The 51295-nt window shown below is 45.7% G+C and carries 38 protein-coding genes; 24 read left to right on the forward strand and 14 right to left on the reverse strand.

Annotation, left to right across the window (positions count from 1 at the left end; all coding sequences use genetic code 11):
* Both SFV55_RS07300 and ppgK read left to right on the forward strand, forming a co-directional pair.
* A partial coding sequence (locus SFV55_RS07300; RefSeq protein ID WP_320028824.1) for a peptidylprolyl isomerase occupies positions 1-978 on the forward strand: 978 nt, incomplete at its 5' end.
* Positions 979-1087: 109 nt separating this feature from the next.
* Positions 1088-1825 (forward strand): polyphosphate--glucose phosphotransferase, encoded by a 738-nt coding sequence (gene ppgK, locus SFV55_RS07305; protein WP_320028825.1) that lies wholly within the window; start codon positions 1088-1090, stop codon positions 1823-1825.
* A gap of 63 nt (positions 1826-1888) precedes the next feature.
* On the opposite strand, the gene SFV55_RS07310 is transcribed toward ppgK, so the two are convergent.
* The 3 genes from SFV55_RS07310 to SFV55_RS07320 all read right to left on the reverse strand — a co-directional run bounded on the left by SFV55_RS07310 (position 1889) and on the right by SFV55_RS07320 (position 6479).
* Positions 1889-3148 carry a serine hydrolase gene (locus tag SFV55_RS07310; protein WP_320028826.1) on the reverse strand — a complete coding sequence of 420 codons (1260 nt, stop codon included), beginning with the start codon at positions 3146-3148 and terminating at the stop codon, positions 1889-1891.
* Positions 3145-4200: an aminotransferase class I/II-fold pyridoxal phosphate-dependent enzyme gene (locus SFV55_RS07315; protein ID WP_320028827.1), complete on the reverse strand. Its 1056-nt coding sequence runs from the start codon at positions 4198-4200 to the stop codon at positions 3145-3147. The genes SFV55_RS07310 and SFV55_RS07315 overlap by 4 nt, the downstream gene beginning before the upstream one ends.
* 71 nt (positions 4201-4271) lie before the next feature.
* A complete protein-coding gene (locus SFV55_RS07320) occupies positions 4272-6479 on the reverse strand; it encodes a TonB-dependent receptor (RefSeq protein ID WP_320028828.1) in 2208 nt (735 codons plus the stop codon).
* A 274-nt stretch (positions 6480-6753) separates the two neighbouring features.
* On the opposite strand from SFV55_RS07320, the gene SFV55_RS07325 reads away from it, so the two are divergent.
* Positions 6754-7002, forward strand: coding sequence for a T9SS type A sorting domain-containing protein (locus tag SFV55_RS07325; protein WP_320028861.1), 249 nt, complete (start codon positions 6754-6756; stop codon positions 7000-7002).
* A 98-nt stretch (positions 7003-7100) separates the two neighbouring features.
* Here SFV55_RS07325 and SFV55_RS07330 read toward each other — a convergent pair whose 3' ends face one another.
* Positions 7101-9536: a TonB-dependent receptor gene (locus SFV55_RS07330; RefSeq protein ID WP_320028829.1), complete on the reverse strand. Its 2436-nt coding sequence runs from the start codon at positions 9534-9536 to the stop codon at positions 7101-7103.
* Positions 9537-9641: 105 nt separating this feature from the next.
* Here SFV55_RS07330 and SFV55_RS07335 point away from each other — a divergent pair, with 105 nt between their 5' ends.
* The 9 genes from SFV55_RS07335 to SFV55_RS07375 all read left to right on the forward strand — a co-directional run bounded on the left by SFV55_RS07335 (position 9642) and on the right by SFV55_RS07375 (position 26264).
* Complete coding sequence (locus SFV55_RS07335) at positions 9642-10514, forward strand: DUF1080 domain-containing protein (RefSeq protein ID WP_320028830.1); 873 nt, start codon at positions 9642-9644, stop codon at positions 10512-10514.
* 85 nt (positions 10515-10599) lie between these two features.
* On the forward strand, positions 10600-11778 hold the full coding sequence (locus tag SFV55_RS07340) for a glycoside hydrolase family 88 protein (RefSeq protein ID WP_320028831.1): 1179 nt from the start codon (positions 10600-10602) through the stop codon (positions 11776-11778).
* An 11-nt stretch (positions 11779-11789) separates the two neighbouring features.
* Complete coding sequence (locus tag SFV55_RS07345; RefSeq protein WP_320028832.1) at positions 11790-12962, forward strand: alginate lyase family protein; 1173 nt, start codon at positions 11790-11792, stop codon at positions 12960-12962.
* A gap of 135 nt (positions 12963-13097) precedes the next feature.
* Positions 13098-16310: a SusC/RagA family TonB-linked outer membrane protein gene (locus SFV55_RS07350; RefSeq protein ID WP_320028833.1), complete on the forward strand. Its 3213-nt coding sequence runs from the start codon at positions 13098-13100 to the stop codon at positions 16308-16310.
* A gap of 27 nt (positions 16311-16337) precedes the next feature.
* On the forward strand, positions 16338-17741 hold the full coding sequence (locus SFV55_RS07355) for a SusD/RagB family nutrient-binding outer membrane lipoprotein (RefSeq protein WP_320028834.1): 1404 nt from the start codon (positions 16338-16340) through the stop codon (positions 17739-17741).
* Between the two features lie 104 nt (positions 17742-17845).
* Positions 17846-20695, forward strand: coding sequence for a hypothetical protein (locus SFV55_RS07360; RefSeq protein WP_320028835.1), 2850 nt, complete (start codon positions 17846-17848; stop codon positions 20693-20695).
* A gap of 296 nt (positions 20696-20991) precedes the next feature.
* Positions 20992-23754: a right-handed parallel beta-helix repeat-containing protein gene (locus tag SFV55_RS07365; RefSeq protein WP_320028836.1), complete on the forward strand. Its 2763-nt coding sequence runs from the start codon at positions 20992-20994 to the stop codon at positions 23752-23754.
* A 197-nt stretch (positions 23755-23951) separates the two neighbouring features.
* A complete protein-coding gene (locus SFV55_RS07370) occupies positions 23952-24806 on the forward strand; it encodes a sugar phosphate isomerase/epimerase (RefSeq protein WP_320028837.1) in 855 nt (284 codons plus the stop codon).
* Positions 24807-24827: 21 nt separating this feature from the next.
* Positions 24828-26264, forward strand: a complete 1437-nt coding sequence (locus SFV55_RS07375) for a hypothetical protein (protein WP_320028838.1) — start codon at positions 24828-24830, stop codon at positions 26262-26264.
* Between the two features lie 7 nt (positions 26265-26271).
* Here SFV55_RS07375 and SFV55_RS07380 read toward each other — a convergent pair whose 3' ends face one another.
* From SFV55_RS07380 to coaD, 3 genes are all read right to left on the reverse strand, one after another.
* Positions 26272-26817 carry a GNAT family N-acetyltransferase gene (locus SFV55_RS07380; protein ID WP_320028839.1) on the reverse strand — a complete coding sequence of 182 codons (546 nt, stop codon included), beginning with the start codon at positions 26815-26817 and terminating at the stop codon, positions 26272-26274.
* Positions 26818-26972: 155 nt separating this feature from the next.
* Positions 26973-28604 (reverse strand): L-glutamate gamma-semialdehyde dehydrogenase, encoded by a 1632-nt coding sequence (pruA, locus tag SFV55_RS07385; RefSeq protein WP_320028840.1) that lies wholly within the window; start codon positions 28602-28604, stop codon positions 26973-26975.
* Positions 28605-28623: 19 nt separating this feature from the next.
* A complete protein-coding gene (coaD, locus tag SFV55_RS07390; RefSeq protein WP_320028841.1) occupies positions 28624-29082 on the reverse strand; it encodes a pantetheine-phosphate adenylyltransferase in 459 nt (152 codons plus the stop codon).
* Between the two features lie 147 nt (positions 29083-29229).
* Between coaD and SFV55_RS07395 the strand changes: the two genes are divergently transcribed.
* Complete coding sequence (locus tag SFV55_RS07395; RefSeq protein ID WP_320028842.1) at positions 29230-31206, forward strand: glycoside hydrolase family 127 protein; 1977 nt, start codon at positions 29230-29232, stop codon at positions 31204-31206.
* Positions 31207-31306: 100 nt separating this feature from the next.
* Here the strand turns inward: SFV55_RS07395 and SFV55_RS07400 are convergent, their stop codons facing one another.
* The 5 genes from SFV55_RS07400 to SFV55_RS07420 form a co-directional block, all read right to left on the reverse strand.
* Entirely contained in the window at positions 31307-31480 is a 174-nt protein-coding gene (locus SFV55_RS07400; protein ID WP_320028843.1) for a hypothetical protein, read from the reverse strand.
* A 100-nt stretch (positions 31481-31580) separates the two neighbouring features.
* Positions 31581-32516, reverse strand: coding sequence for a tryptophan 2,3-dioxygenase family protein (locus SFV55_RS07405; RefSeq protein ID WP_320028844.1), 936 nt, complete (start codon positions 32514-32516; stop codon positions 31581-31583).
* A 52-nt stretch (positions 32517-32568) separates the two neighbouring features.
* Complete coding sequence (gene crcB / locus SFV55_RS07410; protein ID WP_320028845.1) at positions 32569-32946, reverse strand: fluoride efflux transporter CrcB; 378 nt, start codon at positions 32944-32946, stop codon at positions 32569-32571.
* A complete protein-coding gene (locus tag SFV55_RS07415) occupies positions 32943-34022 on the reverse strand; it encodes an MraY family glycosyltransferase (RefSeq protein ID WP_320028846.1) in 1080 nt (359 codons plus the stop codon). Before SFV55_RS07415 ends, crcB begins: the two co-directional genes overlap by 4 nt.
* A 59-nt stretch (positions 34023-34081) precedes the next feature.
* Positions 34082-35806 carry a M3 family oligoendopeptidase gene (locus SFV55_RS07420; RefSeq protein WP_320028847.1) on the reverse strand — a complete coding sequence of 575 codons (1725 nt, stop codon included), beginning with the start codon at positions 35804-35806 and terminating at the stop codon, positions 34082-34084.
* A 290-nt stretch (positions 35807-36096) separates the two neighbouring features.
* Here SFV55_RS07420 and SFV55_RS07425 point away from each other — a divergent pair, with 290 nt between their 5' ends.
* The 3 genes from SFV55_RS07425 (at position 36097) to SFV55_RS07435 (ending at position 40040) form a co-directional block, all read left to right on the forward strand.
* Positions 36097-36837 carry an isoprenyl transferase gene (locus SFV55_RS07425; protein ID WP_320028848.1) on the forward strand — a complete coding sequence of 247 codons (741 nt, stop codon included), beginning with the start codon at positions 36097-36099 and terminating at the stop codon, positions 36835-36837.
* A gap of 93 nt (positions 36838-36930) precedes the next feature.
* Positions 36931-37542: a nicotinate (nicotinamide) nucleotide adenylyltransferase gene (gene nadD, locus SFV55_RS07430; RefSeq protein WP_320028849.1), complete on the forward strand. Its 612-nt coding sequence runs from the start codon at positions 36931-36933 to the stop codon at positions 37540-37542.
* A gap of 137 nt (positions 37543-37679) precedes the next feature.
* Complete coding sequence (locus tag SFV55_RS07435; RefSeq protein ID WP_320028850.1) at positions 37680-40040, forward strand: hypothetical protein; 2361 nt, start codon at positions 37680-37682, stop codon at positions 40038-40040.
* A gap of 26 nt (positions 40041-40066) precedes the next feature.
* Here SFV55_RS07435 and SFV55_RS07440 read toward each other — a convergent pair whose 3' ends face one another.
* On the reverse strand, positions 40067-40699 hold the full coding sequence (locus SFV55_RS07440) for a thioredoxin family protein (protein ID WP_320028851.1): 633 nt from the start codon (positions 40697-40699) through the stop codon (positions 40067-40069).
* A 247-nt stretch (positions 40700-40946) separates the two neighbouring features.
* On the opposite strand from SFV55_RS07440, the gene SFV55_RS07445 reads away from it, so the two are divergent.
* The 5 genes from SFV55_RS07445 (at position 40947) to SFV55_RS07465 (ending at position 46449) form a co-directional block, all read left to right on the forward strand.
* The gene (locus SFV55_RS07445; RefSeq protein WP_320028852.1) at positions 40947-42272 is read left to right on the forward strand and encodes a UDP-glucose/GDP-mannose dehydrogenase family protein; all 1326 of its coding nucleotides are present in this window, start codon (positions 40947-40949) and stop codon (positions 42270-42272) included.
* Between the two features lies 1 nt (position 42273).
* Complete coding sequence (locus tag SFV55_RS07450; RefSeq protein ID WP_320028853.1) at positions 42274-42972, forward strand: toxin-antitoxin system YwqK family antitoxin; 699 nt, start codon at positions 42274-42276, stop codon at positions 42970-42972.
* 14 nt (positions 42973-42986) lie between these two features.
* Positions 42987-44045: a type IX secretion system protein PorQ gene (gene porQ / locus SFV55_RS07455; protein ID WP_320028854.1), complete on the forward strand. Its 1059-nt coding sequence runs from the start codon at positions 42987-42989 to the stop codon at positions 44043-44045.
* A gap of 612 nt (positions 44046-44657) precedes the next feature.
* Positions 44658-45506: a glycosyltransferase family 2 protein gene (locus SFV55_RS07460; protein ID WP_320028855.1), complete on the forward strand. Its 849-nt coding sequence runs from the start codon at positions 44658-44660 to the stop codon at positions 45504-45506.
* Between the two features lie 139 nt (positions 45507-45645).
* Positions 45646-46449: a glycosyltransferase family 2 protein gene (locus SFV55_RS07465; RefSeq protein ID WP_320028856.1), complete on the forward strand. Its 804-nt coding sequence runs from the start codon at positions 45646-45648 to the stop codon at positions 46447-46449.
* A gap of 86 nt (positions 46450-46535) precedes the next feature.
* Here the strand turns inward: SFV55_RS07465 and SFV55_RS07470 are convergent, their stop codons facing one another.
* The gene (locus tag SFV55_RS07470) at positions 46536-47774 is read right to left on the reverse strand and encodes a hypothetical protein (protein ID WP_320028857.1); all 1239 of its coding nucleotides are present in this window, start codon (positions 47772-47774) and stop codon (positions 46536-46538) included.
* Positions 47775-48302: 528 nt separating this feature from the next.
* On the opposite strand from SFV55_RS07470, the gene gmd reads away from it, so the two are divergent.
* The 3 genes from gmd to SFV55_RS07485 all read left to right on the forward strand — a co-directional run bounded on the left by gmd (position 48303) and on the right by SFV55_RS07485 (position 51038).
* Positions 48303-49418 (forward strand): GDP-mannose 4,6-dehydratase, encoded by a 1116-nt coding sequence (gmd, locus tag SFV55_RS07475; protein WP_320028858.1) that lies wholly within the window; start codon positions 48303-48305, stop codon positions 49416-49418.
* 5 nt (positions 49419-49423) lie between these two features.
* Positions 49424-50356 carry a GDP-L-fucose synthase gene (fcl, locus tag SFV55_RS07480; protein WP_320028859.1) on the forward strand — a complete coding sequence of 311 codons (933 nt, stop codon included), beginning with the start codon at positions 49424-49426 and terminating at the stop codon, positions 50354-50356.
* Between the two features lie 94 nt (positions 50357-50450).
* Positions 50451-51038: a plasmid pRiA4b ORF-3 family protein gene (locus tag SFV55_RS07485; protein WP_320028860.1), complete on the forward strand. Its 588-nt coding sequence runs from the start codon at positions 50451-50453 to the stop codon at positions 51036-51038.
* Positions 51039-51295 lie beyond the last annotated feature (257 nt).

Raw genomic sequence — 51295 nt, forward strand, 5'->3', positions numbered from 1 at the left:
GCCGCTAGCAATCCGGTCACTGAGCGTAGCCGAAGTGCCGGATTGCTAGCGGCAGCATCAATTCCTCAACTCCTCAACCAAATTATACCTATGAAATCGAACCTAATCAATCATTACCTCATCCTGTTGCTACTCGTAGCCCTGAGCTCCTGTGCGAGCATTAAGCCCTCTTTTATGTATTCTGGTGCCACGGAAGCTCCTTCACCTGTCACCTTTACGAATACCACCGCCAAACCTGCCGAAACTTACCACTGGGATTTTGGCGATGGCAATACTTCCGAAGAAGCCTCCCCTGTGCATGCCTTTTTGGCCTCGGGTACCTATACCGTCAAACTAACTGCCAAATCGGGAAGCAAAAGCAAAACCTTCGAAGACAAAGTTTCGATCAAAGCTCCAAAAGTTTGTTTGGTCATGATTGAAACCGACTTTGGCAATATGTTGGTCCGTTTGTCTGACGGAACCCCCAAACACCGCGACAATTTCCTCAAACTGGCCGAACAAGGCTACTACGATGGTACGCTGTTTCATCGGGTCATCAGTGGTTTTATGATCCAGGGTGGCGATCCTAATTCTAAAAATGCCAAGCCAGGTCAGGCCCTGGGCATGGGTGATCCTGGTTATACCATCGAAGCCGAATTTGTCGACTCACTGGTACACGTAAAAGGGGCATTGGCCGCTGCACGCACCAACAATCCGCAAAAACGCTCTTCAGGCTCGCAGTTTTACATCGTACATGGAAGCCCTACTAGTGAAGCTCAACTCAACCAAGTCGAAGGCGCGCGCAATTTTCGCTACAGCAAGGCCCAACGTGATGCCTACCAAAAGAGTGGGGGTACCTCCATGTTAGACCGCGAATACACCGTTTTTGGCCAGGTAATTCAGGGGCTGGATGTCATCGACAAAATTGCTGCACAAGCAACCAACCCTGGAGACCGCCCGGTTAAGGATGTCAAAATGAAAGTTAAAGTGATTAAATAATATAGGATTATGAGGTAAAATGGTCAGTGCGTCAAACAGTCACTTCGACTACGCTCAGTGAGCGTTTGACACACTGGCCGCTTCACCTCACAACCCTGAACAACATACCATGTCTCAACACATCCTCGGAGTCGACGTAGGTGGCTCTGGCATCAAAGGCTCATTGGTCAATATTCAAACAGGTGAGCTCGTTGGCGATCGCATTCGAGTGGAAACTCCTGCCCCGGCCAACCCCAACATGATTGCCGAAGCTTTTGCCGGTTTGATCAAAAAAATTGGTTATAAAGGCCCTATTGGTTGTGGGTTTCCAGCAATTGTTCAACATGGGGTTGCCAAATCGGCAGCCAATATTGACAAAAGTTGGATTGGACACAACATTGAACAAGAATTCAGTGAGGCCTGTGGCAATCCTGTCAAAGCCTTGAATGATGCCGATGCTGCGGGTTTGGCAGAATTAACCTTTGGGCAAGGTCGGGGTGTGGAAGGGGTAGTCCTGCTTATCACGATCGGTACTGGCCTGGGTACTGCCCAGTTTGTGGATGGCACCTTGGTACCCAACACTGAATTTGGGCACCTCTACTTGCACGGTCGCATTGCTGAGCACTACTGCTCCAACCGCATCCGCGAGGAAGAAAACCTGAGCTGGGGCGACTGGGCACACCGCTTCAGCGAGTACCTGCGCCATCTGGAGCGCCTACTGACCCCCGATCTGTTCATCCTGGGCGGTGGTGTAAGCAAGGAGTTTAAAGATTTTGGGCATTTGCTCAAGGTGAATACTCCAGTGAAACCAGCCAAGTTGTTGAACAATGCCGGGATCGTAGGAGCGGCGGTTTACGCAGGAAAGTAGGGGGTGATCGAATAGGGGGTGCCAAATTTTAGTTAGCCCCCCTCTACTTGGCTGATGTTTTTCTTATTCACCGTCCTCAGCCTTAAACTTCGCCAAAACTGGCCGCACCAACTTAGGCCTCTGCAATTCGTGTACATAAATCGCCTGGCCTACTTTACCCAAAAATGGCAGGCCAATTTCATCGTATTCATACTTACCGTCGTTAAAAATTTCATCGTTGTTGACCCGGATAGAGGCTGCCACCATGAACTCAACTCCATTTTCAAAATCGACGATATAGGCAACATCACTGAGAAAGCCATAAGCCAGCCCCACCTTGTTGAAAATACGAATATTGTTGGGGATGGTCATTGGAGGTTTTTTATCACCAAACAAAAGGAACTTCACATAATTGTCTTCCTCGGCATGTTCGGGATACGCCGGATGAGTACTTTCACGTGGGTAAGCCGACATACATTTGTACAAAAACTTGTAGTCCGCTTCCGTCAAGTCAAAACGTTGGTCTGGCCGCACTGCTTCAGGAAAAAGTACAGCTTTGAGCATATCATGAAGCTCTTCCAAACCCACATAGTTGCGGTTCAGAAAATCAAAAGGTTGGTTGATCAGGGTTGAATCTCCCTCGATGTACCCTTTACCTTGCAATTGTTTGCGCAAATTTAAGCGGGGGAAAGCGGCACTCATTACCTGACCTTGTTGGAAGATGGGTTTGCCCAGCGTGTCAAAAAAGGTAATCGGATTGGTGTATCGGTTGCTTTCCACATCAAAACCCGGTACCGACAAGCGGTGAATGATGCGGCTGCGTTTATAGCCTTTGTTCCAGAGTTGTTTGTTGAGGTATTCTTGCCCCAGGAATTCGTACAAACGATTGTAGGCGTCGTTGTCACTTACCAAAAAAATCTTTTTAATATAGTTGGCAATCGATGGCTGGCCATTTTCAGCACTGGTATCTTCCGAAACCGAAGTTTGAGGTGGACGTCCGGCGCCTGTGTGCATAGGACTGTACTTGGACAAACCTTCCACCTTGATCTGGTTGAGCTTTTCTAGCGCTAAAAATGCAACCGGCATTTTGACCGTGCTTGCTGGATAATAGTACAAATTGGTATCCAAATTGTACGTATAGGATCGAAAAGACGGAAAATTATTGGCATCCCGATCAATCTGGGTATAGATGATCTGCACCTGGTAACGATCTACCTTATTGAGGATGGAATCCATCCAGGGGCCCTGTTTTTCCAAAATCAAACGCAGGGTATTTTTTTGCGCTTGCAAATTGGGCAAAAAAGCCAAACACAATGAAAAAACAATGAGGATCGATCTGCTCATGATCGTGGTTTTTGAGATTTAAACTGTAAAATTTTAATCAAGGTTTCAAGATCGCCTTCAGTATGTAGACTACTCAACACAATGCGAGTAACCAAATCATCCTGTGGCGTGGGGTACGGAAAACTGGAAATCAGGATTTTTCGCTCTGCTAAAAACGTAGCCAATCCAGAATTTGCGGTATAAAATACGGGATATTCTGGAAAAAAATGAAAATCTGATTCTGTCGATAAATATTGTACGAATTGACGAACATTTAGTTGCAGTTTCTGCCGGGCTTTTATGTAAATCGCCTGTCCCTGCAACAAGGCCCACAAAAAACCGGGTGAAGGTGGTGACGCCCCTCCAAAATATGGATTGCGCAACAAACGCTCCATCCAAAACTTTGGTCCTAGGATTACCCCGGCTGGAATTCCCAAGGCTTTGCCCAATGAACTGACAACTAGCAACTCTGCACCAGCTGGCAAATTTACCTGGGAATAAATGCCAGCACCATTTTCGCCCAATACCCCAAAGCCATGTGAGTCATCGATAACCAGAATCAATTCCCGCTGAGGCTTTAAATGTTGCAACCATTTGAAATCAAACTGTCGCACGTACAAAGGATCAACGGAATTGGCGGCCAGGATCAAGGGTGCGCCGGGCTGATTCGCCAGTTCTACTGCTTTTTCCACCCAATCCTCCCAGCTTTTTATGCTCGGTGCAGCCCCCGCCCAAATGGCTGGATGCGCTCCTGGTGCCGGGAATACTTCGCCGTGTGTGCCCAATACCTTCATCAACAATTGCCCGGCCAATGTGCCGGATGACAACAATAGCGCCTGTTCTGCTCCAGCATTCTGAGCCAGAAATGCCTCGGCTTCGCCAAAAATATTGATTTGGATATTGGACAAGCGGGAACCACCGAAATGCAGGCCAAATTTTTGGATGCCTTCCCGTACCAATGCCTGTAAATCCTCATTCCAGGCTGCCCCCAGATAGCCAGTGCCGCTGAAATAAAGCCAGTTTTCTCCGTCGATTTGAGTACATCGACCGGGGAGTTGATTGATTGAATACATCTTGTAAAAATCTATCTACTTGCTGGCTATTTAAGGATATACCGGCCTCTCAGGGCAAACCCCTTAAGGCTTTATTCAAAGGTAATCTTTACTCCTGCATTCACCACAAAACCATCCATTGGCGCATAAATTTCCCTAAACATAGGGTTGTTGGGAAAACCGGAATAAATGGGTCCGTAACGGGTTTGCCGGGCATCTAAAAAGTTTTCAAAATTGAGAAAAAAAGAGTACTTATCCCAGCTTTTTTCGCCCATGAATCCACAAATCCAATAAGCCCGGCTGCGTGCTTCCTCATCGCTCAGGCGTTGAGGGCTAAAATAATAGGCTTCCAGGCCAAAACGCCACTCGTCTTCCAATTCATACATCAGCACAGTATTGATGCGGTGTTTCGGCGTCAGGGGCAATTGTATTGCGGTGCCTCCGTCTTTCCGTTTGGCATCGGTCAGGGTATAGCCCAAAAACAACTTCCATGGCTCCCGATAACTGAATTTGACATTCGTTTCAATCCCCCGGGTAGTGTAATTGCCTTCCAGGTTGATGAAATAATAAGGCGTCCCCTGATTTTGAGCTTCCAAAATCAGGGGATGGTTCAATTGGGTATAAAAAAACAACTGATTCCAACTGTAAGTAATTTCTTCCTTCAAAAAAGGCAATTCAAAACTACCCTGGTAACTGAAATCGAAGTTTACCCCAAAGGACCGCTCCAGGCGAAGCGCATCCGCATCGGGCAAAGCTATACCCCGATAGGCCAGGGCTTCACTTTCTTCTGTAAACAGTGTAGGGGCTTTGTACCCCAGGCCAATGTTGATCCGGGCCAAAAACGCCTCGGTCATTTTGTACAAAACGGCCAGACGCGGCAATATTGCTGCGCCGTAGTGCTGGATCAAATCTGTGCGCAAGCCGGCTTCTAGGGTGTATTGTTCGGTCGGGGTCCAGGTATACTGGGCAAAAGTGCCAAAATTGCGCAGGTTGTAATTGCGCGGTGGGAGGGGATTTTGGCGGGTTTGTAGGGTACCTTCTTCAAAATGTTCACTTTGGTAGTTGATCCCAGCGATCAGTTCCCGGTCGTTATCGGGGCGCAAACGGGCATGAATTTCAGAAAATGAGTTCAATTGAGCCCCATCAAACCGGTATTGAGATTGGGTTAAATCCCGGTTGTACCTTCCAATGCTGTTGCGCAGGCTGAACTGAAGGCGTTTGTTGAACTTGTGGTCGATTTGCAATTGAGTCGAAAAACGATTGCTTTTATTGCGCTCAAAAGTCCCCCATTGCGCCAAGCCGCGAATGTATTTCATATCGCCACCCAGGCGGTTTTCTACACTGTAGTTGAATCCCGCTTGAATGGTCGTGTTTTCCTGAAAATAAAACCAGAAACGGGGATTGAGACTCAGACGATTGAAGCGGGGAATGGCGGAAAAACCAATATCGGCGGGGTCGTAGGAAGATCCGGAATTGCGGGAGGCCAGGAGGGTAAAACCTACATCATCATCGAGTTTGCGGCTGGTGAACGCACTGAGGTCGAGGCCACCCGCCGAGCTCACGTTGGCCAAAAGGCGGGTAAGGGGTTTTTCTTCGGGTTGGCGGGTAATAAAATTGACCAAACCCGCAATAGCTCCGCCGCCGTAAAGGGTCGAAGCCGAGCCTTTAATGACTTCCACCTGTTTGAGGTCAAGCGGTAAAATTTGCAGCAGGCCCAAGCCACTGGACAACCCCGAGTACAGGGGTAATCCATCGCGAAGGAGTTGGGTGTAACGCCCATCCAAACCCTGAATCCGGATGGAGGCATTGGCCGAGGTAGCGGAGGTTTGTTGGGTTTGGATGCCCGTACTTTCATTGAGCAACATGCGGACGTCGCCGGGTTTCATGTTGATTTTTTCTTCCAGTTCTTCTTGCGCAATGACTTCCACCCTGCTCGGAATCCGCGCAATCCCCCTGCTGCTGCGGGTACTGCGAATAACGATTTCCTCCAGTTCCTCCTCTACTTCAAACAAGGAGAAAACGATTTGTACATTTTTAGCCAGGGGAAAAGTAGCACTGCGTTGTTGGGTTCGATAACCCAGGTAGCGGCACTGCAGGGTCTGGATGCCAGCTGGAACATCCTTCAAAATGAGCACACCCGCCGAATCGGCCTGCCCTCCAATGTTGAACCCTTCCACCAAAATGGCCGCGCCAGGCAAGGGCTCCTGTGTAAGGGCATCCCGAACTTTGATGCTGACCGTGTTTTGGGAAAAAAGGGAAATGGTGGGGAGGAATAGCAAGGCGTAAAGCAGTTTTCTCATTCAAAGGCTGTTTCGATGGGAAATAATAGACTTTATGGGCAAAATTAGCTAAAATGAGCATACCATACTCAAAGCTGGAAATAAAAACACCCTACTCGCGTTCAAAACTTTGACCGACCTAAACTTTAACCCAACGCATAAAATTCTTACCTTCCTTGGATTGTGCCTGTGCAGTTATTTTTTGTGCGCTCAAGCGCCCAATCAAGTACCCGGAGAACTCCTCCGTGCAACTTCAACCCAGTTGTAATGCCACTTGGTGGGCGCAAAATAAATCCTGGCCCACCCCAATCCTTTCCGCGAACAATTGCTGGTGCCCATTCGCAGCCCCCAGGCCATCGAAAATGCGACGCTGGAAGTCTTCAATCTGCAAGGGCAAGGTATGCACAGCCAAACCGTCAACATCCCGGCGAATTTTCCAGGTTTGGCTGAAATTGATGCCAATAGCTGGCCTCAAGGAATGTATCTCCTGCGTTTGCGCTGGAAAGGCCAGGAAATGGTGGTGCAGAAGGTAGTGAAGATGTGATGGAGAAGCAATTGACCCATACATTCGGGATACTGAATGTTTGGGTCAATTACATCTATCTCCTTGGAATTTTGCGGTTTATTGGCCGCATTAAATCTCTACCCAACCCTTCTTCTTTCGTCTTCTACCCCGCTGTTGCGCTGCCGGGCTCTGGTGATGGTGTTTTTCCCGAATCGCTGGGTATAAGATGCCGTAACCACTTTGGAGTCCCAGGTGCGGTCGGTGAAAAAGTCCATGTTTTGGTACTTGACCAATACCGCGATGCGGTTGGTGTAAAAAATGTCCGAAATGGCCAGTTTGAAGGTGGCATTTTTGTCCTTTGACACTTTTTGCAGGCCACTTGAAACCTGCGCCAGATTGCGAATGATGAATAGGCCCCAGGCGTTTTTGGACTGGTAAAATCCGCTCAACTCAGCGCTCCAGCCTTTGCCAAGGCTGATCGTATTGTTCAAGCTGGCATCCCAGGCGGTGAAATCATTAATCAGATTGCCCCCTTGCAACGGGCTGGAATACTGGTTCCGGTATACACTGGCATTGAGGTTGGAGTTCAACCATTTTTTGATGGAAATGGGGATAAAAACGCCAAGGTTGACTTGGTCAAAATCCTGCAGGTTGGCGGGAATTTGATAGGAGATTTTGGTCAAATCATCCTGCACAAAAATATCCGTGATCACCTCGCGAGTGCTGGCGTAGCTGAAAGAGGTGACGTATTTGTTCAAAAAGGTGTGGTTCACTTCATAAGAATTGGTCAACACCGGTTTTAGTGTTGGTTCGCCAACCACGTAGGTATAGGGGTCGACAAAAATTTTGAAGGGATTCAATTGCCGGTAACTCGGGCGGTCGATCCTTTTGGCGTAGGAGAGGGAAAGTTGGTGTTTGTCGGACAACTTTCGGTTGACCACAAAGTTGGGAAACAGGTTAGCATAGCTGCGGCTGAACTCCTCCCCAGTTGCCAATTGCTCACCCCGGGTGGAGGTTTGCTCCAGGCGCAGCCCCGCTTGAAGATCAAATTTTTTGAAGGTCTTGGCAAAACTGAAATAGGCCGCATTCACATTTTCCCGGTAAATAAAGTGATTGGAGCGGCTTTGATCCAGTACAGGCGTCTCTTCGGTGACGTCAAAAAATTTCACATCATTGTCCGAGTCCACGATACTCAATTTAATGCCTGCTTCAAATTTAGCATTATTTTTTAGCGGGTTGACGTAATCCGCCTTTAGAGACCTCACTGTGATTAGCCCGTTTTGATCGGTATTGAGTTTATCCCCTGCAATCAAGGAATTGTTGGCATTGTAATTGGCATTGTTGATGTTTTGGAAGGTATTGGCCTTGAATTGGCCGTAGTCGAGGTCGGTGGTTAACTCGCGGCCAGTACTATCGAAAGTGTGTTTAAAATTGAAATTGCCGAAGCCATTGAAGCGGTTTTCATTCAAGCGGATATCCGTTTTGGTAGTATAATCCAATTGGCCATTGGGCAAGGTGATCAGGGAATTGGTTTTGCCGTCGCGTTCGCTGCCATTCCAGTTGAGGTTAAAGAGTGCCCCAACTACCGTTTTTTTGTTCAAGTAATAATCCACCCCAAAACGGGTGTTGTCGCTGCTGATCGGTTGTTTGATAAAGGAAGTTTGGTCAAAAGTGGATTGCAGGGCCTGATTGGCGTCAAAAAACTTCCGATTGATGTAAAAACGGGTAAAATGCTGTGGCTGGGCGTGGGAATAATTGCCAAATACATTCCACTTCTTTTTGCGGAAATTGGCATTGGTGCTGGCAGATGGTTTGTTGTAAAAACCCTGCCCCAGGCTCAGCGTCAGCGCGCCGTTGAGGCCCTGGCGTTGGTCTTTTTTAAACTTGATGTTGATGATCCCTGCGTTGCCAGCCGCGTCATAGCGTGCGGAGGGTTGGGTGATGATTTCAATAGTGGCAATGTTGGAGGCTGGAATACCTTTGAGGTAGGCCACCAAATCCGCACCGGAGAGTGGAGAAGGTTTTCCATCAATCATCACCACCACGCCTTGTTTGCCTTTAAGGTTGATGGAGCTTTCCTGATTGACCATCACACCGGGTGCCCGCTCCAGCACTTCGAGTACTGAACTCCCCGCACTGGCAATGCTGTTTTCTACATTCACCACCAGTTTATCCAGTTTTCTTTCGATGAACGGTTTTTTGGCTTCAATGGTGACTCCTGTCAAGGACTGCACCTGAGGGCTCAATACAATTAGCGGCAATTTGACCATTTGGCCACTTTCATTAATATTCAATGCCTCCGATTTAATTTTGCCATAACCAACCTGAGAAACGGCTACGACATAGGTTCCTGGTTTGATGTTTTCAAATTCAAAAACACCGTCTTCATTGGGTAAAGCCGTTTTTACCAACACGGAATCAGCACTGCGTTGTAAAACCACAGTGGCATTGAGGGCAGGCTTGTTGTTTTCAAGTTGAACTTGACCAGAAATCATTCCATTGCTTGCAACTTGTGCATGGACAAGTACAACCTGAATGGAAACCAATAGGGTGAGCGATATATACTTCAGCATCGGGTAATTTTTACACAAAGCTATACCCTGGAAACGACTAAAAAATCACCCAAGATGGGGGGAAATAAATATCTTACCGTGCATTTGATCACAAGACAAGTTCCAATGAAAAAAATACTTTCCCTCATCAATGGCACAAGCGCTTTGTGCGCACTCCTGATCCTTTTGAGCTATTCCAGCTGCTCCACCACCAAAAAAAGCGTTGAATCCAAGGGCTGGATTTCCCTATTCAACGGCAAAGACACCAAAGACTGGATCGTCAAAATTTTCCACCACGAAGTGGGCGACAACTACGGCAATACCTTCCGGGTCGAAGATGGCATGATCAAAGTGCGCTACGACCAGTATGACAAATTCAACAACCGCTACGGCCACCTTTATTACAAACAACCTTATTCGCATTATCACCTGGTCATCGAATACCGCTTCGCCGACGAATGGCGCAAAGACGCCCCCAGCTACACCCAACTCAACAGCGGGGTGATGTTCCACTCTCAAGACCCCCGCACCATGCCCAAGGAACAGGATTGGCCCATCTCGGTGGAAATGCAATTCCTCGCCGGGCTAGGCGATGGCAAACCTCGGCCCACCGGCAACATGTGCTCACCGGGCACCGATGTGATTTTTCAAGGCAAAAAAGACCCTCGCCACTGCATCGAATCCAGTTCTAAAACCTATGGCAAAGACGAATGGGTACGCGCCGAACTGATCGTATTGGGGGATTCCCTGATCACCCACATCATCAATGGCGAAGTGGTGCTGCAATACTCCCAACCGCAGATTGGCGGCGGCGTAGCGAATGGCTTTGACCCGAGCATTAAAGTGGATGGCAAACTGCTGAAAGAAGGTTTCATCGCCTTGCAAAGTGAGGGGCAACCGATTGATTTTCGGAAGGTGGAGTTGTTGAATTTGGAGGGATTAAATCCGAAGTCGGCTTTGTATCAGAAGTATTTTGCGCCACCGGCGGAGATGAAATAAAGGGAATAATTAATAAGCCTAGGGAAAACCACACTTTTATTCGTCTATACCCCAAACACCTCTGCCATTTCAAAAATTCAATTCGATGAAAAAACTGGTTTTTCCCTTGCTCCTTTGGTCATTTTTGCTCCAAACCCAGGCACAAAACAAGTTGCCACCCCTTGATCACGCTGCGCTGCAATTCAAACTGGCCTTTAAAGCCATCGACCAGGCAAAAACCAAAAACGGCAACCTCGTCAGCCCCCGCTCCCTGCGCGAAGACACGCTTTTTATGGTACCAAGCCGGGATTGGACCAGTGGTTTTTTTTCGGGTAACCTTTGGTACATGTACGAACTCAGCGGAGATCAATTCTGGCAACAAAAGGCTCGGGAATTCACGGCTAATCTCGAACGCGAAAAAACCAATGGCACCACCCACGACATGGGCTTCAAAATGTATTGCAGCTATGGCAACGGCTATCGCCTGACCAATGATGCCAGCTATCGCAATATCCTGATCGAATCGGCCCGCACCCTCTGCACCCGTTTTCATCCTAAAATTGGCAGCTTGCGTTCCTGGGATCACAGCAAGGACAAGTGGGATTTTCCGGTTATCATCGACAACATGATGAACCTCGAACTCCTCTTTTGGGCTTTCAAACAAACGCAGGATTCGCTGTTTTACAAAGTAGCAGTAAGCCACGCCAACACCACCATGCAAAACCACTTCCGGCCCGATTACAGTTCCTACCACGTGGTCGGGTACGATGTAAACAGTGGCAAAGCCATCCAAAAAAACACCCATCAGGGTTATAGCCACGAATCGGCTTGGGCCAGAGGGCAATCCTGGGGACTGTATGCTTATACAATGTGTTACCGCGAAACAGGCAAAAAAGAGTACCTACAACTGGCTGAAAACATTGCCCAATTCATCCTGAACCATCCCAACTTACCCAAGGATCTGGTACCCTACTGGGATTTTAATGCACCCAGCATTCCCAATGCCCCCCGCGACGCCTCAGCTGCTGCGCTCATGGCTGCTGCGTTTTATGAATTGAGCACGCTGGTGCCTGCCAAAGCCAAATTTTACCAGCAAAAGGCGGACAAAATTCTGCACAACCTGACCAAAAATTACCGGACTGCACCCAATACCCATGCTGGCTTTTTATTGACCCAAAGCACCGGACACCTGCCTGGCAAGCACGAGATCAATGTCCCCATCGTTTATGCCGATTATTACTACCTGGAAGCCTTGCTGAGGAAGAAAAATTTGCGCAAAAACTAAAAAAAGGCCTCATGAACCGGAACCAAATTTTGCTCTTGTTGAATCTTTATATAGTTAGTTCATTGGTCCTTCCCGCGCAAAATGCTCCAAAAGCAGTAAGCAGGATTTTAAAAAAAGAAGTGCTGGCTCAGGCCAACTGGGCACTGACCCAATACCCGATCACCGTCACCGCTGCCCAATGCGAACGCTCCGCAGGTGGCCTGCACGATTTTTATTCCGAGGGCGATTATTGGTGGCCCAATCCCGATGACCCCCAAGGCCCTTATATTCAGCGCGACGGGCAGTCGAACCCCGGCAATTTTACGGCCCATCGCCAAGCCATGGTGCGTTTTAGTCAAGTCATTGGAGCGCTGGCCTCCGCCTATCTTTTGACCAAAAACGAGCAATACGTCAAACACGCTTTTACCCACTTGCGCGCCTGGTTCATCGATGAGCAAACTCATATGAATCCCTCCTTGCTGTATGCCCAAGCCATCAAAGGCCGGGTTACTGGCCGGGGCATTGGCATCATCGACATGATTCAAATGCTGGAGGTAGCGCAAGGAATCCGGGTCATGGAAAAAGCCAAAAGCGTAAACCAGGCAGAATTGCAACAAATTAAAAACTGGTTTGCGCAGTATTTACAATGGGTGACCACCCACCAATACGGCCTCGACGAACGCGACGCCAAAAACAACCACGGCACCTGCTGGGTGATGCAAGTGGCCGTTTTTGCCAAATTGACCCAAAATCAGGAATTGATCGACTATTGCAAAACCCGCTTCAAAACCATTTTACTTCCCAATCAAATGGAGCCGGATGGCAGCTTCCCGCTCGAACTGCGGCGCACCAAACCCTACGGTTATTCCCTTTTCAATCTGGATGCGATGGCGAGTATTTGTCACCTTTTATCTGATCAACAGGAAAACCTCTGGGAATTCAGTTTGCCTGATGGCCGCAAACTCCGCAAAGCCATTGAATTCATGTATCCCTTTGTTGCCAATAAATCGAGCTGGACTTATCCTAAAGACGTGATGTATTGGGAGGAATGGCCCGTAGCGCAGCCTTTTTTACTCTTTGCTTATCATCAATACCACAAAAAGGAATGGCTGGATACCTGGGTAAAACTGGAACATTTCCCCAAAACCGAAGAAGTCATTCGGAACCTGCCCATTCGAAGCCCCTTGATCTGGGTGTGTAATTGACTCGGATTCAAAATAATTTACCGTTTAAGACTATTTTATTTTTTAGTATGAAAACAAGCATTTATTTTTAATTTTTTAAAAAAACATATCGCTATTTTGATTAAACAAACACTCACTAACCAAATATTTTTCAACATGAAGCATTTTTTACTCTCCATGTTTTTGCTGTTGTTCGGCTTAAACATGACATTTGCCCAGAAGTCGATCTCCGGCAAGGTGACGAGTTCTACCGGAGAAGCACTCATCGGTGCAAACATCAGTGTAAAAGAGAGCCCGACTATAGGTACTTTTACAGACATCAATGGGGATTTTCAACTGAATTTACCCGCTTCAGCTACTGCTTTGGTAGTTAGTTACACCGGATTTGAGACCAAAGAAGTAGCCGTTGGCACTTCGAATACCATCAATATCGTGCTGCAAGAAGGTACCCTCCTGGAGGAACTGGTAGTGACCGCCCTAGGATTTACCGCTAAAAAAGACCGCTCTGGGGCGACCTCTTCCAGTGTTGGGTCTACTGCGATTAGAAGTTCGGGTGAATCAGGTATTTTGAACAGTTTGGCCGGTAAGGCCTCCGGAGTAAAAATAACCCGCGCCAATGGAGACCCTGGAGCAGGCACCAATGTTCAGATCAGAGGAGCAAATACCATCGGGGGGGCTTCCCAACCTTTAATTATTGTAGATGGTGTACCCCTCTCCAACGACAACCTGTACGGTAGCGGTAGTTCCCGCAGCGGTGGGGTATCTCAGCAATCCCGCCTCAATGACCTCAATCCCGAAGATGTAGAATCGGTGCAAGTGTTGAAAGGTGCCTCCGCAGCAGCACTCTGGGGCTCCAGAGCAGCCAACGGGGTATTGGTGATCACCACCAAACAGGGCAAACTCAATCAGGGAATAAAAGTGTCCTTTTCTACCACCTACTCCATGGATGAGATCAACAGACGGCATCCGCTTCAGTCGGCGTTTGGGCAGGGTAGTGCTGGAAAATACAGTGCCACTTCACTCAATTCCTGGGGGGATAAAATCGCCGACCGGGCCGGAGGCGAAGATGAAGTAATCACTACAGGTGAGTATTTTTTGGCCGACAATGGGGACAAAATTTACCCAATCAGAACAAAAAGATCAAAACAAACCTTTAATGAAGAAAATTTTGATGCGGTTTTCCAAACTGGGCACTTTATTGAAAACAATTTGACCATTACGGGCGGTGGTGCTAAGGCAACCAATTATTTTAGCGTTGGTTACCTTACCCAGGACGGGATCGTCAAAAACAGTGATTACAATCGCGCCACGGTTCGATTCAACAACCAAACCTATTTTACCGATCATATTTCGCTCACGACCAAGGCCAATTACATTTACACGAACAGCAACCGAATCCAACAAAACTCCAATACCGCAGGTCTGTTACTTGGCTTATTGAGAACGCCTCCTGATTACGACAACCGCAGCTACATAGGTACCCACTTTGATAGCAAAGGGGTGCCAACTCCGAATAGACAACGCAGCTATCGCCGATACCTGGGAAACAACATCAACCCTGTTTACAACAACCCGTTGTGGACAACCAATGAACAAGAAGCCACCACTACGGTCAATCGTTTCAACTTGTCCTCCAATTTAAACATCAACCCGGTTTCCTGGCTCAATTTGGACCTGCGCGGGGGTGTCGATTCCTATTTGGACAAACGTGTTTATTTTTCCCCTGTTGGTTCGGCTAGCTTTAACAATGGAAGATTGGACAATGAGGACTTTAGCAATACCGAGCTGAACTTGGACGCCATTGCGCGGGCTGATTTTCCAGACTTGGTGCCTGGCAAGATTGGGTTCAACGCCACCCTGGGATTCAACGTCAATGATCGCCTCCGCAAAACCCTGTATGCAGCAACCCAAACCTTTCTCGTAAACAGTAAGTTGCAGTCATTCAGCAATGCGGTTGCACCTTTTGAGGTATCCAATAGCACCAACCACATCCGTTCCAATCGATTGTATTCCGTACTTTCCTTTGATCTGTTCAATCAGTTATTCCTAAACCTTTCCGGTACTCAGGAAGCTGCTTCCAGTATTGAAGGCACTTACTTTTACCCATCAGCCGACCTCGCCTGGCAATTCACCAAGGTAGGAGCTTTAAAAAGTAATTTTTTGAGCTTTGGCAAACTGCGCGCGTCCTGGGGACAAGTGGGTGTACAGCCTACCGCTTATCGGTTTGGTACCACTTACGAAACCTTCAGCTACGGCACTTATGATGACGCTTTGGACATCAATGAATTTGGTGGCGGTTTCCGCTTGAATGATGATCAGGGCAACCCCAATTTGAGTCCGGAAATAAAAACAGAATTGGAATTTGGTGCCGATTTACGTTTCTGGAAAAATCGTTTCACTCTGGGGCTTACTTATTATCAAAATGAGATCAAAGACATCCTGTTTTTGCTCAGCCTTTCCCCCTCTTCGGGCTTTTTATCCAAATACTCCAATGCGGGTCGGATGGAAAACAAAGGCTTGGAAGTGGATTTTGGTTTCAAGCTCCTGGATCATAAAAACTACGGATTGGAGTTGTATGGCAACTTCAACAACAACCGTAACAAAGTACTGGACCTTGCCGGGGTAGACCGGGTTCCATTGTCGGATCAGTCCATTACTTCAAACGCCATTGTGGGTCAACCATTAGGTGTACTCTTCGGGTCGCGGGCAGCCAGAAACCCTGATGGTACCTTGAAATTGAATGCCAATGGTTTTCCTACACTCGATCCTGAACAGGGCATCATCGGAGACCCCAATCCAGACTGGCGGGGTGGCCTGGGTTTGCGTGGCAATTTCAAAAACCTCAGCTTCAACGTGTTGTTTGAAACGTATCAAGGCGGAGATTTTGCAGAAAGAACCCGCTTTGTATTGACCAGCTTTGGTACCTACGGAACAGTGGGCAACGAAGTAACCCTGGATAAGCGTTTGGTCAATTCAGCAGGAAAAGCATTTGAAGCTGGTACTACCGTTCGGGGCAATATTTTCAACTACGGTGCTGGAGATGTGCTGCTGGATGAATCCTGGTATACTACCCTGGGCGGCGGCTTGGGCGGTTCAGCCATCAATGAATTTTCCATCGCTGACGGATCATGGACCCGCCTGAGAGAAGTGTCTCTGGGCTATACCTTCTCAGGGGCGAAGTTCAAAAAAGCTACTGGCCTTCAGTCCATTGAACTCTCGCTAGCGGGTAGAAACATTGCTTTGTGGACGGATATTCTGGGGATCGATCCGGAGGTCAATCAATCAGGGGTAGACAATGGATTTGGCATTGAATACTTCACCAATCCAAGTACCCGCTCATGGTTAGCTACTTTGAAGCTGAATTTCTAATTTTTCACCCCATCTAAAGTGTATACAATGAATACGATCAAACATATCTTTTTTGTTTTCATCCTTCTTTTTGCCGTAGGTTGTCAAGATCTCGTGGAAGGCATCAATGACAATCCAAACGAGATTTCTTCTGATAATTTTGATGCAGGCGTTTTATTGCTCAAAGGCATTGAATTGGCCAATATCTCGGTTCAACTGGGCCACCAAACCCGTATTTCGGGCATGTGGAGCGGGCAAACCATTGGGGTGTCCTTGTTGTACAAGAGCCTTTACGAGTACAACATCTCAGCCGAAGAAACCTCGGGCATCTGGGAAAATGCCTACCAGGGCGTAGTGAAACAAGCCAGGCTAATGCGGGAACAAACCGCCACTAGCCCTAAAGCCAAGCAATACGCAGGCATTGTAAAGGTACTTGAAGCGAATGCCATAGGAACTATCGCCAGTTTGTTTGGCAATGTACCGTATAATGAGATTTCAAATGATGCGATTCTGGATCCAGCTTTTGATTCCCAAAAAGCCGTATTTGCTAAATTACAGGGTTTGCTCGATGAGGCAATTGCCGATTTGACTGCTGCGCCAACCTCTACAGTTGTTGAAGACCTGCACTTTGCTGGAGATACCAAAAAATGGATAAAGGTAGCCCGTACCCTCAAGGCTCGCCTGTACATGTATACCCGGGAATACGACAAGGCTTACCAGGAAGCACTACAAGGCATTGCTTTGTCTACTGAATCCATGATCTTCACCCCTCCGAACCTGGGCATTGGCAGCCAAAACCTCAACTATAAAATGATCGATCAACGAGGCGGGTATTGGGGATTTACGGGATCACATCTTGACCAGCTGATGAAATCGACCCGCAACCATGCCAAAACCAATGAAGCTGCTCGCTTGGCCTATTATCGTTTTGACGGAAACACTGCCAACAACAACAAGGGTATTGCTGCAGTAAACCGCCCAATGACCGTGGTTGGGTACGAAGAAAACCTCTTGATTCTTGCGGAGGCTGGAGTCCGTACCGGAAAAGTAACCGAAGGATTGGCCAAACTCAATGAATTGCGTGCGCATTTGGCCTCTGGAAAGGCATTTACGAAATTGGCTACCACTGACGTATCTGTTTATCAAGCTTTTGTGCTAGAGGATTTTGCGGCAGGGGGAATAGAGAATGCCAACAATATTGACCAAACCAAAGCCTTGCTTCGCGAAATCATCGAAGAGCGCTACGTCAGTGGCTTTACCCAACTGATGCCTTTTGACGATTTGCGCAGATTGAGCGCCAAAGAAAGGGATATTGCCGTGTTGCCACCCTTTAATTCAAGTACAGCAACGAAATATCCACAACGATTCATTGTTGCACAAACCGAATTGAGCGCCAACCCGAATGCACCAAGCGATCCGGGCATTTTTGCCGAAACGGAAGTGAATAAGTAATCAGACTTTTCAATTTAGACAAGCTCTAAGAGGAAACCCATTAAGTAGTCAGTGGGTTTCCTCTTTTTTTTAGCCTCTATTTTTTAGCAATTCAAATTAGCGTTATGAAGTTATTCGTTTCTTTTCTCGCCTGTTTTTTTTCCCTGTTTCTCATTGCACAGGACAATTCAGTAAACTTATCTGGCCTTAGCTTTCGCAATATTGGCCCAGCCAGTTCGGGGGGACGGGTCGTGGACATTGAAGCCCATCCCAATGATTTTACCAAGGTTTATGTGGCCTCAGCTTCTGGAGGGGTGTGGAAATCCACCAATGCCGGCACCACCTGGAAACCTGTATTTGACACCTATGAAAGTGCCTCTATTGGGGATATTGCCATTGATCCATCCAATCCTGAAACCATCTGGGTAGGCACCGGAGAGGCCAACAACCGCAATAGTGTTTCTTGGGGAAACGGCATTTATAAATCAATTGATGGAGGGCTCACCTTTGAAAACAAGGGCTTACAATCCACCCATCAAATCAGCAGAATATCGGTCAACCCCACTGATGCTCAAGAGGTATGTGCATGCGCCATCGGTCACCTTTGGGGCTATTCGGGTGAAAGGGGCTTGTTCAAAACGAAAAACGGTGGAGCTTCCTGGGAAAAAAAGACCAATGGGCTCCCCAATGACGGAAAAACAGGCTGTATCGATTTGGTCAGAGACAGCAAAAACCCCAAGGTACTTTACGCTGGGTTCTACCATCGATTGAGACAACCCCATAATTTTTACTCCGGGGGCGAACAGGGAGGAATTTACAAAAGCACCGATGGTGGCGAGACCTGGAAAAAACTGAGCAACGGCCTCCCTACTGGCCCAACCGGGCGCATTGGTCTGGCCATTTACGAGAAGAACCCGGCCATTGTGATGGCCATTGTAGAGGCAGCAAAATCGGATACGCTGGCCAAGCCAGGCAGTGGCATTTACCGATCTGAAGACGGTGGAAAATCTTGGACCTACGTCAACAAGTACAACAATCGCCCTTTTTACTACAGTCAAATCCGAATCAACCCACTTGACGACAAGAGGGTCTATGTGCTGGCCACACCATTTATGGTATCCGAAGACGGAGGAAAAACCTTCAAAAACGGGAGCGTCGACCAGGAAGTTCACGGCGATTTCCACGCCATGTGGCTGGACCCCAACAACAAAAATCGCTATTATCTAGGCGCAGATAAGGGATTTTCACTCACCCATGATCATGGAGCCAATTTTCAATTGATCGACAACCTGCCCATCTCCCAGTTTTATCGGATCAATTACGACATGCAAAAACCCTATTACGTCTACGGAGGCCTGCAAGACAATGGGTCGTTTGCCATAGCCTCCTTTGCCCGCGATGCCCGGGGCATTTTGAACGATCACACCTGGAAGATGCACTGGGGCGATGGCCAGTACGCTGCTGTCAATCCATTTGACCATACCGAAGCCTACAGCGGGATGGAAAATGGCAGCTATTTTAGCTACAATACCGTCACCCACGCCATGAGTCCAATCAGCCCTACTGTTGGCAATGTCTCTAACTACTCAGCTTATTTCAAAGCCAATGACCCCGACTCAGAGTCGGCCATCCGTTTCAATTGGTCGGCACCACTGGTAATGTCGCCCAACAATCCTTCGATTCTTTACATTGGAGGTAATCATTTGTACAAGTCTGTGAACAAAGGCCAGAGTTGGACCATCATCAGCCCTGATTTATCCACGAATGACCCCGTCAAAAGAAAAGCTGGACAGAGTGGAGGCATTACGCCAGACAATACCGGAGCCGAAACCCATTGTAGCATTTATTCGATTTCGGTGTCCTCCATTTCCGAAGCCGTGATTTGGGTGGGAACGGACGACGGCCTGGTTCAAGTGACCCTTGATGGAGGTCAAAACTGGTCAAATGTTCGATCGAATATCCAGAATGTGCCAGCAGGAATGTGGGTAAGCAGGGTACAAGCCTCCCATTTCCATCCAGGAAGGGCTTATGTAACCTTCGACGGCCATCGGAGCGATCATTTTGAGCCTTGGATTTTTGTCACCGAGGACTTTGGCCGCAGCTGGCAGCAAATTACCAATGGGCTCAAATCAGGAGAAGTAGTTCGATCTATCGTTGAAGACCACAAAAACCCTGATTTGCTCTTCATTGGATCAGAAACTGGTGTGTGGATGACCCTCAATCGCGGGCAAATGTGGACCCGGATGCAGGGGCTACCTACCGTTTCGGTGTACGACCTCAAGATTCACTCCCGGGAAAATGATTTGATTGTTGCCACACACGGCAGAGGCATTTGGGTGATGGATGACATTTCACCCCTACAGGAACTGTCTCCATCTGTAAAAACCAAACAAGTGCACCTGTTTACCCAAAAAGAGGCAACGCTGTGGGAAAACGTGAGCAGAGGGGGGCAAAGAGGCCATTTCTGGTGGGCTGGCGGCAATCCAAAATACATCGTGAATACATCCAGTTTACCGCGGGCAACGTTTGAATCTACCGCACCCATCTCCTTTTACATAGCCGACCCCAGCATCGACAGCGTGCTTCTCAACATTACAAACCCTGCAGAAAACCTCAGCTTCAGCCATCGGATCAAAGTCCATCAAGGCATCAATCGATACTATTGGAATCGAGAATTTGACGCCCGGGCTTTCACGGAGGAGGAAAACGTACAGGTACAGGCCTTGTTTAAGGAAATCACAGCCCACGACCATTCTATTGCCATGAATAACCTCTATCAGCGATTTTTGAAAGCGACTACTCCGCTGCAAAAACGGCAGATCATGGAGCAAGTTTCTAGGACTTCGCTCCAGCAAATTCCAGAACGATTGGGAATGCACCGTGCAGAAGATGGTTTCTACAAAGTCCAGCTCCAATATAAAAATAATGTCGAGGAGGGCACGCTGGTCATTCAAAAAGACCCTTTGTCAAAATAGGTTGCTGGCACAAAAAATACAGTGAGATTCTGTATATAGACATGACCCGTTTGCGTCGTGCCGATTAAATTTGGCATTGAACCTGAAGATTACATCTGGTATTGTATTGGAGGTTGCATTTCAAGCTAAAAAATCGATTTTCGTCAACTTCTTACCGAACTGGGTGTTACAAAAGAAAATACTGTAAAAAAGCACTAATAGTATAACAGGGAAGATTAGCATAACAAGGATGTTGGGTTAAATATTTTTCAATACTTAACCCAACCATTTTATTAAACTTATTCAACATATTTTTCATGAAGCCATTGTTATTCGGAGTTTTATTCCTAACAAGTTTTCACCTCCATTCAACTACTTACTATTTTTCATCCTCTAGCGGATCAGATGAATATACCGTTGAGCAAGCCCAAAATATGGCTACTCCCTGGCAAACATTGGGCAAACTCAACGCCATAATGAACATTCTTCAACCTGGAGATCAAATTTTGTTAAAGCGTGGAGATGTGTTCTCTGGAACCATATTAATCCAAACCTCCGGAGCCTTGGGAAACCCAATCACCCTAGGCGCTTATGGCCAAGGAACAACAAAACCCATACTGGATAGTCGCCTCAAATTGAGCAATTGGAGCTATTTGGGCAATAACATTTGGGAAACCAGCAGCACCGATCTAAATAGTCAACCGACCGCCTTGATGATCAACGAAGTATTAAAGCCATTGGGTCGATATCCGAATGTAGATGCTCCTAATGGAGGCTACTTAACCTTTTTATCAGATCCAACTGAACCTAGTAAAGTTATCATTGACCAGACACTTTCAGATACCCCCAATTGGACCGGAGCAGAAGCAGTCGTTCGGACCAGGCGCTGGTCTCTGGAAAGAAAACTCATTGCTAACCATTCGGGAACAACCCTTACTTTTACCAGTGATGCAGCATACAGGTTATCTGACAATTATGGTTATTTTTTGCAAAACCACCCTGCTGCACTTGACCAGGAAGGCGAATGGTGTTTTATAGACAACAAAATCCTAGTTTATTCCACCAGCGACCTCAACATGCAAGATGTTAAGGTCGCCAACACCAATAACTTACTGGATGTCAACAACCAACAGAATTGGATAATTGATGGATTTATTTTGCGCGGAGCAAAAACAAATGCTTTCGATGCAATTCAGATACAAAACTTCACCCTACAGAATTGTGATTTTTGGGGATCAGGAAGAAATGCCATCAGAATAACTTCAACTTCTCCGGAGAGTGGTGGGAATCAAATTCTAAACAATACATTTTACTACACCCAAAGCAATTGTATCATGGCCACGTCAGGCCAAGTCATGATAAAAGGCAATATCATTAAGCATACAGGGTCAGTAGTAGGTATGGCTGAAGGTGGACAAATGGGCTTAGCAATCAATGTGGGTGGAGACGCAGTCGTCGAACAAAATACCATTGACTCAACAGGCTATATTCCCATTCGTTTTGAAGGAAGTAATGTGGTGATTAAAGAAAATGTCATTAATTATTTCTGTATGGTCATTGATGATGGAGGTGGAATTTATACCTGGAGTAATGGAAAAAGCGAATTGGCCAATAGAAAAGTGATCAACAACATCATTCTGAATGGTTTAGGGGCTCCCTATGGCACCGATGATCCATCGCTCTCTCCTGTTGAAGGCATCTATTTAGATGATCGCTCAGCCGATGTAGAAGTCAACGGAAATTCAATTGGCTATTGCAACAATCAGGGCATTTTACTCCACAATGCCTACAAATGCATCATAAAAAACAATACCGTTTTCGGCTGCTCTACGGCTATTGCAATGATTCATGATGACTTTGCACCCAACTACCCAATTGTTGATTGTGTCATCCAAAATAACATCCTAGTTTCGAATAGCCCAGATGTAAGTAAAATACTGCTGGATTTTGACACCAGAGATGCTAGTTTATTGAGCAGATTGGGGGACCTCAACCACAACATCTATTGCCAGCCATTTCATAAGGATGCATTTATAAAATACAGTTATGGCAAGGCTGCTACTCAGAAACCCTTGTCTTTAAACTTAAGTGAATGGCAAGCCACGAGTGGTTATGATGCAAACACCAAACTCTCTCCAATTCAGTTCTCTTTTGCGAAACAAGTACTTTCCCCCAACCTTATTTCGAATGGCACATTTGAAACAAATACCAATAGTTGGAGTTTTTGGAATCCAGTGGTGAACTCCTCGGTCATGAGTTGGGTAGAGGATCAACTTGACTCAGGAAGCATTTCTTTTTCTGTAAAAGGGAGTAAAAATCTTTCTTCACGGCTAGAAACCTTACTTTCTCGATCAACCGACCTAGGCAAAACCTATCTGCTCAAAATGAGTACGAAAGGAACCACAGATGGACACATTAGTGCTTACCTTATTCAAAACATACCGCCCTATCCACTTGGTTCCCGTTTTTATTCTATTCCTACCAGCCCAAATCGCCGAGACGTGGAGTTTATTGTAAGTCCAACGCTTGGTTTGAATACGCCCAGCCTGTTTATCGACATTGGACAAGAAGATGGTACAGTATATCTTGATAATATTGAGCTGTATGAAGTAAAGACTTCGAGCCCAGACAACTACATTCGTTTCGAGTATAATGCATCGGTCAACACTCGAACCTTTACGGCAGACCAAGGTTACCTCACACCAGCGGGTCTTTTTTATCCTTCAGGAAGTTCAATTGCCATACCTCCATTTAGCTCAGTCGTATTGTTGGCTAAAGACCAATCTACTGGAATAAAGTATCCTCGAGCCACCGTAAGGAGTGCTCTGAAGGTCTTCCCGAATCCACTATCTAATGAAGATTTATCAATCACCCTTAAAGGATACGCTCCTCAGGAAGAAGTTCGGGTTGCCGTTTATGATGTAGCGGGCAGGTTGGTTTACCAAAAAACAACGAAACTGCTTAATGAATCAGAAGTGGTCCTTAAACTTGATAGCCGCATCTTTTCAAAGGGAATTTATTTGGTAAAAACCTATAATCACCGAGGAATAGAACAGGTTGCGAAGTTTGTGGTAAATTGATTGTTCTACTCTATTTTTCTTTTAATCTTCAATACAAGTGAAAAAATAGGGTATTTATTTTGCCCTACTACCAGGAGGTTAGTGGAATAATAAATAAGCAGAAATTCATCAGGGAAAAACTTGCGCTGTATCGTCTATGCTTTACAAAGAGGATTTCTATTGTAACTTACCTACATCAACCATCAAACCAAGCAAAAATGCAAGCAACTCTAAAATCGATCAGTATTGGCCTCTTGGTATTGTTCTGTGTACAAGTTTTTGCGCAGACAAAATTTGGGAAAGTCCTCAAAACCACTCCGGGTATAGTCTCCTACACCTTCCGCAATGAATTTGCCAAAAACGTGCCCCAAACGCTCGACAACATCAAAGCCCTCGGCATCACCAACATCGAATTTTCCAATCTATTTGGCAAAACCTCCACTGAACTACGTGAGATGTTGAATGACAGAGGCATGATTTGCACTAGTTATGGGGTTAGTTATGAGGCTTTGCAAAATAAGATGGATGCCGTGATTCAGGATGCCAAAACCTTAGGTGCCGAATTTGTCCGTGTAGCCTGGATTCCTCACACTGCACCAATGGATTTGACGCTGGCGCAAAAAACGGTGGCCGACTTCAACAGTTTTGGGCAAAAGCTCAAAGAAAATGGCCTGACTTTTTGTTACCACAACCACGGCTTTGAGTTTTTACCCTACCAAAACGGCACCTATTTCGACTACATCGTGCAAAATACCAACCCGGATTATGTCTCTTTTGAAATGGACATCCTTTGGGTATTCCATCCCGGTCAAGATCCGGCGGCTTTGCTCAAAAAATACCCTACCCGTTTTCGCCTGATGCACGTCAAAGACTTGAAAAAAGGCGTGGTGGGAGACTTCAGTGGCGGCACTCCGGTGGAAAATGATGTAACCCTCGGGACAGGGCAACTGGATTTGCCCAAAATCATGAAGGCGGCCCGCAAAACAAAAATCAAGCACTACTACATAGAAGATGAAAGCCCGATTGCTGGCCAGCAGGTGCCGCTGAGTTTGTTGTACTTAAAAGGTTTGTAGATTTACATAAAAAATCAAATTATGCGGATTTCCACAATCCTGACGGCTCAATGTATAGTCATTGGGCTTTCCTGTTTTTTTATCCAAAACGGCCTTAATGCACAAACCCCTACCCAAATCAAAGGTGTTTTCCCACAAATGGCCATTGTAGCAGACCACAAAGACCGCAGCGAAGCGGGTATTGGCGCGGTTATCCCTTGGGCCAACAAGCTTTGGGCAGTGGGGTATGTAGCACACATCAGGGGTTCCGGACTGGGTTTGTACGAAATCAGTGCTGACATGACCAGTCGCCGGCATCCCGCCAGTTATACGGGTACTTACGCCAATCGCCATATCCACAATGAATCAGATCAAGCTTTCATTGGTCCTTATGCCATCGATACCCTGGGCCGGGTGCGGATCATCGAAGACCTGAAACGGCATCGCCTCACCGGGACCATGCAGCACTTGACGCGTCCGGATTCCATGGTTTATTTTTTGACCATGGAAGGCCTTTTTTTTGAGACCAATGTGTATACGCTCAAAAGCAAACAGCTGTACGATCTAGTAACTGAGCTAGAGATTCCCAAAGCGGCACAGGTACATTTCAAAAGTGCCTTCACCCAGGATGGGCGGGTAGTGGTGGCCAACAACTCCTATTACGAAGAGGACTTTTTGGGCAAAAGGGCAGCTGGTCGTCTGGCGGAATGGGATGGTAAAAAATGGACCATCCTGGATCGCAATCCCTATGTGGAAGTCGCCGGAAAAAACTGGTCGGACAAAACCTACGGCAACGCCATCTACGCCACCGGATGGGATCAAGGCTCGGTGATTTTGAAGTTTTACAAGGCCGGAACCTGGAAAACCTACCGTTTGCCCAAAGCCAGTTACGCTTTCGATCACGCCTGGAATACAGAGTGGATGCGCATTCGGGAAGCCCAAACCGAGCGCTACCTGATGGACATTCATGGCATTTTTTATGAAATGCCAACCATTACCTACGGTGGAAACATTCTGGCCATTCGCCCCATTTCCAACCACCTACGCATCATCCCCGATTTTTGTTACTGGCGGGGCATGCTCGTGCTGACGGGTGATCAGGCCGATCGTTCAAGCGGGCAACCCCAATCCAACCTCTGGTTTGGCAACATCGACGAGTTGTGGCAAATGGGCAAACCTAGCGGTTGGGGAGCACCCTGGTGGGAGAAATCAGTACAAAAAGGCGAAGTTTCTGACCCTTTTTTGATGACGGGCTTTGACAAAAAAGTGGTCCACCTGACTCAGGACTCCGATCAGGAAGTGGAGTTCAAAATTGAAATTGATTTCAAAGGCACTGGTGATTGGCACACTTATCAAACGATCAAAGTGCCCGCCAAGGGTTATGTGCACCACGAATTCCCAAGCGGGTTTTCCTGCCATTGGGTAAGGGTAACGGCAAGCAAGGCTTGTAAAACTACGGTTTATTTTGTGTATAGTTGAGAAGCCGTTAATTTTCATTCGTCTTCTCCACTTTCCATTGCCAGATCGTCCCATCCTCCGCATCATACATCTCTTCGACAAAACTCATCCCGCATTTTTTTAATACATGAGTGGATGCATTTGGCTCGGCCAAAGTATGCGCCTGTACTGCTTTGACTTCTTCATGTTGAAAAGCCCGATCGATCAAACCCTGCGCAAACTCCGTGGCATACCCCTGATTGCGATATTCCGGGCGGATTTCGTAACCTATTTCCACCACCCCATAGCGAGTGGCCCCACCTTTGTAGCCACCGGCACCGATCAAGCGATTGTCCGTCTTGTGAATGGCCAAATATTGCCACCAGGCTTCTTCCGCTGGGTTAACCCGTACCCTTTCCATGGAATAAACACTGGGTTCATCCCCAAACTCGGTCCAACCAGCCGTCACCTCTACATCCAAATAACTGGCCACTTCGCGGTCATGCCGCAAAATCGCTTCATACAATGGAATCGAACAAGCCACCAAATAAAGGCGAGGCGTTTCGAGAATGAGTTCGGTAAGATTGGGTTTCATGTATTTTATTTAGCAAAAAGCGAAAAGCGAAAAGCGAAAATTTAAAGGGGCATCGGGACCTCTCCAAATTTGAAAGCAGAAAAAAATTGGAAACAGTTGAAAATCCAATGGTATATCTGCCATCTGCTTTTCGCTTTTCACTTTTCGCTTTTCACTTACTCCTCTCCCATAAACGGATACTTATAATCCACAGGAGGATCAAAATTTTCTTTCATCGCGCGTGGGGACACCCAACGTAGCAAATTCCAAACCGAACCAGCTTTGTCATTGGTTCCCGAAGCACGGGCACCGCCAAAAGGTTGCTGGCCCACTACTGCTCCCGTTGGTTTGTCATTGATGTAAAAATTGCCAGCAGCATTACGCAGGGCTTGGGATAGACTGTGGATTACGCCACGATCCTGAGCAAAAATGGCACCAGTTAATGCGTATGGCGAAGTAGAATCGACAATTGCGGTCATCTGATCAAAATCCGCATCTTCGTACACATAGATGCTCAGGACTGGCCCAAAAATCTCCTCCTGCATCAGGCGGTGTTGGGCGTCCTTTACTTCCACCATCGTAGGCTCTATGAAGTAACCTTTGCTTTTGTCGTATTTACCCCCTGCAATGATTTCAGCGTCTTTGGCATCACGGGCTACTACGATGTAATTGGTGATTTTATCAAAAGCCCGCTCGTCAATCACTGCGGTGATAAAATTGCGAAAATCTTCCGGTGAGCCCATCTTCATGTCCTTCACCATGGCCACGGCCTTCTCCTTGACTTCTGGCCAAATGCTTCGTGGCACGTAAGCACGTGAAGCCGCCGAACATTTTTGTCCCTGGAATTCAAAAGCACCACGTACCATCGCTACTGCCAATGCCGCAGGGTTAGCAGAGGGATGTGCCAGAATGAAGTCTTTACCTCCAGTTTCACCAACGATACGTGGGTAAGATTTGTACTTGGTGATGTTTTTGCCAATGGTCGTCCACATGCCCTGGAACACCTTGGTGCTGCCAGTGAAGTGCAAACCCGCAAAATCCGCGTGGCTGAAAATGATGTCCCCGGCAATCGGGCCGTCCACCAACAACAGGTTGATCACCCCGGGAGGAAGACCAGCTGCTTCAAAAATCTCCATGATCACTGCTGCTGAATAAATTTGGGTTTCGGCAGGTTTCCAAATCACGGTATTACCCATCAAGGCTGGTGCAGCAGGTAAATTGCCAGCAATAGAAGTAAAGTTGAAAGGGGTGATGGCAAATACAAAACCTTCCAGCGCCCGGTATTCCATGCGGTTCCAGGTTAGTGCAGGGCTTTGTGGTTGTTCCTTATAAATTTGCACCATGTATTCCGCATTAAAGCGAAGGAAGTCGCAAAATTCAGCTACGGCATCAATCTCAGACTGGTAGGCGTTTTTGGACTGCCCCAACATGGTTGCAGCATTCATTTTGGCACGGTAAGGCCCGGCCAACAAATCGGCAGCTTTGAGGAAAATGGCCGCCCGTTCCTCCCAGGGCATGGCTTCCCAACTGGGCTTTGCAGCCATGGCTGCTTCGATGGCCAGGTGTACGTGCTGAGTGCCGCCTTTGTAGTAATACCCCAGGATGTGTTTGTGTTCGTGAGGGGGCCGAATGGCGATTTTTTCTCCCTCCAATATTTTTTTTCCACCAAGGGTTTGCGGAATTTCGATAACCTGGTCCTTCATTTCAGCCATTTTGGCTTTAAGGGCAGCTTTTTCTGGCGAGCCGGGGGCATAACTCCAAACCGGTTCGTTTTTAGCTTTGGGTAGTTGAAAAAAAGCGTCAGACATATTTGGTAATTTGGTTGTATTAGATTTTCACCTGGGGTGGAATAAAGGGCGAAGCATCTCCACCGCCTTTGATGATTTCCCGCACAATGGTTGAACTGATGTGGGAATAGGCCGGTTGGCTGATCAAAAAGATCGTCTCCAAACCATCCCCAATGATGGCGTTGAGCTGGGAGATCGTTTTTTCGTAATCAAAATCGGAAGCATTGCGCAAGCCCCGTAGCAAGTATTTTGCCCCAATTTTTCGGCAAAAATCCGCCGTGAGGTTTTCAAAATAATCCACTTCTACCCTAGGTTCATCGGCAAATACTGCCTTGATCCAATCCAAACGCTGATCCAGCGTAAAGAGGGAATTCTTTTGGGTATTGACACCCACCGCTACAATTACTTTATCAAAAAGAGGGAGGGCGCGATGCACCAAATCGACATGACCAACGGTGATGGGGTCGAATGATCCCGGGAATACTGCAATCTGAGCCATAAGGTGCAGGGATTTCCCCTCAAAGATAAGCCATAGACAATGCAATGGGTCGGAAATGAAATAAAAATATTGCAGAGGTAGCTTTATTTTGTTTACTTGTCAAAGCAAACTTATAAAGTCCTTAACCACTTCAAATTTCTGGATCGTATGAAGAACCTGCTCAGCCATAGTTTTTTAAACTTATTTGTCCTTTTTAGCTGCTTGAACCTGACTGGTCAAACCAAATTGGCCAAACTCAGTCCAGTCAAATTTTCAGAAGTACAAATTACCGATGCTTTTTGGAAACCCCGCATTGATAAAGTGGCCAGTGTAACGGTGCCAGTTTGTATCCAACAAACAGAGGTAAAAACAGGGCGCATCCGCAATTTCGAGCGTGTAGCTGGCACCCGCGATGGCAAATTTGAAGGCATTTTTTACGATGACTCCGATGTATACAAGGCCCTGGAAGCCATGGCTTATGCCCTCAAGAACAAACCCGACCCTCAGCTCGAAGCCAAATGTAACGAGTGGATCGATAAAATTGCTGCCGCCCAACAAAAGGATGGCTACATCAATACCTATTACACGCTGACTGGCATCGACAAACGTTGGACCGACATGTCGATGCATGAAGATTACAACACCGGGCATTTGTTGGAAGCTGCAGTGGCGTATTACAATGCTACGGGGAAGCGTAAATTGCTCGATGTGGGTATCCGCATGGTGGAACACATGATGAGCCTTTTTGGCCCGGGCAAACGCCACTGGGTGACTGGGCATCAGGAACTGGAACTGGCCCTGGTAAAAGTATATCAAGTCACCAAAGACCAACGTTTTCTCGATTTTTCCCATTGGTTGTTAGAGGAACGGGGTCATGGTTATGCCCATGGCTATACCTGGTCGGAGTGGAAAGATACGGCCTACGCTCAGGACGTAAAACCAGTAAACCAAACCACCCAAATCACTGGCCATGCCGTGCGCGCTATGTACTTGTACACAGGAGCTGCCGATGTGGCTAGCTACACAGGGGATGAGACTTACCTCAAGGCCATGAGCACCGTGTGGGACGATGTGGTCGAGCGCAATATGTACATCACCGGAGGGATTGGCTCCTCGGGTTCCAATGAAGGTTTTTCAAACGATTATGACTTGCCCAATGAAAAAGCTTACTGTGAGACCTGTGCCTCGGTAGGCATGGTCTTTTGGAACCAGCGGATGAACCGCCTCACCGGCCAAAGCAAGTTCATTGATGTATTGGAAAAAAGCTTGTACAATGGTGCCCTTGATGGCTTGTCCTTGAGTGGTGACCGTTTTTTTTATGGCAACCCTCTGGCCTCCAGTGGCACCCACAATCGCCGGGAATGGTTTGGCACAGCTTGCTGCCCTTCCAACATTGCCCGTTTGATTGCTTCGCTGGGCGATTACATCTATGCCGCTGATGCCCAGAGCATTTATGTCAATTTGTTTGTGGGCAGCATTACCAAAATTGGGCTGAGCAGCGGCGCAGTGGGCATTAAACAGGAAACAGAATACCCCTGGAAGGGTTTGATCAAAATCCAGGTTGACCCCCAAACTGCTGGTCAACAATTCGCCTTGAAGGTTCGTCTGCCTGGCTGGGCCAAAGGCAACCCGGGAGCTGGTTCGCTCTACAAATTTCTGGATGCGACACCGGCCAATTTTGCCACCCTACGCGTCAACGGCCAAAACCAAACCCTGCGCCTGGAAGAAGGCTACTTGATTGTAGAACGCAGCTGGAAACCAGGTGATGTGGTAGAACTGGATCTGGCCATGCCCATTCGCAGGGTTGTTGCACGAGATGAAGTAAAAGACAATCTCAATCGCGTTGCTTTTCAGCGGGGGCCATTGGTGTATTGTGTAGAAGGGGTTGACCATAAAGGTTCTGCCTGGAATTTGATTGTGCCCGATCAGGTGAAATTCGCCGCAGAGTGGCGGCCCGATCTGTTGGGAGGTGTGATGACGCTGACGGGTACCGGTATGGCCATTGTGCCTACCGCTGACGGAATTGGTGCACAAACCATCAAACAAAAAATCACGGCTGTGCCTTATTTCGCCTGGTGCAATCGGGGATCGAACCAAATGCTGGTTTGGTTGCCGAGGAAGGTGAAGGAGGTGAAAATTCCGTAAGGAGTTGAGGGAGGTTGAGGCTGCCGCGAGCGACTTAGACAAGGACTATGTCAACACTGCTTGCGGTACCCTAAACCTTCTCAACTTTCTCAACCCTTATTTAGTCTCTTAAAATCCGATACGCCCCATACCCCAACAATGCCACCACTACTATGATGCCAATCAAAGAGAAGGCATTGCTGGAAATGATGGCCAAATCGGATTGAAATTGGACAAATCCGAATCCAAGCATGGCTAAGATGAGGAAGCCAACCAAAATTTGCTTGACGTTCATTATACGAATGATTTGATGAATGATGCTGCAAAACTGCATTTTTTTGGGGAAAGATGCAGGGGTGTTTGTTGATTAGTCTTGTTTTACCATCAAAACACACTTATCCAATCCTCTTACCCCACTCCGCCTTCTCTTCTTCCGACCACAATCCAGGATAAAACGATACCAATTGAAACCTTGGAGGCAGGTACTTCTGCCAGTTCGTCCCGCCGGTGGCTTCGATGATTTGTGGCTTATTGTCCAGGTAGCGCACGGCGGAGCGGAAATGGGACAAACGCCATTTTACATTCACTTTTTTGTCAAATTCGCGCAACTCCTGGCGAATTTGTTCAGCTTCTTCGCCTTCCAGATGCAATTGTTGGTAGCGTTGCCAGCTGTTTTTGTAGCGGTAATCTTCACCCAGTTGGATCAAATCCTGGCGGTATTTTCGCTCGAATTGCTGCAGGGTGAGCGTTTTTTTGCCCGTAGCCAACTCTGTCGCGCCCGATTGCCAGTACAAATAGGGATACAAATCGGCGCAGCTGGCAGATTCATTGGCCTTCTCGCGGTGCTCATGGTGGAGCAAGTTTACAAAGTCAGTACACAGGATTTCGATCATGCGGAATTGAGCCGATTGGAAACCACTGGAGGGCAGGAGGCTCATACGGAATTTGAGGAACTCATCCCGATCCATCCCTTCCACCATAATGTCGAAGGACTGAACCAATTGATCAAAATAACGATTGACCCGCTGCATTTGGCGTAGGAAAAAAGCAGGAGTAGTATATTCCTCCGACAACAATTGCCGCAAAGCCAACAAACTCAATTTGAAATACAGCTCCGTAATTTGGTGGTAAATGATGAAGATATTTTCATCGGGGAATTGAGTTTGTGGTTTTTGCAAACTCAATAAGGTATCCAGATGGATGTAATCCCAATAAGTCAAATAATCCGCGTACAACAACCCATCCAGATAGGACAACATATCCTGGCCCATTTGGCCATATTTGGCTTCTAGTTGGTCCAGTCGGTCCAACATTTCGTGAGTCAAGCGCATAAACAGCACATTTTTTATAAGCGCTTGTTTAATTTTTGGTGAAAACAAAAAATCAATGAAGCGCTAGCATCATTACGGCTTTGATGCCGCAAAAAATCATCAAAACACCTAAAACAACACTGAGCAGTACGTATAGCAAAGCCAAAGTCAAGTGTTGTTGTTCCAACAAACTCCAGGCTTCCAGGCTTAGGGTAGAAAAAGTACTAAAGCCTCCACAAAACCCCGTCATCAGAAGGTATTGGGCATTGGGTTGCATGAGGCCTTTGAGGCGTAAACCTGCCAACATGCCCAGCACCACACAGCTAATCAAGTTGGTCCAAAACGTAGCCCAAGGAAAATGTGGCCCAGGTTGAGCCAGCCAGCGTGCCATTGCAAAACGGACCAAACTGCCCAAACCACCCCCTAAAAAAACCAGCAACCAATGCATCATAAGGATTCTTTGAATTGTAGCTTAGCCTCGTTCAGCGCACGCAAGCGCTTGTTTAGGTAATATGTGAGTACACCTGCGACCAGCCCCATAATGAGGATAATCCAATGCATATTAAGCAGGGCATGAAAACTAAATACAAACAATATAAAACAGCTATTGACAAAAACCAAAATGGCTGTTGCCTCCATGTGGTTAAAACCTACATCAACCAACAAATGGTGGATGTGTCGGCGATCCGGTTTGAATGGTGAAATCCCCCGCATTATCCGGGTGATGAATACCCGCAAAGTATCAAAAACAGGAATGATCATGATTCCAATTGCTACTGCAGGGCCACCTTGAAAGCGATAGGGGTTATCTACAGAGAGGTTATAATTGGAATCGATGAATTTAACAATCAAAATGGCGCAAATCATGCCGATGAGCAAGGAGCCTGTATCGCCCATAAAAATCTGAGCCGGGCTGATGTTGTAGCGCAAAAACGCCAAAATCCCGCCCACCGTTGCAAAAGCAACCACTGTAAACTCGATTTGCCCCGTGAAGTAAAACCAACAACCCAGCACCGTACAAATTAAGGCACCAATACCGGCAGCCAATCCATTGATGCCATCAATCAAATTAAAAGCATTGATCAATACCAAAATGGTAAAAATGGAAACAAAGAGATAAACCAAGGGATGTAAAGAGTTGTGTATCCCCAGTAGTCCATAAAAACTGTGTAACTCGACACCGGAGTTCAGTACTATAATGGTCGCTGCACCTACCTGCGCCAGCAATTTTTTACTTGGTGACACTGGAGCAATATCGTCCTTGGCCCCAATCAAAAAGATGATGATAAAAGCCCCAAGCAAGTATTGAACTTTAGAAAAAACCACAGTAGGTGCCCACATGACAATCGCGAAAATCACCCCTGCAAAAATGGCAATACCTCCTAAAGAGGGTGTACTAACGTCATGTGAACTCCTTTCGCCGGGATTGTCCATCAGATTTTTGTCCAAGGCGATTTTAATAATCGATGGAATAGCAAAATAGGTCAATGTAAAGGCTGTAGCAAAGCATTGTAGAATCAGTTCCATGAGGTTAGTATTTGTTTACAAAAATCGATTTATCTAGCCTAGTAGTTATTCACCCAAAATCAAAAGCAAGAATCGTCGATATTTTCCAGCCAATTGGCAATATCTTCAGCCACTTCTTGAACACAACCTTTCTGAAATGGAGATTTGATTCCTGCTAAATCCACCAACTCCAAAAAGGATCTACTACCTCCTGCTTTGCACAAACGCACATAACTTTCCCAGGCTGCAGTATGGTCCTGTTGATCCCATCTCCAGTATTGGAAGGCACAAATCTGAGCCAGAACATAATCGATGTAATAAAATGGAGTAGTAAAGACGTGCCCTTGCTTGTGCCAATACCCGCCTTGTTTTAAAAAAGCATTATCCCCATAATTGCGCTGGGGCAAATACTTTTGCTCCATTTCCGACCACACCTGATTGCGTTCTGCTGGACTCATTCCCGGATTGGCATAAATTCGGTGTTGGAATTCATCAATGGCCGCACCATAAGGCAAAAAGTAGAGCGAATTGGACAAGTGCATGAACTTGTATTTGTCTGTGTCAGGGCCAAAAAATAAATGTATCCAGGGCCAAGCAAAAAACTCCATACTCATGGAGTGGATTTCACAGGCTTCAAAAGTTGGCCATTTATATTCGCTCAAGCCAATGTTTCGGCTGCTGAACACTTGAAATGCGTGGCCACACTCATGAGTAAGTACATCCACATCGGCACTGGTTCCATTGAAATTGGAAAAGATATAAGGTGTTCGATATCCTTCGATGTAAGTACAATATCCCCCAGTCGCTTTACCTGTTTTGTTCTCCAGGTCCATCAGATGAGCATCCTGCATAAGGGTAAAAAACTCATCGGTCTCTGTCGACATTTCTTTGTACATATGCTGGGCTTGCTTCACTATCCAGGAAGGTTCACCTTGAGGTTTGGGGTTACCTGACGCAAATCGAAACTCCTCATCGTAATAAAAAAATTGATCCAGGCCGAGGCGTTTTTTTTGCCGTTCGTACAAGCGACTGGTTAAAGGCACAATGTATTTGGCAATTTCTTCCCTAAAGCCAACGAGATCATCCGCATTGTAATCCGAGCGTGTCATGCGGTCATAAGCCAAATCAGTGAATTGGGTATAGCCTAGTTTTTGGGCAATATTGTGGCGGGTTTTAACCAATTGGTCATAAAAACCTTCTATGTCTCCGGCATGATTTGCAAAAAAAGACCATTTAGCCTCGCTGGCAGCTTGCCGCAGTTTGCGATCTTCCGACAATTCTAATGGGGAAAGCGCCGACAAGTTGTAAGTTTCTCCTTGAAATTCAATTTGAGCCCCAGCTTTGGTTCGAACATATTCACTAACCAGTTGGTTTTCTTCCTGCAAATCGCTTAAGATCTCTGGGGTGAAAGTGCGCCGATTGAGTTCGGCAATCCGAAAAAACTGTTCTCCCCACTCTTGCTCAAAGCCATCGCGGAAGCGTGAATTCAGCAAAGTATTGTGAAGCTGGGTGTTAAAGGATTGAAAGGTAGGCAGTTCCTGGTTGAAAAAATTATTTTCAGCTTCGTAAAAAGTATCTCTAGTATCAATGGTATGCCGGATGTGGCAAATGTTGTACATCGTACTGAATTCAACCCTGAGTTTATTGAGTTCTTCAAAAACTACTCGTTGCTGTTCAAAAGAGTCCGCTTGATTAAAAGTGCTAAAAAGTCGCTCAAAATCAGCAGACAACTGAGCCATATCTGGGCGTTTGTAATCAAACTCCTCAAATTTAAGTACCTCCTTCTCGACGCTTTCGATAATCATAGTTGATCAGGCTTGTTGGTCTTTTTATTTGCAAAACTTCTACAAATAAACGGTTCTGATGATAAAAAATTGGAGCGCGTTTTTACTTGGTAACGGTGCAAAAATAGGTATTCATTTTCTTTGAGCCAAAGGATTAGATAAGGCACTTGAATCAAAGCGTTTGCTTCTCTAATCCTTTAGCAAAATGAATGCTTATTTTTTTCGCCCTCTTGGTATATTTTTGTGGCAATATAAGGAAATGCTCCATCATATGAATTTAAAAACCAAGCATTTCTTTTTACTTTTGCAAGATGGACTTGAAACAACTGATTGATACTGATCGCTTGCCAAAGCATATTGCGATCATCATGGATGGAAATGGGCGATGGGCCAAGCAGCATGGACAAGCCAGGGTATTTGGGCACCGCAATGGGGTCAAAGCAGTGCGAGAAACGACGGAAGCAGCCGCAGAGTTGGGTATAAAATACTTGACCCTTTACGCTTTTTCGACTGAAAATTGGGGCCGGCCAAAGTTTGAGGTAGACGCCTTAATGACCCTATTGGTGGATACCCTACACAAAGAAATCTCTACCCTCAATAAAAACAATATCCGCCTGGAAGCCATCGGCGACCTAAGCAAACTACCCAGCAGTACTTATCGTGCCTTACTGGAAGGAATAGCCAATACCAGCACCAACACCAGAATGACCCTCGTTTTAGCTTTAAATTACAGCGCAAAATGGGAAATCCTGGAAGCTACCCGCCAATTGGCGGCACTCGTCAAGGATGGGAAAATAACTCCGGAAGACATCAATGAGACGAGTTTTGCAAATGCTTTGGCTACTCGGGGAATACCCGATCCAGAGTTGTTGATCCGTACAAGTGGAGAAAACCGACTCAGCAACTTTTTGTTATGGCAATTGGCATATGCTGAGTTTTATTTTACCCCTACCATGTGGCCCGATTTTCACAAAGAACAATTTTTTCAAGCCATTATTGACTTTCAAAACCGGGAGCGTAGGTTCGGCAAAATCAGTGAACAAGTGGTTTAGAGCATGTCTAAATATTTTTGTTTTAAGCGAAAATATTTAGACATGCTCCTAAACGAGGCAACGATTTCAGGCTATCCCGAATCTAAATAGACAATGAATACCCGTAGTCCTGCAAAAATTGGGCTTTTTTTCGGATCCTTTAATCCCATTCACGTTGGCCACTTGATCATAGCCAACTATATGGCGACTCAAACGGATTTAAAAGAAGTATGGATGGTGGTTTCGCCACAAAATCCACTCAAGCAGAAACAGTCTCTGGCTAGAGATCAAGATCGTTTGCACCTGGTTCGGATTGCCATTGATGACAATCCAAAATTGCGGGCTAGTGATATTGAATTTTCCATGCCACAGCCTTCTTACACCATCGATACCCTGACTTATTTGTGCGAACGGCACCCGGACAAACAGTTTGCGCTCATCATGGGCGGAGACAATTTACCTACTTTGCCCAAATGGAAAAATCATGACCTGATTTTGCGGGATTTTGAAATTTACGTCTACCAGCGGCTTGGATACGAATTAGGGGAATTGGCAACCCATCCTCAGGTCAAAGTATTTGATCAGGTGCCCCAGATGCAAATCTCGGCCAGTTACATTCGCGAATGCCTCGCAGCTGATTTGCCTATTCAATATCTAGTTACTGAACCCGTATTAAAATACTTGGAAAGTAGTGGATTGTACAAAAAAAGCCGGCTCAAAGAATAATGAGTTGAGGGGTTGAGAAGTTGAGGAGTTGAGGCTACTACCCCATTCCTGCACTTCGGCTAAGCTCAGTGACCGGATTGCGGTAGTAGCCTCAACTTCTCAACTTTCTCAACTTCTCAACTTTCTCAAATACAACTATGCGCCATACCATCTTACTCCTTTTTTTTCTTTTGTGGTTGTCTGGGCTCCAGGCTCAGATTGATACCAGCACTTTGGCCATTGGTCAGTGGCGATCAATGTTGCCTTTACGTACGGGGCGTTTTGTTACCCAAAGCAGTGATAAGGTTTATTATGCTGCAGAACAATCCATACTGGTCATTGACAAGGCAGATTTTTCCCTTGAGGAGATCAGTCGGGTACATGGACTGAGCAACACCAAGGCTAAAATTGTGACCTATGTTGCTGGCAGTAAGGCATTATTGGTGTTGTACGACAACAGTGTGATTGATGTAGTACCGGAAACAGGCCCCGTGTTTACCCTCAATCAAATCGCCAATTTCAGCAATTTTGTGGGGGACAAAATTGTACACGCCATCAATGTAGAGAACAATGAGAATGTATTTGTTTGCGGCAACTATGGCTTGTCTCGGCTCAACCTCAACAAGCGGGAGTTTTCCTTCTCTACTTTTACTGGTCTGGATGTTTATGGTGCGGTAAGTTTTGAAGGATACATTTATGCCGCCACAGAAGGTGGAATTTATCGGGTGGCCCTTACCGAACCCAATTTGCAAAACTTCAGCAACTGGCATTTTTTAGGCCCCGAATCTGGTTTCCCGGCTTCTTATGAGTCTAAGGCCATAATCCCATTCAACAATAGACTGTATTTCGACATCAACCGAAGTTTGTACCGCATGGAAGCTGCTGGCCCGGCTTTGTTGTATACCCGAGCGGGTTTCTCTATCCAATATTTGAGCGCAGAGGGTAAAAATCTGTTGGTAGGATACCGTTGCCAAAGCAATTGTGATCGGGGTGCGTTGCTTGCTTTTGATGCCAATGGCACCCGCCAGGAGGCAAGTAGTGCTTGTATGGGCATTCCCAACTATGCTGTGGAAGATCAAGGAGGGCGCATCTGGATGGGGGATGAATGGATGGAGTTTCGAGTACTCAATGGTTTAAAAGACACTAACTGCCGCAATTATGTGTTCAATTCTCCTTTTTCGGACAAAGTATGGGAGTTGGCCGTGCGCGATAAGGAACTTTGGCTGGCTACCGGAGGCGTCAATCGCACCTTTAGTTACCTCAATCGTTCGGATGGTTTTGCTTCCTATATTGACGGCCAGTGGAACGTCTTCACCCGCTTCAATGCTCCATATCTAAAGGGTGAAAATGCCAGTGATCTACAGGATGACCTCACCGATGTGATGACCATTGCCCCTCATCCCAGCAACAAGAAAGTATACATTGGCTCTTTTTATGAAGGGCTGGTAGAGCTGAATGGCGATCAGTACACTTTGTTCAACGAAAAAAATTCTACCCTCAACAATACGGTGGGTGATGCTGCCCGAACCCGGATCAGCGGCCTGGCTTTTGATGATGATGAAAACCTCTGGGTAGCTAACCACTTGGCAGCCAATCCGATTTCGGTGCTTACCAAGGATGGAAAATGGAAAAGTTTTCGGCCTTCTTGTGGGGTCACTTCACTACACCAGGTAGCAGTCGACCAGAATGGCTACAAGTGGTTTTGTTCCAGTTCAAACTCAGCAGGTTTGATTGTATTTGATTCTGGCAAACTGGAAGATGATACAGACAACCGTTGCCGGGTTTTCACCACCGCCAACAGCGAATTACAAACCAATCAGGTCAATTGCCTGGCAGTTGATCTGGACGGTGACGTGTGGGTAGGTACAGGTGAAGGGGTTGTCATTTTTGAATGTGGATCGAATGCCTTCGATGAAAACTGCCGGGGTACTCGGCGAGTTGTGGAAATCATCAATGGACTAGGGGCTTATTTACTGGAAACAGAAGTAGTGACCACTATCGCTATTGATGGTGCCAATCGCAAATGGGTAGGTACCCGCAATGGGGTCTTTGTGCTTTCGCCCAGCGGTCGCGATCAATTGTCACATTTCACTACCTTAAACTCTCCACTTTTAAACAATGCTATTTTAGACATCGTGATCAACCCCAAAACCGGTGAAGTTTTTATTGGTACGGAAAGTGGTATCATCGCATTACAAAGTGATGCCGTAGAGGGTGGAAAAGTACACAATGCCGAGCTTAAGGTTTATCCCAATCCAGTTCGACCAGACTACGATGGCCCCATCGCCATTCGGGGCCTAGCACGTGACGCAGCTGTAAAAATTACCGATGTAGCCGGAAATTTGGTTTATGAGACCCGTGCACTTGGTGGGCAGGCCATCTGGGATGGTCGGGATTACCTCGGGCGCAGGGTGCAGTCTGGAATCTATCTGGTATTTAGTTCCAGCAATCCCCGGGAGGCTGGATTTGGAAAGCCCAGTACTGCAACGGGAAAAATTGTAGTTTTACACAACAAATAGGCCTTAGCCTGCCCTTAAGCAATGCATTAGGCAGTGGCCTGTTTCAATATTGCCAAGAATTCCTTTTGGGTACTGTATGTTTTATCCTTGGCATACCAACGCTGAACTTTGGTTAAAAACTCGGCGTTGCGCGTTTTGAATTCTTGCTCATCTTTGATTTTATTCAAGAGTTGCAAGTTGTCCAGTACAAATGTTTGTAGTTCCTGTGGCCGAGGACCCCAGGAACCAAGCACCTTTAAGGATTCTTTATTCAGGATAATGGTGAGCGGAATGGAACGAGTACCATTGCATAGAAAAGCATCCATTAACTCAGGGTGTTGATCTCTAAAAACCAAACGGTGCTCAATTTTGTCATTTAAAGCAGCCATTTTTTGGATGGTTGGAACAATTTGAGCAGCGTCTCCGCACCAAACCTCGGTTAGGGTAAGCCAAATCATGGGGGTTTGAATAGCGGCTATTTGTAAGCGGGTTTGGGCTGTCATACGAGCGGTTTTGTCCAAACGCTCCATACGAATCAGGTTCAAACGGGTGTCGTGGATGTCACTTTCAATATTTTTGAGTGCCAAATAATGATTTTGGGATAAAATCGCCTCGATCAAAGCATGGTATTCTGCATAACCAATGGACTTTTCAAGAATAGTGGGATCAATGTGTTGCATAGGTGTTTTTACTTACATGTGGTGAATAGGCGTTCGTTTTATTGGTTGAGCTCAAACAGGCTCATCAGGATGGGGCAGGTTCTACCACAAAGAAACGCAATATTTCGAGTCGTTAGCTTTCCTAACAAATGATAATTTTTGTTAACAAAGTTTTTGTCAGATATGAGGCAATCGTTTTTCACTTTTTTAGTTTAGAAGAAAGAGTTATACGTGATAAACTTTAATTTTGCATTTAAAACTGAAAAAAATGAATTTAGCTGTTATTGGTACAGGTTACGTTGGTTTGGTCACAGGGACCTGCTTCGCAGAAACCGGGAACAATGTCACCTGCGTTGACATTGATGTGAACAAAGTGGAAAAACTTCGCAATGGCGAAATAACCATCTATGAGCCAGGTCTGGAAGTTTTGTTTGAGCGAAACTCCAGACAAGGTCGGCTGAAATTCACCACTGATTTGAAAGAGGCAGTTGATACTGCACAGATCATTTTTTTGGCATTACCGACTCCACCTGGTGAAGACGGATCCGCTGACTTGTCCTACATCATGGGGGTTGCCAAACAATTATCACTCTTGATCAAAGACTATAAAGTTATCATCGACAAAAGTACCGTTCCGGTCGGTACCGCCGAAAAGGTTCACGCCATTATTGCTGAGCATACTAGCGAAGACCTTTTTGACGTGGTTTCAAATCCCGAATTTTTGCGCGAAGGGGTAGCCGTTGAAGATTTTTTAAAGCCTGACCGAGTAGTTATAGGAACCAATTCCGACAGAGCCCGTAAAATAATGAAACAATTGTACGAGCCTTTTGTGCGCCAAGGCAACCCGATTTATTTTATGGATGAACGTTCGGCAGAAATGACCAAATATGCGGCCAACTCCTATCTGGCTACCCGCATCTCTTTTATGAATGAAATTGCGAACCTGTGTGAAAGAGTGGGCGCAAATGTAGATATGGTACGTATGGGTATGGGCAGTGATACACGTATTGGTAAACGCTTTTTGTTCCCAGGAGTAGGTTATGGCGGCAGTTGTTTTCCCAAAGACGTTCAAGCTTTGGCTAAAACAGCCAATGATTTTGCCTATAATTTTAACATCCTCAATGCTGTGATGGGTGTAAATGACAAGCAACGCTACACTTTGGCAGACAAAATCAAAGCCTATTTTGGGGACAATCTCAGCGGGCGAACCATCGGCATTTGGGGCTTGGCCTTCAAACCCAACACCGATGACATTCGGGAGGCTCCTGCGCTGTATACCATCGAAGCATTGCTGGAGGCCGGAGCCACCATCAAAGCCTTTGATCCTGAGGCAATGGAAAACATTCATCGGTATTTTGGTGACCGCATTGAGCTGTGTAAGGACCAGTACGAAGTACTCATCAATGCTGATGCTCTGGCTATTGTCACGGAATGGAGTGTATTCCGTACCCCCAGTTTCCAGGTAATGAAAGAACTCATGAAAACCGAAATTATTTTTGATGGTCGCAATCTTTACGACCTAGAGGTTATGGCTGAGCTCGGGTTTCATTACCACAGCATTGGCCGAGAACCTGTTGGAAAAAAACCAGCATAGAATGAATAATTCAATTCAACATGGGCTGTTCCTATGTTTACTGGGGTTGTTGATGGCAGCTTGTGTCAACAACAATGCCGAGAAAACCAAGCCATCCATCCAGGATGCCGCTACTGAGTTTTCACTTGAAACGGTCGAAGAAACTGATCCTGATGGAAATTTGCTACAATTTACCCGTCGGGACAGCGATGGTTTGAAAGAAGGGGTCTTTATTAAAACCACGGCCAAAGGAATAAAACTGGAAGAAGCTCATTACAGCAGCGGCAAGCTCAACGGAAAACGAATCTTGTTTTACCCTAGCGGGGATACCTTGATTGTGGAATCTTACCTAAACGACGCGTTTAATGGATCATACAAATCTTTTTATCCCAATGGTCAGCTCAAAGTATTGTGCACCTACGAGGACAACAGTATTGAAGGCAAGTGGCTACAATACTTCGAAACAGGGCAACTTAAAGAAGAAGTGCTCTTTGTGGGCAATGCCGAAAATGGACCTTTTAAGGAATATCATCCCAATGGTCAGATAAGTGTAGAAGGCGCCTACAAAGATGGGGACAATGAACACGGTCCGCTCAAGTTTTTTGACGAGCAAGGCCAGCACTACAAAACTATGGAGTGCAATATGGGCATTTGCCGTACCGTCTGGACGCAGGAAAAAATCAAAAGTGGCAAAGCAAAAGGTAAAAAATCAAAAGGTTAAAAAATGATTGTAGTATGAGGATTCGGCTGTACTTGTTATTGCTGGGCATTGGTGCTTGGGCCTCCACCCAGGCGCAAATCACCGGGGGGCAAAGCACCTATGCCTTTCTGGGTATCCCAGCTTCTGCACGAGTGTCGGGCCTGGGGGGGCATCTGATTACTGTGATCGACGATGATGTAAGCTTGGCCTGGAGCAATCCGGCTGCACTTAATCCTTTGATGCACCAGCAATTGGCCTTCAACCATGGCTTTATCGGCAAACAGATGCAGCATGGCGCGTTCAACTATGGCCACCGCCTGGGGCAAAAGGGCACTACTCTTCATGCTGGCGTACGATATGCTCGTTATGGAGAAATTGAACATACGGATGAATTTTTTCAAACCCTTGGCACTTTTAATGCGGCCGAATACGCCATCGTAGCAGGTGTTGCACACCCTGTATACGATCGACTAAGTGTCGGCGCAAATTTGGGTTTGATCAGTTCTCAGTTTGGCCAGTACAATTCCCTGGGCCTGGCAACAGATCTTGCAGCAACTTATCGAGACACCACCAAGCGAAGTGCATTTACAATTGTATTTCAGCATTTCGGCAGGCAATTGTCGAGTTACGATCCCAACATTGGAAAAGAGCCTCTACCTTTTGACCTTCAAATTGGATTTTCCAAACAACTTAAGTATTTACCCTTCCGCTTTTCTTTCATTTATACTTCGCTCAATCGTTGGAACTTGCTTTACGATGACCCAAACCTGGAAACAGGTACCATTTTTTTGGGTGAAGAACCCCGCGAGCCTTCAGATTTTAATCTTTGGTTGGACAATTTTTTCCGTCACCTGGTTTTTAATGGAGAGCTTTTGATTGGCGCACGGGAAAATTTCCGCTTGCGTTTTGGATACAATTACCGGATGCATCGTGAAATGACTGTTCAAGGTTACAGCAGTTTGGCGGGTTTTACATTTGGAGTTGGAATGAAAGTAAATCGTTTCAGGATTGATTTTGGTAGAGGTGTTTACCATTTAGCCGGAGGCCAAACACAGCTGGGAATATCTACTAATTTTGCTGCTTTTAAAAAGTAAGTTTTTATAACGAAATCGTTCAAGCGATTAGGCAAACTTTAAATTTGTTTTTTTACCCTGGCATTGGCTAGTAAAAGCGGTGAACCGATCATTCTGGCCATCAAAGTTTCTATGTTTCCTCGCCTTTCTTGGCCGGATAAACCCATTGCTGATGGCTTTGGCATCTAGTGTCGATTTATAGGTAACCCCCTCATTCCCAATATCTCAATGAATATAGGCATACTGGGAAAAGGGGTCGGGATAGAAACAAAAGTAGTGATTTGTCTTGGCGTTCACTGCGCTTTTCATTCAGTATTGAGTGTAGAATTGGTAGCCGTTGATGATTTAGCTGCGAGTACGATTTGCCAAGGGAATTCAGCTAAAGCCATTCAGGAACGCAAAACAGCAACCTAGCAACTAATTGATTTTCAGACAATAAATGAGTTTGTAAAAAAATATTCAAAATCAGTGCCCAGAACCATACATTAATAAACGCTAGTAAATTAACTTTGCAGCTGTAAAATCTTCGAGAAACCTGTAACGTTATCTTTCAGTCCGGCCAAAAAGTCTATTTATTCCCAAATTTAATAAAGGGCTAAGCCCTTTGTAATCCCAAGAACGAAAAACCGAAGGATGAAGATTTCAATCGTTACTCCTGCGTTCAATAGCGCAAATACTATTCGACACACTATTGAAAGTGTGGCCTGTCAAACCTACCCTAATATTGAATACATCATTGTTGATGGAGGTTCGCGAGATGCTACAGCAAAAATCGTGTCTCAGTACTCCGATGTTGTTGACCTGTTTATTTCTGAGCCAGATCGCGGTGTATATGATGCCATGAACAAGGGGATTCGTGCTGCAAGCGGAGACATCATCGCCATTCTCAATTCTGATGATTTTTATGCCCACTCCCGCGTATTGGAACAAATCGTAGCTACCTTTGAGGAATCGGGTGCAGACTCGGTCTATGGTGATTTACAATATGTAGACCAGCATGATCCTAAACAAGTGATTCGCCACTGGGAATCTGGAGTTTTTAAGCGGCGCAGCTTTTTAGTGGGTTGGATGCCTCCTCACCCAGCTTTTTTTGTCAAAAGGGTCGTTTATCAGCGATATGGATTATTTAATTTAAGCCTTAAAAGTTCTGCAGATTACGAGTTGATGCTGCGTTTTTTATATAAACATCAGGTGAGTGCAGCTTATGTACCCCACGTGCTTGTTCGGATGCGCTCAGGAGGGATGAGCAATGCGACCTGGCGCTGTCGGCTGCGTGCCAATCTAGAGGATCGATTAGCTTGGAAAATTAACTTTATTAAACCAAAAATTTATACTATTTTTTTAAAGCCATTGCGTAAATTGCACCAGTTTTATTATCGACCAATTCAGCGTGCTATAATTACTAGAGAGAACCATCCCAAAAACTTATCATTAGACCAGTATAATCAACCATTATACTTACAAAGGTCAAGGTCAAATTAAAGCGTTTTAACCAAAGTCGCCCATTTATTAGTTGCGTATTGCTTTTACAAAGCACTTGCGAGGGCCTCTTTATTGTGTCCATTTGAATTATACATCATTCAATTACAAGTTTTTCACCCTCTAAATTTAACAAATCATTATGAAAGTCTCAATTATTACCGTATCTTTTAATAGTGCTGATACTATTGAAGATACCATTAAAAGTGTCATTGATCAAACTCACCCAAACATTGAATACATAATTATTGATGGTGGTTCAAACGACGGTACCCTTGAAATCATTAATGCTTATTCGGAGTGGATCTGTTACTTCATTTCGGAGTGCGATGAAGGGATCTATGACGCCATGAATAAAGGCATTCAAATGGCTACGGGTGACATTATTTGTATATTGAATTCTGATGACTTTTATGTAAACTCCGACGTAATCAGCCAAGTTGTTTCCCATTTCAAACGCACAAAAGCTGACTCAATATATGGGGACATTCAATATGTTGAACAACACGATACCAACAAAGTTATCCGCAATTGGATTTCTGGTCATTATACAAGGCAAAGGTTTTTGTTTGGATGGATGCCTCCACACCCTGCTTTTTTTGTAAGAAGACATGTTTATAAAAGTTTAGGGTATTTTAACACCAAGTTAAAAACTTCAGCAGACTATGAGTTGATGCTTCGGTTCTTGTTTAAACATGAAATATCCAGCCATTATTTACCTGAACTCTTGGTGAAAATGCGCACTGGGGGAGCCAGCAACAGCTCTTTAAAAAAACGGATAAATGCCAATTTGGAGGATCGGTATGCATGGAAACTGAACGGCCTTCGTCCCTATTTTTTCACAGCATTACTAAAACCACTTCGTAAAGTCAATCAATACTTTTCTTATCGTACAATTCCACAAAATAGTGGACCATCAAACAAACGGAAAAAGCAATATGTATAAACAAAAAGAGGAGAATTCGACCAAATCGAATCCTCCTCTTTTAATTTAGGTCAAACTAAAGTATGGTTTCAATCATAAGTCAGTTCTTATTTGATACGAACATTAATTGATACTTCATTGTACGTAGCATGACGGTTTTCTTCCTTAGCCCATTTGGTGCTACCGTGTACATAGCGCAAGTGTAGTGCCTGCCACTGAATTCCACTTACTACCTGCCATGCATCAAATGGATAGTCTGGGCACCGCAATACGTATCCTTTACTGCGATTTGAATAGCCGTAAAAGCTTACACTACCCGTACTTACTGCAAAACCCAATCTAACTTCTGGCCCAAACCCGGTAGTTTTTCCTTGATTGTTCAAGGATGCTTGTTTGGCGGGATTGACTCTGGCTGGCATGTAAGCCTCAACGTTGGCACCAATTCCAGAAATTAACCGCATTACGCCTTTAGTGAATGGGATTTCAGGCCGGTATTGGAACGAAACATTACCCCCAGCTAAGTAGGATTTAAACCCAGCGTTGGCAGGGTTTGGATTTTCACTATTCTGCTGTTGGTTCTGTCCTTTAAATGAAGCCCATACATTCCATTCAGCACCCCACAGTTGGTTGTAATTAGGTGCAGAGCCGAAACGAACCAAAATTGCGGTGAGGCTATCTGGAGTCTCATCATAATAGGTTGCTAATAAAGATTGAGCGCCTGCCCCTATTTCCAGAGCACCAAAATTTGTCATTAAATCATTCACAATTTTGTCCCATTCTCTCGTACCCCCAAGGTTTCCCGTTTTCAGCAGGGTGTTTGAAAAATCTGCATACTGTTTTTCCAAACTACTCTGCATTGTACCTGCGTTCTCGTCGTACTTAGCCTCTGCTTCTGCAATCACAGCAGGGTCTACTTGTAAACTGTCTTTGTACTGTGAAAATCCATTTTGAATTTCACCCAAATTTTGAATCCATCCAGCATTGGCTTTGTCATAAGCGCCAAGGATGGCTTGAATTTCTTTGGAGTTAAATTCGCTTGGGTTCTTCTTCAGCAGTCCTTCCAATTCAGCCCGCCCTTGAGACCACGCCCCCAGGATGGAATCAATTCCCGCAGTAGGATTAGTTACGGGCAGGCCATTCTTTAGATCGACAAAAATGTCATCTTGTAATTGATCCCCAACATTAACGCTGTTGATCAAGCCACGGAGATGGCTAAGGAATTCAACTCGCTCTGCTTTATTCAAAGACTGAATTAAAGAGGGAAAGTTTTTTAAATCCTGAGCATACAGTGATCGGCCTGTGCAAAGTGCCACCAAGAATAACAAGGCGATTAGTAAATTTTTCATGGTTATATAATTTAAAATAGGTTGCTAGAAATAAAAGGGAACATAAAAAGGGCGTTTTGCTATTGATTAAACAATCAATAACAATTAAAAAAATTCGCTAGTGTTTCTTTGTAAACCTTTGATATTCAGGAAAATAAAAACCGCAGCGTATTAAACACTGGGTGAGATATGGTATGAATTAGCCAAATGATGTGCTCACTTAAATTTGACCTGCAATGTTGTTTATTTGAAATCTGACTTATAGGAAGTTACAACTGAAAATTAGGAAGTTAATTGACTACAGGTAAATCTCTCGTAATAAGCTCTCTTTGAAATAATAATCGAATGCAAATTTATGCATATTTAAAACCAAATGCAAGTAAAAATATGTTTTTTTTGTCAAATGTATGTTAATTTTTCGTGTAGCTTTTTATTTTCAATTAGTCCAAATAAAATTATAAAAATAAAATACATCTAAGCAGATCCGCACTAAACTTTGAAAATAGTACTTTTGCCTTACTAATTCTCAAAACAACCAACCCTACCTCCATGAAGAAACGTGCATTGCTGACAGGGGTAACCGGACAGGATGGTGCTTATTTATCTGAAATCCTTCTTTCGAAAGGGTATGAAGTACATGGTATCAAACGCCGCTCATCCTTATTCAATACCTCCCGTATTGATCATTTGTACCAGGATCCCCATGATAAAGACCAGCGCTTTATCCTCCACTATGGCGACCTCACAGACAGCACCAGCCTCATACGGGTTTTGCAGGAAGTCCAGCCCGATGAAATTTACAACCTTGGCGCACAATCTCATGTCAAAGTAAGTTTTGAGGCTCCAGAATATACTGCCAATTCAGATGCGATAGGAGCGCTACGCATCCTTGAAGCCATTCGACTTTTGGGCCTAAAGGATAAAACGCGTTTTTATCAGGCTTCTACTTCCGAATTGTATGGAAAAGTACAAGCGATTCCCCAAACTGAAACCACGCCATTTTATCCCCGTTCGCCTTATGCTGCGGCTAAGTTATACGGGTATTGGATTACGGTCAACTACCGAGAGTCGTACGGCATGTATGCCTGCAATGGCATCTTGTTCAACCACGAATCTCCACTGAGGGGCGAGACCTTTGTAACGCGCAAAATCACCCGTGCAGTTGCAAAAATTGGCTTAGGTTTGCAGGACAAACTTTGGCTGGGCAACCTGGATGCCCAGCGAGACTGGGGTCACGCTAAAGATTATTGCGAAGCCATGTGGCTAATGCTTCAACAAATAGAAGCCGATGACTACGTTGTTGCTACTGGAGTAACCACTCGAGTAAGGGATTTTGTAAGCCTGGCTTTTGCCGAAATTGGGGTCAACCTTGAATTTCAAGGAACGGGCGTGGGGGAAAAAGCCATTGTAACTGGCTGCAAGGATTCGCGGTACCAATTGCCTTTGGGCAAGGAAGTTGTAGCAGTAGACCCAAGGTACTTCCGACCTGCTGAGGTAGATTTGCTGGTGGGTGACCCAAGTAAAGCCAAAGAAAAGCTCGGGTGGACACCAACTTATGATCTGCCCGCCCTGGTAAAAGAGATGGTTCAGGCTGATTTGCACTTGTTTGAGCGAGATGCTGTACTGATTAATAGTGGTTTTGATGTAAAACGTGAATTCGAGTAAAATATATGGAAACTAACGCTAAAATTTTCGTCGCAGGCCATCGGGGTATGGTCGGTTCGGCCATCTACCGCAAGCTGGTAAAAGAAGGCTTCCAACACCTTCTTGTGCGGAATTCCCAGGAGTTAGACTTGCGAAACTCAATCGAGGTAGAAACCTTTTTTCGAACAGAACGGCCCGAATACGTATTTTTGGCTGCAGCCAAGGTAGGAGGCATAATGGCCAACAATACTTATCGAGCCGAATTTTTGTACGAAAACCTGATGATTCAGAACAATGTCATCCATTGTGCCTGGAAATATGGGGTGAAAAAATTGCTGTTTCTGGGCTCGTCCTGCATTTATCCCAAATTGGCTCCTCAACCCCTCAAAGAGGAATACCTGCTCACAGGTATATTGGAACCAACCAACGAACCTTATGCGATAGCCAAAATCGCAGGAATCAAAATGTGTGACGCTTACCGATCACAGTATGGTTGTAATTTCATTTCAGCTATGCCAACCAATCTTTATGGCCCGAATGACAACTACGACCTCGAAAAATCACATGTACTTCCGGCCTTAATTCGCAAGTTTCACGAAGCCAAACGCCAAGAATTGCCTCAGGTAGTCCTGTGGGGCTCAGGCACTCCACTGCGTGAGTTTTTGCATGTGGATGACCTGGCCGATGCCTGCTTCTACCTTATGCAAACCTACAACGAGGAGGGTTTGGTCAATGTTGGGGTGGGGCACGATTTGAGCATCAAAGACCTGGCCTTGCTGATTCGGGGCATTGTGGGATACGAAGGCGACATCGTTCATGACCTGTCCAAACCAGATGGTACACCTCGCAAATTGATGGACGTAGCAAAACTTACTGCAGCGGGTTGGCAGGCCAAAATAGGCTTGGAAGAAGGAATTCGGCAAGTATATGCACAATTAAAAAATGAATCATGGTTTTAGTGAAAAGCGCAATAAGGCCAAGCTTTCATCTTTCCTCTCGCCTAATTCCCTATCTTTGCCAAATAACTCGTAGATTGAACCAAAATTTGTTACAGTGAGTAGTTTACAACTAAAAGTCCAGTTGGAGGATATCCATCCAACCATCTGGCGTACTTTTCAGATAGATCAAACGGAAACTTTTTTTGATCTGCATGAGATCTTGCAAATCGTCATGGGTTGGGAGAATGCACACCTGTTTGAGTTTCAAATCAAAGAGCGGAAAATTGGTTTGTTGCCCGATGAGGACGAAATGTGGGATACTGATGCGAATTTGGAAGACAGTGAGTCCATCCTGATGCTCGATATGAACCTGAAAGAAGGGGATTCTTTCCATTATATTTACGATTTTGGTGATAACTGGAAGCATTTGTTGACGGTAGAAAAGGTGTTGGACGACGCTGAAACCGACTGCCCAGTTTGCCTGGGAGGCGCTCGTAACTGCCCGCCTGAAGATTGCGGCGGAGCTCCTGGGTATGCCGATTTTTTGGATGCCCTCAAAAACCCCAATCACCCTCAACACGAAGAGATCATTGACTGGATCGAAGAATTTGATCCTGAAGATTTTGACCAGGAGGAAACCAATGAGATCCTTCAAGAGTTTAATGATTGGCGACAAGATTTATTCCTCGAAGAGGACGAGTAAATCCTCATTATGACGCAAAAAATCAACAAGCTTATACTTTTGTTCACTTATAATGCCGATGGATCATGCTATTTTCATCGGCTTTTTTATTTTTTTCAAAAAAAGTACGCCCAGGGCTTGCGCAAACTGAAATGAGCGCGTATATTTGCGCACGCTTTTGAGCAAAAGGCTCAAAAAACCAAATACAAGGGTGATTAGCTCAGCTGGTTTAGAGCATCTGCCTTACAAGCAGAGGGTCGGCGGTTCGAATCCGTCAT

Origin of the sequence: Haliscomenobacter sp. (assembly GCF_033763495.1) — a bacterium.
Taxonomy (GTDB): Bacteria; Bacteroidota; Bacteroidia; order Chitinophagales; family Saprospiraceae; genus Haliscomenobacter.

Bases quoted from the DNA above. Each gene is read 5' to 3' on its own strand.
- SFV55_RS07315 (WP_320028827.1), bottom strand. From the start codon at position 4,200: ATGTATTCAATCAATCAACTCCCCGGTCGATGTACTCAAATCGACGGA.
- SFV55_RS07355 (WP_320028834.1), top strand. From the start codon at position 16,338: ATGAATACGATCAAACATATCTTTTTTGTTTTCATCCTTCTTTTTGCC.
- fcl (WP_320028859.1), top strand. From the start codon at position 49,424: ATGGAAACTAACGCTAAAATTTTCGTCGCAGGCCATCGGGGTATGGTC.
- SFV55_RS07405 (WP_320028844.1), bottom strand. From the start codon at position 32,516: ATGCGCTTGACTCACGAAATGTTGGACCGACTGGACCAACTAGAAGCC.
- SFV55_RS07320 (WP_320028828.1), bottom strand. From the start codon at position 6,479: ATGAGAAAACTGCTTTACGCCTTGCTATTCCTCCCCACCATTTCCCTT.
- SFV55_RS07415 (WP_320028846.1), bottom strand. From the start codon at position 34,022: ATGGAACTGATTCTACAATGCTTTGCTACAGCCTTTACATTGACCTAT.
- SFV55_RS07420 (WP_320028847.1), bottom strand. From the start codon at position 35,806: ATGATTATCGAAAGCGTCGAGAAGGAGGTACTTAAATTTGAGGAGTTT.
- SFV55_RS07460 (WP_320028855.1), top strand. From the start codon at position 44,658: ATGAAGATTTCAATCGTTACTCCTGCGTTCAATAGCGCAAATACTATT.
- SFV55_RS07450 (WP_320028853.1), top strand. From the start codon at position 42,274: ATGAATAATTCAATTCAACATGGGCTGTTCCTATGTTTACTGGGGTTG.
- crcB (WP_320028845.1), bottom strand. From the start codon at position 32,946: ATGATGCATTGGTTGCTGGTTTTTTTAGGGGGTGGTTTGGGCAGTTTG.
- SFV55_RS07360 (WP_320028835.1), top strand. From the start codon at position 17,846: ATGAAGTTATTCGTTTCTTTTCTCGCCTGTTTTTTTTCCCTGTTTCTC.
- SFV55_RS07435 (WP_320028850.1), top strand. From the start codon at position 37,680: ATGCGCCATACCATCTTACTCCTTTTTTTTCTTTTGTGGTTGTCTGGG.
- SFV55_RS07400 (WP_320028843.1), bottom strand. From the start codon at position 31,480: ATGAACGTCAAGCAAATTTTGGTTGGCTTCCTCATCTTAGCCATGCTT.
- coaD (WP_320028841.1), bottom strand. From the start codon at position 29,082: ATGGCTCAGATTGCAGTATTCCCGGGATCATTCGACCCCATCACCGTT.
- SFV55_RS07310 (WP_320028826.1), bottom strand. From the start codon at position 3,148: ATGAGCAGATCGATCCTCATTGTTTTTTCATTGTGTTTGGCTTTTTTG.
- SFV55_RS07365 (WP_320028836.1), top strand. From the start codon at position 20,992: ATGAAGCCATTGTTATTCGGAGTTTTATTCCTAACAAGTTTTCACCTC.
- SFV55_RS07370 (WP_320028837.1), top strand. From the start codon at position 23,952: ATGCAAGCAACTCTAAAATCGATCAGTATTGGCCTCTTGGTATTGTTC.
- SFV55_RS07340 (WP_320028831.1), top strand. From the start codon at position 10,600: ATGAAAAAACTGGTTTTTCCCTTGCTCCTTTGGTCATTTTTGCTCCAA.
- gmd (WP_320028858.1), top strand. From the start codon at position 48,303: ATGAAGAAACGTGCATTGCTGACAGGGGTAACCGGACAGGATGGTGCT.
- SFV55_RS07330 (WP_320028829.1), bottom strand. From the start codon at position 9,536: ATGCTGAAGTATATATCGCTCACCCTATTGGTTTCCATTCAGGTTGTA.
- SFV55_RS07465 (WP_320028856.1), top strand. From the start codon at position 45,646: ATGAAAGTCTCAATTATTACCGTATCTTTTAATAGTGCTGATACTATT.
- nadD (WP_320028849.1), top strand. From the start codon at position 36,931: ATGAATACCCGTAGTCCTGCAAAAATTGGGCTTTTTTTCGGATCCTTT.
- porQ (WP_320028854.1), top strand. From the start codon at position 42,987: ATGAGGATTCGGCTGTACTTGTTATTGCTGGGCATTGGTGCTTGGGCC.
- SFV55_RS07350 (WP_320028833.1), top strand. From the start codon at position 13,098: ATGAAGCATTTTTTACTCTCCATGTTTTTGCTGTTGTTCGGCTTAAAC.
- SFV55_RS07470 (WP_320028857.1), bottom strand. From the start codon at position 47,774: ATGAAAAATTTACTAATCGCCTTGTTATTCTTGGTGGCACTTTGCACA.
- SFV55_RS07440 (WP_320028851.1), bottom strand. From the start codon at position 40,699: ATGCAACACATTGATCCCACTATTCTTGAAAAGTCCATTGGTTATGCA.
- SFV55_RS07395 (WP_320028842.1), top strand. From the start codon at position 29,230: ATGAAGAACCTGCTCAGCCATAGTTTTTTAAACTTATTTGTCCTTTTT.
- SFV55_RS07380 (WP_320028839.1), bottom strand. From the start codon at position 26,817: ATGAAACCCAATCTTACCGAACTCATTCTCGAAACGCCTCGCCTTTAT.
- SFV55_RS07375 (WP_320028838.1), top strand. From the start codon at position 24,828: ATGCGGATTTCCACAATCCTGACGGCTCAATGTATAGTCATTGGGCTT.
- pruA (WP_320028840.1), bottom strand. From the start codon at position 28,604: ATGTCTGACGCTTTTTTTCAACTACCCAAAGCTAAAAACGAACCGGTT.
- SFV55_RS07425 (WP_320028848.1), top strand. From the start codon at position 36,097: ATGGACTTGAAACAACTGATTGATACTGATCGCTTGCCAAAGCATATT.
- SFV55_RS07445 (WP_320028852.1), top strand. From the start codon at position 40,947: ATGAATTTAGCTGTTATTGGTACAGGTTACGTTGGTTTGGTCACAGGG.
- SFV55_RS07335 (WP_320028830.1), top strand. From the start codon at position 9,642: ATGAAAAAAATACTTTCCCTCATCAATGGCACAAGCGCTTTGTGCGCA.
- SFV55_RS07345 (WP_320028832.1), top strand. From the start codon at position 11,790: ATGAACCGGAACCAAATTTTGCTCTTGTTGAATCTTTATATAGTTAGT.
- ppgK (WP_320028825.1), top strand. From the start codon at position 1,088: ATGTCTCAACACATCCTCGGAGTCGACGTAGGTGGCTCTGGCATCAAA.